Source organism: Cellulomonas fimi (assembly GCF_012952065.1).
In the GTDB taxonomy this organism is placed as follows: domain Bacteria; phylum Actinomycetota; class Actinomycetes; order Actinomycetales; family Cellulomonadaceae; genus Pengzhenrongella; species Pengzhenrongella fimi_A.
The window spans coordinates 1-57,671 of sequence record NZ_JABCJJ010000010.1 but is presented as its reverse complement, the minus strand read 5'-3'; the positions used below and the strand labels follow the sequence as shown (position 1 = coordinate 57,671).

Below are 57,671 nucleotides of genomic sequence, written 5' to 3'. Positions count from 1 at the left end.
GTGGAGAGCCCGACCACCCGGTCGAGCTCCTCGGTGCGGGCGGTCAGCATGATGACGTAGGCGTCGGAGAACGTCCGCAGCCGCCGGCACACCTCCAGCCCGTCGATGCCCGGGAGCATCAGGTCCAGCACGACGACATCCGGCTCACGGGCCCGCGCGAGGTCCAGCGCCGCCTGCCCCTCGCCAGCGACGGCTACCTCGAAGCCCTCCCGTTCGAGGTAGCCGGCGACCACCCGCGCGATCGCGGGCTCGTCCTCCACGACGAGGACCCGCGGCCGTGTCGCCTCAGCGCCGCCGCGGGTCGGGGGCTGCCCCGCACCGGCACCGAGGCTCACCCAGCCTCCGACATCTCCACGAAGCGGCCGTGCCAGCCGTGGGACCACACCGCGCCGGTGACCGCGTTGACCGACACCATGCCGGCGACCTCGCCGTCCTGGAGCCTGTGCAGGGTGTAGTAGCCCGGGAACTCCTCCGCGGGCCCCACGGTGGTCCCGTCCCCGCTCAGTGCGCGCTGCGCCGCGGCAAGGGCCTCCTCGGCGGATACCTCCGGCGTGCCGAAACCGGCGGCGGCCATCCCGTAGCGGGAGTTCCACATCATGGCGGGACCAAGCTCCATCTGGACGCCGCCGGTGCCGGGATCCACCAGCACCTCGGTGACCCTCGACCCCCCGGGGTCCAGGATCTGGGCGTAGTAGTGGTTAGAGAACCGCATCACCTCACCGACACGGAGATCACCGCCCAGGGACCGGGCGAAGTCGGCGGCCTGTTCACGGGCGCCATCCAGGTCAGCCACCGGGCCGCCGTTGCCGCCGACCCAGCCCATCATTCCCGTGCCGTCGGTGCCGATCATCCCCGTGCCGTCGGTGCCCATCATCCCGGTGCCGTTGCTGCCGCCCATCATCCCGGTCTCGACGGCACTCGTCATCTCGGTGCCGGTGCCGTTGCCGCCCATCCCGGTGCCGTTGCTGCCGCCCATCATCCCGGTCCCGGCGGCGCCCATCATCTCCGGGCCCGGGCCGGTCCAGTTCTCGCCGTCCTGAGCACTGAACGTGGCCCATGGGATCGGCGACGCCCAGGCTGGGGTCTCCTGGGTTACCAGCCAGGCGCCCGAGCCAAGGGCACCGGCCAGGGCCACGGCGGGCACCAGGAACTGTGAGATCCGGTGCCTCATGACAGCTCCCGATCCACCCGGCCGGAGTCCAGCGCGACGCGCATGGCGCGGTAGGTCTCGGAGTCGATCTCACCGGCAGCGAACCGCCGGTCCAGGATCTCCTGCGGGGTCTCGACCCGCGGCGCGGAGCCTCGGGCACCACCGGCCGGGAACACCCGCATGACCGCCCAGACGATCAGCGCGAGTACCGCTACCCAGAAGATCACCATGGCGATCCAGCCACCGGCGCCCATTCCCCAACCCCAACCCATCATCTTCGTGTCCTTCCGTGAGTGTTTTCCAACTTCGGAACAACGGTCGCTCACGCGGATGAAGGGATCGTTCGGCGAACATCAAGACGACATCAAGGAGACCGGGTCGACCGTCCCGTGCCCAATCCGTCGGCCGTGCGCCAGCGCTGTTCGACCCGGCCCAGGCGCCAGATGGCGAGGCTGATCAGCCACGTGCCGATGAAGAGGGCGACGAAGGCGTAGCCGACGTTGCCCAGGTCGAGCCCGGCGATCCAGCCGAGAAGCCCGCCGGTTGGCTGGAGGTGCTCGGCGAGGAGCTGGAGGAGCACGGTGGCGCCGATGCCGAGGGCGGCGATGACGGACAGGGCCGTGACGGTGAGGCTGTAGTAGACCTTGCGTACCGGGGCCAGGAAGGCCCATCGGTAGGCGCGGGCCATCAGGATGCCGTCGGCGGCGTCGAACAGGCTCATCCCGGCGGCGAAGAGCACGGGGAGCACGAGGATCGCGTACCAGGGCAGGGTCAGCGCGGCGGTGCCGCCGGCCAGGACGAGCAGTGCGACCTGGGTCGCGGTGTCGAAGCCGAGGCCCATGAGCAGCCCCACGAGGTACATGTGCCAGGGCTTGGCACCCCGGCGGGTGAACCGGTTCAGCAGACGGGCGAGCAGGCCCCGGTTGTTCAGGTGTCGTTCGAGCTCGGCCTCGTCCAGGGGTGCGCCGCGCATCTCGCGGAAGATCTTCACGATCCCGGCGACGGACCCGAGGTTGAGCAGGCCGATGAGGATGAGGAAGGTGCCGGCCACGATGGAGCCCACCGTGCCGAGAGTCTGCTGCAGGGCCGAGCCGGAGTCCGCGACGGGGCCGACGACGACCCGCAGCCCCAGGGCGAGGAGCAGTGACAGCCCGAAGACGACGCTGGAGTGGCCGAGGGCGAACCAGAACCCGACGCTGAGCGCGGGCCGGGACTCGGCCACGAGCTTGCGGGTGGTGTTGTCGATGGCAGCGATGTGGTCGGCGTCGAAGGCGTGCCGCACGCCGAGGAGGAAGGCGGTCACGCCCACGCCGACGCCGAACACCCCGGCGCTGCCCACCCGCAGGTCCTGCGGGGCCACGGCCAGGAGCAGCACGCCCCAGCCGACGAGGTTGAGCAGCAGCACGACCGTGGCCATGCCGGCGAGCGAGCGCTTCTCGGCGCCGCCCCACGGACGGGGCAGGGACGTGCGGGGTGCCAGGGCTGTGGGAAGGGCCATGTAATGGTCCTTGGGTCGTTTGCCGGTCAAAGGAGCGGGGCGAGGCTTTGGGCGGCAGTGTAGAGCGCGACGAGGACGAGCAGGACGGTGAACGCCAGGCTGAGCCGGGCGGGTTTCACGCGGGTGGTGATCCGCGCGCCTAGGAGGGAGCCGAGCACCGCGGCGGCGGTGAAGGAGGCGATCACGCCCCAGTCCAGGGTCACGTCCTGGCCGAGCCGGGAGAGCAGCGCACTGGCGCTGTTGACGGTGATGACCACCAGGGAGGTGCCGACGGCGACCGGCATGGGCAGGCGCAGTGCGAGCACCAGGGCCGGGACGACGACGAAGCCGCCGCCGACCCCGAAGAACCCGGTCAGCAGCCCGACGGCGGTGGCCGTCAGGAGCAGCACGCCGACCGCGCGGCAGTCGCAGCAGAACGGGCGCAGGGAGACCATGGGGGTGGTCCGGGCCTCGACCTGGCTGCGGCCGGCGGTCTCGTTGCGGGCCGCGGCGCGGCGGCGCCGGGTCATCACGGCCGCGACGACGAGCATGAGAGCCGCGAACGCGGCGAGCAGGACGTTCGGGGGCACCGAGGTCGACAGCAGTGAGCCGGCGAAGGCGCCGCCGACGCCGAGGAGGCCGAAGACGGCGCCCTGACCCAGGCGGATCCGGCCGGCCCGCAGGTGCGGCAGCATGCCGATCAGGGTCGTGATGCCGACGATGATGAGCGATCCGGTCGTCGCGGACCGGGGGTCGAGGCCGAGGAGGTAGACCAGGGCCGGGACGGTCAGGATGGATCCGCCGCCGCCGAGGGCGCCGAGGGTGATGCCGACGACGAGGCCGATCGGCAGCGTCAGGGCAAGCACAACTGGGTCCTTCGCCAGGGTCGAGGGCGGCGGACGGTCAGGCGGAGGCCGGGGTTGCCTCGGTGACGATGGGCAGCCCGGCGGCCTGCGCGGAGCGGTCGAAGCTGTCGTCGACCACGACCACGCGGCGGCCGGTGGCCGCGACGAGTGAGGCGGAGATGGAGGCACGGTAGCCGGACGCGCAGTGCACCCAGACCTCCCCCTCGGGCACCTCGTCCATGCGCTTGACGATGTCGTGGATCGGGATGTGCACCGCACCGTCGATGTGGGCCTCGCGCCACTCGCTGACCCGGCGCACGTCCAGGACGGTGACGGGCCGGTGGTGGCGGACCTGGGCGAGGTCGGCGAAGCTCGCGGACGCCAAGGTGGCGAGCGGGGCGTCGGTCCACTCCTCCGGGCGGCCGGTCGCGGCCGCGGCGGGGCGGTCGATGCCGATCCGGGTCAGCTCGCGCTGGGCCTCGGCGACCTGCTCCAGGCTCTCGCCCAGCAGCGTGACCGGGGTGCCCCAGGGGATCAGCCAGCCCAGGTAGGTCGCGAACTGACCGTCCAGGCCGAAGTTGAACGTGCCCGGCACGTGGCCGGCGGCGAAGGCGGTCCGGGTGCGCAGGTCCACCAGCCACTCCCCGGCCTCGAGCCGGCGGCGGAGCTGGTCCTTGTCGGCCCGCTCGGGCTCGGAGAGGTCGGAGGCGGTGGGGCCGGCGGCGTTGGCCGAGCCCATGTGCACGTAGTAGGCGGGATAGGCGTCCAGGCCGGCGAGGACATCGGCGACGTAGTCCTCCTCGTCCTGGCTCAGCACCGGGTTGATCAGCCGCTCCTGGCCGATCGTGGAGGCGGTGGTGTCGCCGCCCGCGGAGGTGGCGGCGCAGAAGCTGCCGAACCCGTGGGTCGGCATGACCTTGGTGTCCTCGCTCAGCTCGGCCGCCAGCCTGCGGGCGGAGCTGTACTGGTGACGGGCCAGGGCGTGCGTGTGGGCCTCGCCGAGCAGGTCCGGTCGCCCGGTGGAGCCGAACAGCAGTGAGCCGCCGGAGAAGACCGCGGGCTGGGTGCCCTCGAGCACGTAGGACAGGTGGGTGAAGGTGTGTCCGGGGGTGTGCATGGCGCGCACCCGCAGGGTGGGGCTGACCTCGACGACCTGGCCGTCGCGGATCTGGGTGCGCTCGAAGGAGACCTCGTCCTCGGCGTTGACGTAGTAGCGCGCGCCGGTCTGCTGCGCCAGGGCGTAGCCGCCGGTGACGTAGTCGTTGTGGATGTGAGTCTCGAAGACGTGCGTGATCCGCACGCCCGCCTTGTCGGCGGCGTCGAGGACGCGGTCGATGTCGCGCTGGGGGTCGACGGCGAAGGCGACCTCGCCGTCGTGGACGAGGTAGCTGCGGTCGCCCAGCGACGGGGTCTCGATGGAGATGATCGTGGTGGCCATCAAGGTGGTCCTTTCAGGTGGGGTGAGGTGGCGGTCACGCTGCGGCGTGCGGGCCGGTCGCGACTGTGTTGCCGGCGCTGATCCAGCCCTCGGTTCCGCCGCGGACCGAGTAGGCGTCGTAACCCGCACCGCGCAGGTAGTCGGTGGCGCGAAGGCTGCGGTTACCGCTGGCGCAGATGACGTATACGGGCTGGTTCGTCGGCAGAGCGGCGGTCCGCTCCGCGACCTCGCTCAGCGGGAGCAGTTCGGCACCGGGGACGTGACCCTGCACGTACTCGAACGGCTCGCGCACGTCGATGACAAACGCGCCGTCGGCCTTCGCGGCCGCGAACTGGTCGATGGAGACCTCAGCCATGGACCTTCCTTCCTGAAGCGACGATACCCCTCGGGGTATAGGTTTCGAGAGCTTGCAACGTGCCATCCGCCGACCGCATTCCCTATCCCGGCAAGGACCCGTGAAGTCGCGGCCCGCGGCGCCCCCACATGACACCATGATACCCCTGGGGGTATCGTATCAGCTGAAAGGAGTTCACCCATGACGACCACCACCCTTGTGACCCGGCTGCGTGCCCTGTTCAGCCGCGGCGCGAATGACGGGCATCTCGGTTCGACGGTCAGCGCGGCGCGCGCGGTCGAGCTGGTCCGTGACGGGGCCGCCCTGCTCGACGTGCGCGAGCGCCACGAGTGGCGCACCGGGCACGCCCCCCAGGCCGTCCACCTCCCCCTCGCCCAGCTCGACAAGGCCCCGCAGCGCCTACCCAAGGAGGGCCCCGTCGTGGTCGTGTGCGCGAGCGGCATGCGCTCGCGCACCGCCGCGAAGCGGCTGCGCGACCTCGGCCTCGACGCCGCCAGCATCGCCGGCGGCATGGGCGCATGGCAGCGCGCCGGCGGCGCCGTCCGCCGCTGAGCACGTCCCTACCGACGAGCCCCGACACACGCGATCACCCCCCGGAGATGACCCATGTGCAGTCCCGCACGTTGCACCACCTGCGCCAAGACAACCTGGACCGGCTGCGGCCTGCACGTCGACGCCGTCCTGTCCGGTCTCGACCCGGCCCAGCGGTGCACCTGCCAGTGACCGCGCCTTGCAGACCGACGACCGACACCGGGCCCGCCCACGCCGCCCGGGCGGAGGCGCTCCAGCGCGAGGCGATGACCCGACTGACCGCGACGGCCGAAAACCAGTCCCTGTGCACGCTCTCCCGCGACGGCTCGGCGTGCTCCACGGCGAAGTACCACGAGGGCGCCATCGCCGCCCTGGCCCAGGCCCGACGCGCGCTCACCGCAGCCGAGCCGGGAGCCGACCCGGACGACCCGATCAGGGCGGTGCGCGCCCGTTGGGTCGGGCAGGCAGGCGCAGGGACCACCGGCGCGGCCTGGCGGGCCTACCTCGAGGGCGGCCGTGACGGTCTCGACATCCTGCTGGCCCCGGCCGGGACCAGCACCGGACCGGCCGCCGGCACGCCGCCTTCAGCCACCGGCCCGACCGCAGCCGGCGAGCGGGCCCCCGGACCGGCGTCGCGAGTCCTTGTCGGTTCCGCCGCGGCAGGCCGGCTCGGCGGCGGGCGCTGGCCCCGCCGCCGCGTCACCGCCACGGCGGTGCTCACGCCCGCGCTCTTCGCCGTGCTGGTCGCCGCGGGCGGCGGCTTCCCCGCCGCTGCGCCGTGGACCGTGCTCGTCGCCCTCGTGGCGGTCGCTGCGGCCGCGACGCTGGCGACCTACCTGCCCGGCCCCGGGAAGGGCCGCCGACCGGCCCTCGGGTGCTCCCCGTGCGCGGCCATGGCGGCGATGACGGTCCTGGCGGCCGCCTGGTTCCTCCAGGCGGCGCCGCACCAGCCGTCCATGGCCGCCGCAGCCCTCGCCGCGGTGGGGTTCGGGCTTCTCCAGCGCCTCACCCAGACCGACGCCAGCTGCGCCAGCTGACCCGCGCCGGTGCTGGCGCCCGCGCCGGAATATCGGCGTCCCACGAGTGGTGTATACCCTGGAGGGTATTCTGCGGAGACCAAGCAAGGGAGTTCGCCACGTGGCTACCGTCAACCTCACCGCCCACACCTTCATGGAAACCATCCACCGGGACGGGATCGTCCTGGTCGACTGGTGGGCGTCCTGGTGCGGCCCGTGCCGGATGTTCGCCCCCGTCTACGAGCGGGCCTCCCAGGCCCACGACGACATCGTGTTCGCCGAGGTTGACACCGAGGCCGAGCAGTCCCTTTCCGCCCAGGCAGCGATCACCTCCATCCCGACGCTGATGGCCTTCCGCGACGGTATCGGCGTCTTCGCCCAGCCGGGTGCGCTGCCCCCGGCGGCGCTCGAACAGGTCATCGCGGCCGTGCGCGACCTGGACATGGACCAGGTCCGCGTGCAGCTCGCGGAGCAGGAAAAGCAGTCCGCCTGACATCGGTCAGGTCCGACCCGAGAAACGGAGAGCAACCATGACCTACAGCATCACCACCACCGTCGACCAGCCGTTCGACCAGACCGTCACCGCGGTCCGCGACGCGCTGGCCGAGCAGGGCTTCGGCATCCTGACCGAGATCGACATGGCCACGACACTGAAGTACAAGCTTGACGTCGACATCCCCCCGCAGGTCATCCTCGGCGCCTGCAACCCACCCCTGGCCTATCGCGCCCTGCAGGCCGAGGAGTCCATCGGACTGCTCCTGCCCTGCAACGTCGTCGTGCGCTCCGCCGGCCCGCACCGCACCGTCGTCGAGGCCCTCGACCCGCAGATCATGGTCGGGGTCACCCACAACGACCAGCTCGGCGCCGTGGCCGACGAGGCTGCCGGCCGGCTGCGCACGGCCCTGTCCACCCTCCAGCGGGCATGACGACAACCACACCGCGGGCACGACCTGGGTCGATACCCGGCGGGGTAAGTTGGCTGAACCAGCACGAGGGAGGCACGGTCATGGAGCTCGACCCCAGCGAGATGGGCAAGGTCGTCAACCGGCTCAAGCGCGCCCAGGGCCAGCTCGCCGGCGTCGTGCGCATGGTTGAGGAGGGCCGGGACTGTGAGGACGTCGTCACCCAGCTCTCCGCCGTCTCCAAGGCCCTCGACCGCGCCGGGTTCGCCATCATCGCCTCGGGCATGAAGCAGTGCCTGCTCGAGTCCGACGGCCAGAACACCCTCGATGTGCAGAAGCTGGAGAAACTCTTCCTCTCGCTGGCCTGACCGGAGCACCGCACGCCAGCGCATCGCGGCTCAGCCCGTCTCAAGCTGCTGGTCCTCACCGGCGCCGACAGCGCGGGCGTCACCGGCCCACAGGGCGAGGATGTCGCGGTTGCCGTCGACGGTCACGGCCAGCGCGACGTAGATCGGCCGGTTGGCGACCTGCCCGTCACGGACCTTGACGTGGATCGCGTCGATGAACACGACCGGGTAGACCGGGTCCAGCGGCCGGTTCTGCCACACCGTTCAACGTACAGTCGCCGTTCGCAGCATGGAGTGTCAGTGCGGCTCGCAGGCGCAGCGCGGTCGCAAGTTCGTCAACAAGGAACACCAGCTCGACTGGATGAGAGCGGGGGGCGCGCGCGCGATCGGCGCGCTGCAGCCCATCGAGGCCAAGGTGCGGGGGGCCGGATCGCCGGGCAGGCTCAGGCCGACAGTGGAGCGCTGGCGGCGGCGGGTCTTCGCGTGGCAGAACGATCGCGCGAGATCGCCGAGGAGTGGCGTCGCCGACAGCCCGGTGGCTCCGAGTGGAGAAGCCACCGACCGGACGGGTGCATCGCCCCCTGCCCGCGATTACCAGGCCGCCGCCGCCGCCATCAGCGATGTGGCCGCTCGGGCGACTAGGAGGTTCACCGACAACCGCTATAGACTTCTCTATAGAGCCGCGGAGGTGAGGCCGGTGGCGATCGACGCCCGTGAGGCCGTGGCTGTTGCCCGACGGGCGCGCAGCCGCAACGTGGTGTCCCGGCTGGACTACCTGCGCGAGCTGCGCCGGCTCGCCGGGTCGCTGACTCAGGTCGAGCTCGCGCGGAACCTCGGGGTCAGTCAGCCGACGATCTCCAGCGCACTCAAGACCGCGTCCGGGCTCCCCGAGCCGCGGCCCGGGTTCTCCGGCGCGGGGCCCTACGAGATCGCCCAGCGCTACGCCGCCGGCGACCTCAGCCGCGGGCAGCTGATCGACGAGCTGTCGCGCTGGGAGTACCGGCCGTGGGTGGCGACCGACGGGTACGACTGCACCACGGGCGATGAGGGGGAGTGGGGCGAGACGGTGGCCGTGGCGCTTCGGGACGGGCTGCTCGATGAGGAGACCTACGACGCGATCCTCGACCGGCGCGACGGGCTGGGTCGGTGAATCGGCCCCGGACGCCCCTCGGGCCCGCCACCCGGGCCCGGGCTCCGCTACACATGGCACCATGCCGCGCCTCTACCCGGACACCCCCGACTTCCCTCAGGACGGCGGCGCCGAACGCACGGTATGGGAGGCGCTCCGCGATCAGCTCCCCGACGACGCCGTCCTCTTCGCGGGCCTGCGCCTCCTCGACGGCTCCGACGAGCGGGAGATCGACGCCCTCGTGGCGTGGCCCGGCGTCGGGCTGGCGGCGCTCGAGGTCAAGGGCGGCCACATCACCCGCGACGTCGGCTCCTGGTACCAGGGCAGCGGCGACGCGAGGCACCGCATCGACCCGGTCGGTCAGATCCAGCACGCGCGTCACACGCTGACGCACCTGCTGGCGCGACACGGCCTCGACGTCCGTCGCGCGCGCATCGCGCACCTCGTCGTCTTCCCGCACACGTACGTCCCCGGCGACTGGGAGATCGCAGAGGCGCCGCGCGGCGTCGTCGTCGATCGCGGGGAGCTGGCGCGCCTCGCGGGCAAGGTGAAGCGCGCCATCGACGACCACGGCGTCGGCACGATGGTGCCGAGCGACGACGACGTCGACGCGCTCGTGCAGCTCCTCGCCGGCGCGTTCACGCCCCACGTGGAGCTGCTCGCGCTCGCCGCCCAGCACGAGGACCGCCTCGAGCAGATGACCCGTGACCAGGCGCGCGTCCTCGACGGCCTCCGCAGCTTCCACCGACTGAGGATCATCGGCGGTGCGGGGAGCGGCAAGACGTGGCTCGCGCTGGAGCAGGCCCGACGCCGGACCCGGGTCGGCGAGCGGGTGGCGCTGCTCTGCTACTCGCGCGGGCTCGGCCGCTACCTCGAACGGGTCACGTCGGCGTGGCCCGCCCGAGACCGACCGGCGTACGTGGGCCTGTTCCACGACCTCCCGCTCCGCTGGGGTGCCGAACCGGGCGCCGACGACGACTCGGACTATTGGGAGCGCCGGCTGCCGCTCCAGCTCGCAGAGCTCGCGGCGCAGCGACCTCCGGCGGACCTGTTCGACTCGGTCGTCGTCGACGAGGCGCAGGACTTCGGCGAGCTCTGGTGGCCGTCGCTGGTCCGCTGCCTGCGGAACCGCGACGGCGGCGGGCTTTTCGTGTTCATGGACGAGTCACAGCGCATCTTCGCGCGAGACGGCTCGGTCCCGATCGACCTGCCGCCATACCGGCTCGACGTGAACCTGCGCTCGACGAAGCAGATCGCCCAGCTGTTCGGAGCCTTCGGGCAGGAGATGGTGAGGTCGCGAGGGCTGTCCGGGAGCGCCGTCCGGGTCGTCGACGTGGCCCCGGACCACGCGGTCGGAGTGGCGGACGACGTGGTGGACGCACTGCTCGACGAGGGGTGGGAGCCGGGCCAGATCGCGCTGCTCACCACAGGGCCCAGGCACCCCGAGCAACGGAACGCCGTCGACCTCGGCGGGCACTCGGCGTACTGGGACGTCTTCCTCGCTGGCGGCGACGTGTTCTACGGGCACGTGCTCGGGTTCAAGGGGCTCGAACGGACCGTCGTCGTGCTCGCGGTCAACGGCGTCCGCGAGGCGGAGCGGGCACGCCAGATGCTCTACACGGGGATGTCCCGGGCACGCGCGCTCCTGGTCGTCGTCGGGCCACGGGCGGAGATCGAGCGCATCGGTGGAGAGGCCGCACGGCGCCGCCTGCAGGACGCGCAGGTGTGGGACGGGGTGGCCTCCGACTCCTGAGCCGCCGCCACATCTCCTCCACACCGGGCTCGCGCTGCCGATAGACGGACGTACCCATTTCGATACCTGAGGCGGCGTCCGATGACGGAAGCACGGCAGTACCGGCCCGGGGACGTGGCGAACGGCCACGTCCTCACTGCGAACGGCGAGTGGGTTCCGATGGGCCCGCCGCCGGGGCCGGTCCCAGGTCCCCCCATCTCCGCCGGACCGGTGCCTGGAGCACCGTTCGCCGTCGGCCCCGTCCCGTCGGAGCTGGCGCCGAAGAAGAAGCGCGGGCTGAAGGTGTTCCTCTGGATCGTCGTCGGCGTCGTTCTCCTGATCATCGCGATCGCAGCCCTCTCCGGCGGTGGTGAGGACAGCACCGCCGGCACGAGTGCAGACGCCGCCCCCGGCGCTGCATCGGGTGCGGAGGGGGGCGCCGCGGGCTCCGACGAGTCCACGACGCCCGAGGTGAACCTTGCGGAGTTCGCGGCTGTCGACGCGGCCGGATGGGCTCTGATCGCCAAGGACCCCGACGCGGCTGCCGGTCAGAAGATCGTCATCTTTGCCGAGGTCACCCAGTTCGACAGCGCGACTGGTGCCGACACCTTCCGCGCGAACGCAGGTGCCACCCAGCCGGCCGCCGAGTACGAGCTCGAGACGAATGCCGTCTTCGGCGGTGAGGCGGACCTCTTGGCCGCGATCACACAAGGTGACGTCCTGCGCGTCTACGCCGAGGTCTCTGGATCGCTCGAGTACGAGACGGCGATCGGAGGGGCCATGACGGTTCCTGCGCTCGAGGTGGTCTCCGCAGAGACCGTGGGATACCTCGACATCAGCGGTGATGCGGTCCTGGGCACGCCGGTGTGGGGCGAGTACGGCGGCGTCGACCTGCCTGTCACCATCACGAACAGCGCGAATGCGACCATGAGCTACACGGTGGAGATCGTGGCGGTCAGTGCCGACGGAGCGGTGCAGCACGGCACGGCCTCTGCCTATGCGGAGAACTTGGCGCCTGGGCAGGCGGCAGTCACCGAGGCGAGCTTCTTCGAGGACCTTCCCCAGGACGCCGTCATCAACGTCGTCGAGGTGGAGCGCTACACGTCCTGAGCTCGAGCCCCCACGCGATGACTGGGCCGTGCGAATGGTTCCCACTTTTGGCAGGACTTTCCCTGTCCGCACTTGAGGAGTCGACGGTGGATGACGAGATTCAGCTGATCAGTGACGGCGATGGCCTGGCGGTCATCGGCGACCCGACGGCTGTCGAACGCTTCCTCATCTCTGAAGGATTGCCGTCGAAGGACCTCGGACTGCAACGGCTCCGACCTGCTCTCGGTGCCGCGGCTGGAGTCGTCCAGGCCGGTTCCGAGATTGCCGCCAACTCCGGGCGCTGGGTGAAGCTGACTCAGGAGTCCGCGGAGCAGATCAAGAAGTTCGGGCTGATGACGAGCTCGAAGACAGGGCTCAGTTCAGGTGTGGTGCAGGGCAAGGGCGGGCAGATCAAGGGGATCGTCCAGTTCGTGAGGGGGCCCGGATCGCTTGCGACCAACCCGGCGGTTCTGGCTGGTGCCGCGGGGATCATGGCGCAGGTTGCGATGCAGCAGGCAATGGACGAGATCACCGACTATCTCGCCACGATCGATCAGAAGGTCGACGACCTGCTCCGCGCCCAGAAGGATGCCGTGCTGGCGGACATGATCGGGGTGGACCTCGTGATCGAGGAGGCGATGATCATCCGAGAGCAGGTGGGTCGGGTCTCCGAGGTGACGTGGTCGAAGGTGCAAGCCACGTCGGTGACGCTCGCGCGAACCCAGGCGTACGCGTTGCGGCAGCTCGACGCACTCGCGAAGAAGATGGAAGACAAGACCAAGATCGGAGATCTCGCCACGGCGTCCAAGGAAGCCGAGTCCAAGGTCCAGGAGGGGCTCGCTGTTCTGGCTCGTTGCTTCCAGCTGCAGGATGCGATCGCCGTGCTTGAGCTCGACCGGGTGCTGGACGCGTCTCCGGAGGAGCTGGACCAGCATCGCCTCGCCCTGAGGGCTGCCCGGCAGAACCGGTTGCAACTCATCGCACGGAGCACCCAACACCTGTTGGCTCGCATGGATGCGGCTGCTGGCACGGCCAACACGAAGGTGCTGCTGCACCCGAAGCCGTCCAGGGCTGTGGTGGATTCGAGCAACCATGTCGCGGTCGCCGTCGTCGACTTCCACGGTCGGCTCGGGATCGAGCGCGATCGTCAGTCATGGGAAGCCAGACGATGGGTGGACGCAGCCGTGGAGGTGAGGGACAAGGCGCTCGAGACGGGAGCAGGGGGCGTCGATGCCGCCAGGCTCCTCGGTAACGAGACCCTTGACAGGGCCAGATCGGTGACGGGCAAGCTCTCCAGCGGCATCGCCGGGCGAGCGTTCCGTCGACGCGGGGACGACGATGAACGCGACGAGGAAGGCTGAGTGGGCGCCGACCATCAACCACGTGAGCTTGACGCCTGCGGACTCAGGCCCGACTACACCCTCGATCGCGATGAGCCCGCAATGCTCACCCCACCCGGATGACGACCTTCCCCTGGACGTGCCCCGACGCGCTGAGCTCGTGGGCCGCAGCCGTCTCCTCGAGCGGGAACACCCGCGCGACCTCGACCCGCAGGGCGCCCGAGTCCGCCAGCCGGCCCAGCTCGGCGAGATCCCCCGAGTCCGGCCGCACCCACAGGTACGTGCCACCGTGCTCGGCGACGGCGGCGTCGGCCACGGAACCCAGCCGCACCGCCGACGTCGCGACGTCGGGCGTCGTCGCCACGACCCCGCCGCCGATCAGGTCCAGCACCACGTCCACGCCTTGGGGAGCAAGCGCACGTACGGCGTGGACCATCCCGTCGCCGTACGGGACCGGCTCGCCGCCGAGGCCGCGCACGTAGTCGTGCCGGGCCGGCGAGGCCGTTCCGATGACGCGCGCGCCGAACGCCTTCGCGATCTGCACCGCGAAGCTCCCCACGCCTCCGGTCGCGTTGTGGATGAGCACCGTGTCGCCCGAGGTCACGCCGAGCCGACGCAGCGACTGGTACGCCGTGAGCCCCGCGAGGGGCAGCCCGGCCGCCTCCTCCCAGGACAGCGACGCCGGCTTCCGCGCCAACGTGCGCACGGGAGCGGACACGAGCTCGGCCGCTGTCCCGCCGATGACGGCGTCCTTGCGCACGTAGCCGATCACCTCGTCGCCGACCGCGAGCTCCGGGGTATCGAGGCCCAGTCGCTCGACGACACCCGCGACGTCCCATCCCGGGACCACGGGGAACACGGTGTCCATCAACCCGTCGAGGTGCCCCTCGCGGATCACGCGGTCGACCGGGTTCACCGACGTGGCCTGCACGCGGATCAGCACCGAGTCCGCCCCCACCTTGGGAACGGGCAGGTCGACGACCTCGAGGACCTCAGGACCGCCGAAGCGGGAGTACGCGACTGCTCTCATGCCGGTGTCCAACGGCTTCCGGCGCGCTGCTGTTCCGACGACCGGCACGAGCATCCACGACGGCCCCGTCCCTCGCCGCCCTGACGCTCCTCGACGCGACGCGCACCAAGTTCACCCGCCCGGCCAGGGGGCAGTCGGGTGACATCGTGCTCACCACGCCCACCCGCGCGCCGATGATGCACGGGAGTCGTCACCGACCCACCGGGTAGCGGCCCGGCCAGAGCCCGTCACGGGGGACGCATGAGCAGCCGGAAGCCGGACGGTCGCCGCAAGGTGGCGCTGGTGATCCGGCGAGCCGCGATCGGGCTGTCGGCGTCGATGGCGCTGACGGTGCCGTACCTCTGGGGCACGTGGGAGGACGCCAACCGGCCTCAGATGCTGATCCTCACCGCATCCTTGCTGGTGGTGGGTCTCGCTGCGCTGGTCGCCGTCCTGCGGCTGTCACGCCTGCGCGCCTCGGTCGTCGTCGCGCCCAGCCTCTCCTTCCTGACGCTCGCCGCGTTCGCCGCCCTCGCGTACCTCGACGGGGGCATCGCGAGCCCGCTCGGCACGCTCCCGCTCGCCGGCATCACGCTGCTGGCCATCGTGGTGAGCTGGCGGTGGTTCCTCGTCTACGGCGCCGTGGGCCTCGGGGGGTATCTCGTCGTCGCCATGGTGGGCGGGCCGGCTCCACCCGGGCACGCGGTCGCCTACACGGCGGGCTTCGCGATGCTCGCCGGCGTCTGCTCCTTCCATGCGCACTCGCTGCGTTCGATGCGCAGCCGGCTCGCGGCGATGGCCGACCTCGACCCGCTGACCGGGTGCCTGAACCGAGGTGCCTTCGACCGACGGGTAGCGCAGGAGGTCGCCCGAGCGGCGCGGAGCGGTCAGCCCGTGACCGTGGTGCTCTTCGACCTCGACGACTTCAAGGAGACCAACGACGCGCTGGGTCACGGTGCCGGGGACGAGCTCCTGCGGTGGACGGGGCAGACCTTGAAGGCGGGCGTGCGCACGCACGACGCGGTCGGTCGGGTCGGCGGTGACGAGTTCGCCGCCGTCCTGACGGGCGGGACACCTGGCCAGGCGGCCGCCGTGAGCGAGCGGTTGCGGAACCTCCTCGCAGACCACGTCCGTTCGAGCGTCGGGTACGCCACCTACCCGACGGACGGCGTCGGCCCCGACGAGCTGCGCCGGATCGCCGACGAGCGTCTCTACGCCGACAAGGTCTCGAGCGGCCGCTCCGCCCGCGAGCCCGTCGCGGCGCCGGCCGAGGGCTCGGTCACGAGGACCCCCGCCGTCGCGCGCACCGAGCGCCAGCGCCACGCCGTCGCGCAGATGGGCTGGCTCAGCGCCTTCAGCTTCGCGGTCGGTGCGTACTACGTCGCCGCCTTCGACCGGCCGCAAGCCACCGTGCTGCTGGTGCTCGCCCTCGTGGGCGCGGCGATCGGTCTCGGTGTGGTGCTGAGCGCCGGGAGGATGGCTCAGTCGCGGCGGGGGCTGCGGTACCTCAACGCCGTGACCGTGCTGGAGGTCGTCCTGTGCGCGGTGATCGTGGTGCGCGACGGCGGCGTCGAGTCACCGACCTCGCTCGGCCTGCTCAACACGATCCCGCTGATCGCGCTCAGCGCCCCGCTGCGCATCGCGATCCCGGCGATCGGCGCGCTCTCCGTCGTCTACGTGGCGATCGGCGCGACCATCGGCTCGCCGGAGCCGTGGTTCGTCGGCGCGACCATGATGATCTTCCTCGCCCTGGCCGTCGCCTGCGGGACCCACGGCCGGTACGCGGCCCTGCAGCGCCGTCGCCTGACGGCGCTCTCCCGGACCGACGCCCTGACCGGCGCCCTCAACCGCCGCGGCTTCGACGAGCAGTTCACCGCCGCTCTCTCCCGCGTCGCCCGGACGCCGGCGCCGCTGTCGCTGCTCCTGCTCGACCTCGACGACTTCAAGGCCGTCAACGACACCCACGGCCACGCCGCCGGCGACGAGCTGCTCCGCTGGGTGACCGACCGGCTCACGGCTGCCGTCCGTGCGGGCGACGGCGTCGGACGCCTCGGCGGCGACGAGTTCGCCGTCCTCCTGCCCGACTGCTCCGCGGCCGACGCCGCCCGCCAGGCCGAGCGCATCCGCGACCTCCTCGGCGCCCGCATCGGCTGCAGCACCGGCACGGCGACGCTCGGCGTCGACGGCGGCGACCAGGAGGAGCTGTACCTGCACGCCGACCGGGCGCTGTACGAGCACAAGGCCCAGGCCCGACGCCGCGTGGAGGCCCCCGTGGAGCGGTGAGTCCGGGGGGGCAACCACCCGGTGGGCGCGCGCCCGAAGGACGGTAGGGTTCACGACCGAAGAACGGTCCGGTACGGGTGCGACGAGCGCCGGCCCGCAGAGGTGAGAGCGTGTCCCGGGCCCGGTTGTCGGAGGGTGCTTGTAGCGTCCCGCCGAGGGCCGGAACGGGGGTGAGGCGGGCATGCAGCTCGCGATCGAGGATGGCGAGATCCGCCGCGTCGTCGGCGGGGGCGCGTATGCGCGCGGTGCCGACTACGCGCGAGGCGGGCGAGTCCTGACGCGACGGTGGGACGGTGGTGCGTCGACCCTGAGCGGGACCGTGCGCGGGTCCGGACGGTCGACCTACTCGACCACGGTGGCGATGAAGCCGACCGCGACGGGGACCATGCGCGTCGTCGACTCGTCCTGCACGTGCCCGGTGGGGTCGAGCTGCAAGCATGCCGCGGCGCTGCTGCTCCAGACCCGGTCGGACGCCGCAGGAGGCGTCCTGCTCGACGGCGGGCCGACAGCGCCCCCCGCATCCCCCGGACCCCGCGGATCGTCGCCCGGGACGGTGACCCCGCGCCAGCGCGCCGGCCGCCGGGCGAGCCCCGCCGCGCCGCCCGTGCCGGCCTGGCAGCGGCTGCTCGACGCGGCGCTCCACCAGGAGCAGCCGCCGCCCTCGCGCGGGCAGCCGCTCGCGTTGCAGCTCGAGCTGATGGCGCTTCCCGCGCGGCCCGGCCGCGGCGCCTCGGAGCGATTCCGCCTCGCGGCACGGCCGGTCGTGCGTGGCGCGCGCGGACGGTGGGTGCGCACCGGCATCTCGTGGGCCGACGTCGTCCACGGGTACGCGTACCGGTTCGACGCGCGGCCCGTGGCCGCGCTGGGTGCGCTGCACTCCCTGGCGGCGTCGGGGCACGGCGGGACGTACCGGTACTACGGCGGCGACGTCTCGGTCTACCTCGACGACATCGGCGGGCGCGCGCTCTGGCAGGCGCTCGACGACCTCCGTGACGCGGGGGTCCCGCTCGTGCACGCCCGGCACGACGAGGCCCCGGTGACCCTCCTCGCCGCCCCGGCCCGGGCGCTCGTGGACCTGCGCGCCGACGGCGACGCCATCGTCGTCGCCCCCGGCGTCCTGGTCGACGGCGAGGTCCGGCGCACGGCCGACGGGCACGTCGCCGGGCAGGTCGCGGGGCCTGTCACCGGGCAGGCCGACGGGCACGCAGGCGGCGAGCCGATCGACCCGAACCGTCTCCACCTCATCGGGGGCCGCGAACCGACCGGTGCCTACTGGTGGTCCGCCGCCGACGACGCCGAGCCGGTGCCCAAGAACCGCACCCTGACCCTGGCCCGGTTCGCCGAGCCGCTCGCTGCCGAGGCCGCAGCGCTGCTGCGCGCCGGACAGGTGCTGCGCGTGCCCGCGGCGCAGGCGGACCGGTTCTGGCGCGAGTACTACCCCCGCCTGGCCGCGCGGATGCGGGTCGACACCCGGGACGGGTCGGTCGAGCTGCCCGCTCCGCCGCGCGCGGTGCTGCAGCTCGTCGTGCGGGCCGGCGAGGAGCACACGGTCGACCTCGAGTGGGAGTGGGAGTATCGCGCCGACGACGGCACGGCGACGCACACCGTCCCCTTGCGGCGCGTGCCCGGAGAGCAGTCGTGGCGATCGCCCGACGACGAGGCCCGCATCCTCGCGGCCGTGGTCGCGACCCTCGACCACACCGTGCCCGACGCCGCGGCAGCCGCCCCGACGAGCTCGGGCACCGGCGTGCTCGAGTCCCTGCTGACCGCCGTGCCGGCCGCACCGGGCGGCCCGGTCCAGCTCGCCGAGCGGTGCAGGCTCGGTCCCTGGCAGACGGTCGAGCTCGTCGGCTCGGTGCTGCCCGCGCTGCGCGCCCTGCCGGACGTCGACGTCGTCGTCGTCGGCGACCTGGCGGACTACCGCCAGGCCGAGCACGAGCCCCGCATCGAGGTCGACGCCGCGCCGTCGGCACCGAGTCCCGGCGTACCCGGGGCTGCTCCTGGCGCTACCGCCGGGCTCGCCGCGCCGGGTGCCGACCGCGACTGGTTCGACCTGCAGATCGACGTGCGGGTCGGGGACCGCGAGGTGCCGCTCGCGCCGCTGCTGCGCGCGCTCACGCTCGGGGAGGACCGGCTGCTGCTCGCCGACGGGCTGTGGCTGCGGATCGACACCCCCGCGCTCGAGAGCCTGCGCACCCTGGTCCAGGAGGCCCGGGCGCTGCAGGACGCGCCGAGAGGCCAGCTGCGGATCAGCCGGCTCCAGGCGGGCGCGTGGGGCGAGCTCGAGGCGCTCGGCGTGGTTCTCGGGCAGGCGCGGGCATGGCGGGAGGTGATCGCCGACCTGCGGCGCCTCGAGGCGTTGCCCGACGACGTCCCGGTGCCTCCATCCGTGCGGGCGGACCTGCGCCCCTACCAGCGAGCAGGCTTCGAGTGGCTGAGCCGGCTGTGGACGGGCGGGCTCGGCGGGATCCTGGCCGACGACATGGGCCTGGGCAAGACGCTCCAGGTGCTCGCCCTCGCGGCCCGGCTCCGGCTCGACGCAGGCGCCGTCCTCCCCGAGGGGGCGGAGCGGCCCGACGACGTGGCCTCCGACGGCCACGCCGTGACGGCCGCCGCGCCGCTCCTCGTCGTCGCCCCGACCTCGGTCGTCGGGAACTGGGCGGTCGAGGCCGCCCGTTTCGTGCCCGACCTGCGCGTCCGGACCATCGAGCGCACCCGGGCCAAGCGCGGGACCGACCTGGCCGACGTCGCCGCAGGGGCCGACGTCGTCGTCACGTCCTACGCCCTGTTCCGGCTGGAGTTCGACGACTACGCCGCTCTGCCCTGGTCGGTGCTCGTGCTCGACGAGGCCCAGATGGTCAAGAACCACGAGTCCCGGACCTACGCGTGCGCCCGACAGCTCGGCGCGCGGGTCAAGGTGGCGATCACCGGCACCCCGCTCGAGAACACCGTCATGGAGCTGTGGGCGCTGCTCGGGCTCGTCGCGCCTGGGCTGTTCCCCTCGTCGCAGCGATTCACGGAGCTCTACCGCACCCCCATCGAGCGCGAGGGCGACGCCGAACGACTGGCCCTGCTGCGCCGTCGGATCCGCCCGTGGGTGCTGCGGCGGACCAAGGAGCAGGTCGCGGCCGACCTGCCGCCGCGCATCGAGCAGGTGGTCGAGGTCGAGCTGGCCGCCCGCCACCGCGCGGTCTACGACCGGCACCTGCACCGCGAGCGCCAGAAGGTGCTCGGCCTGCTCGACGACCTCGACGGCAACCGGTTCGAGATCTTCCGCTCGCTCATGCTCCTGCGGCGCCTGAGCCTGGACCCGAGCCTGGTCGACGCCGCGCACGCCGGGGTTCCGGCCACGAAGCTGGACGTGCTCGACGACATGCTCCGCGAGATCGTCGCCGACGGGCACCGGGTGCTCGTGTTCAGCCAGTTCACCGGGGTGCTCGCCCGGGTCCGGACCCGGCTCGAGGCGCGCGGCGTCGAGCACTCCTACCTCGACGGGACCACGCGTCGTCGGGCCGCGGTCATCGAGCGCTTCCGGACCGGGGAGGCGCCGGTGTTCCTCATCAGCCTCAAGGCCGGCGGCTTCGGGCTGACGCTGACGGAGGCCGACTACGTCGTCGTGCTCGATCCGTGGTGGAACCCGGCGGTCGAGGCGCAGGCGGTGGACCGGGTGCATCGGATCGGCCAGCGACGCACGGTGGTGGTGTACCGGCTCGTGGCGACCGGGACCATCGAGGAGAAGGTGATGGCCCTCAAGGAGGGCAAGTCGGCGCTCTTCGACAGCGTGCTGGGCGGCGGTGAGCTGGCTGACTCGCGGCTGTCGGCGACGGAGATCCGAGCGCTGCTCGAGTGACCGCGTGACCGACGCTCCGCCCGTTCCGCGTCACGGGCACCAGCGCAGCAGCGTCGTGACCATCTCCCTGGTCACGAGGCACGGAACATGACCGTCGAGCACCACCGCGTCGTCAGCGGTGCCGAGGCCAAGGCTCACCTGAGCGAGCTCATCAAGCCCGTCGAGACGGGCGAGACCGTCGAGATCACCAAGCGGGGGCGGCCCGTGGCCACGGTCTCGCCGATCCGGCCGGCCAAGAGTCCGGTCGACCTGGCCTGGCTCCGCGGCATGACCGACGCGATGCCGTACCAGGACGTCCACGCCGCGCTGTCAGCCACGGTGCGCCTCGGGTACCTCGATACGCCGGGCCGGATCACGGCGTCGGCGGCGTTCGACACGCTGGTGAGAACGTCCTTCACGATGGTCGACGTCGGGTTCGCCGGGTTCCGGCTCGCCGCCCGGCTGCTCGAGACGCCGGAGACGGGACTCAGAGCGGGCGACGCGCTGCACCTCGCGGCCGCCTCGGCCGCCCCGTGCACACGTTCGACCGCGGGACGGCGCGTGCAGCGGGACTTCTCGGCCTCCCGGTCGTGGGCCCCGTCAGTGAGCGCTAGGTCGGTCATCGACGATCCGGGCATGCGTCTCATTCGGCGTCGCTCGGTCAGGAGTTGCCCATCGCTTGCCCGCTCAGGCAACATAGTGCGCGTTCAGACAAGATCGATCCCGCCAAGGAGGCGACGTGGACTGGGCGAATCCGGTCGCAGCGCTGATCCCCGGCATGGAAGGGGTCGTCCTGCAGCAGCTCCACCGGGTCAACAAGCCGCAGACCGCGCCCGAGGTGCACAGGCGAGCCGGTGCCGGCTCGCGCACCGGTATCCGCTACGCCCTCGAACGTCTTGCCGCTCAAGGTGTCGTCACGGCGACGATCATCGGGAACGTCGTCCAGTACGAGCTGAACAGCCATCACGTGGCCTACCCCGCCGTGACAGCCGCCCTCAAGACCTACGACCCCTATGGGTTGCTGCGGGCGAGGCTCGCCGAGCTCCTCGAGGAGCACTTCCCTGACCCCCGAGAGGACAAGCGGCCCTCTCTGGCGATCTATGGCTCGGTCGCCCGTCGCGAGGCAACCACCCGGTCCGACGTGGACCTGCTGCTCGTCCTGCCCGATCGCGTGCTCCCCTCGGCGGCCGAGGTCGAGCAGCTCGTCGCGGACCTCCACCACCACGTTCCCGCATGGACCGGCAACTACGCCCACGTCCACCTGACCTCACGAACCGACCTGGTCAGTGCATCCCGCGCCGACGACCCGATCGTCCGTTCGTGGCTCGAGGACGCCGACACCGTGATCGGGACCGACGTCCGCCACCTCATGAAAGAAGAGGCATGACCCCGCGATCCAATCCACGGGTGCGGGCGATGACCACGGCTGACGTGCGCGCCCGCGCGGACGCCGCACGCAAGTTCAACGAGGTTGCGCACCTTGCTGATGACGAGGACGGCGGGTACAGCCAGGTCGTCGCATCTCTTGCTGTGCTCGCCGGGATCGCTGCCGCCGATGCGATCTGCGGGCATGTCCTGGGTGAGTGCTCGCGCGGCCAGGACCACCGCCAGGCAGTGGCGATGGTCCGGCAGGTGAAGGGCGCGGACGACGTGGCAGCCGCACTCGGCAGGCTGCTCGACGTGAAGGACGGAGCGCACTACGGCACGACCGCGCTCACGGCGAAGGTGGTCACCGTGGCTTTGCGATCCTCAGCAACGACGCTCGAACGCATGGAGCAGATCCTGCGCCAGTGATTCCTCACACCTCGGAGAACCGCCGCAGCTCCTCCGCGAACGCCTTCTCGTGGGCGAGGTTGTTCCGCGCCGCCTCCAGCACGTCCGTGATCTGGTCGCCGATGAGCTCGTGCCGCTCGAGCAGCGCGTCGCGCAGCGCCTCGACCAGGTGCCGGTACCGCGACAGCAGCTCGATCACGTTGTCGCGCGCGTCGCCCAGCACCTGCTCGAGCTGCGCACGCGCGGCCGGGTCGCCCAGCACCGAGGTCACGAGGTCCTTCCCGGTCGGCAGGAACGACACGAGCGAGCCCGTCATGCCGGCCGCTCCGACCATCTGGGCCGCCGTCTTCGTCGCCGATGCGAGGTCGCTCGCCGGACCCGTCGTGGTGTGCCCGAAGAACAGCTCTTCCGCGACCATCCCGCCCATCGCGATCTGGACGAGCGCCCGCAGGTCGTACGACGACTGCGTGTAGACCTCCTCGCAGTCGCCGTGCGCGAGCAGCCCGAGCGCCGCACCGCGCTTGACGATGGTCAGCACCTCGAGCGTCCGGTGCGGCGCCACGAGCCAGGCGACGACGGCGTGCCCCGCCTCGTGCGTCGCGATCAGCTCCTGCTCGGCCCGGGTGTACGCGACCGGCTGCCCGATCCCGACCAGCTCCGTGATCCGGGCCTGCTCGATGTCGACGAACGTCATCGCGTCGCCGCCGCGGCGCAACGCGTTGACCAGCGCCTCGTCGAGCAGGTGCTCGATCATCACGGGCGTCCAGCCGTTCGTCGCCGCGGCGACGCGGTCGCGCAGCTGCGGGTCGTCGAGCTCGGGGTCGTGACGGCGCTTGGTCAGGAAGTGGTCGACGAGCGCGCGGCGGCCGTGCACGTCCGGCGCCTGGAAGGTGAGCCGACGGTCGAAGCGACCCGGCCGCAGGAGCGCGGGGTCGAGCGAGTCGGCACGGTTGGTCGCCGCGATCAGGAGGATCGGCGCGCGCACCGGCCTGCTCTGCTTGAGCTGCTTGTGCGCCGGCAGCAGCAGGTTCACGCGCGCGATCAGCTTGTTGCCGAGCCTGGCCCATCCGGTGGGCTCGTCGAACGACTGCATCTGCACGAGCAGCTCGTTGACGACCCCGCCCGTCCCCTCGCTCACGACGAGGTTCTTCACCACACCGGGGACGCGCCCGTGCCAGGACGGAGAACCCGGGCCGGCGGCGGCGTCGTCGGAGGCCAGCACGCCCCCGCGGCGCAGCGCGATCGCGTCGATCTCCTCGATGAAGCCGATGGCCCCGCCCTCGGCGCGCGCGGCCTTGCGCAGCGCCGTGAAGTAGGCGCGGATCTTCTTGGCGGTCGCGCCGTAGTACATGGACTGGAACGACGTCGCGGAGACGAACAGGAAGGGGACGCCGGCCTCGGCGGCCATGGCCTTGGCCGTCATCGTCTTGCCCGTGCCGGGCAGGCCCTCGAACAGCAGACCGCGGCGGGGTGTCCCGCCCATCTGGTCGGCGAAGCGGCGGTGGGTCTGGAAGAGGTCGATCGAGCGGCGCACGTCCTCCTTGATGGGATCGATGCCGACGACGTCGTCCATCGTCACGTCGACCTGCTCGGGGCGGTAGGTGACGTGAGGGGACCGGCCGGCCGCGACCTGCGTTCCCCCGAGGATCAGGATGAGGGCGAGGAAGAACGCGCCGGCGATCACGATCATGGGGTCGAGGGCGGGGACGGCCGGGATCGGTGAGCGACCCAGCAGCGGCATCGCGACGAACCATGCCTCGACCAGGATCACGACGGCGGCGAACCGGTAGACGCGCCGTCGGCGCATGCGCTCCCGCTCGAGCGCGATGTCGTGCATCGAGGTGCGGATCGAGGCGGCGACGGTGTCGGCCACGGAGCATCCCTTCCGTGCATGGGCCCGGCGGGGCGGGGTCCAGCCGGTGGTGCGAGGGCCGGGCGCCGGGGTGCCTCATGGTCGACCCGGCCGGAGAATCGGACAACTGGGGCGAAAGCCCGGGAGCGTACGAGTCACCCGGTCGGGTGAAGGGTTCCTCCGAACGGGTGCTCTTCTGCTCGCGCGCGCTGCCCGTACGTGGTGCCGGGTGCCGGGTGCCGGCACGGTTCCGTCGCGAGTTGTCAGTCCTGGCGCGCGCTATACGTTCCTGTAGGTCTGACAAGTCGCCGCGATCGCGAGTTGTCAGTCCTGGCGCGCGCTATACGTTCCTGTGGGTCTGACACGTCGCGGGGGCTCACAGCCCGAGGAAGTCCTTCAGGTACACGTCGACGTCACGCAAGGTCGCGTCGTCGACCAGCCCGACGACCTCGACCAGCCGGTCGCGTGCGACGGTCCGGACCTGCTCGGTCATCGCCCAGCTCGGCCGGTCGAGCCCCGGGCGCCCGCGCAGCAGCACGTGGTTCGGCCAGCCGCGGTCCGTCGTGGTCACCGGCAGGACGACCACGAGCCTGGTGACGGTCTCGACGTACTGGCGCGACGCGACCACGAGTGCCGGCCGGAACCCCGCCTGCTCCCGCCCACGCGTCGGGTCGAGGTCGAGCCATGCCACGGCTCCGCGCTGGAGCGCGTGCGGCGATGTCACGGGGTGGGGGGTCTGGACGGCCGCTCGTCAGGCACCGCATCGTCCGCGAGGGCGTCGAAGGAGGCCGTCTCCTCCGCGTACGACGCCTCGTCAGCCGGTGCCGTCGACGCCATCGCCTCGCGCATCGCGGCGAACCGCTGGTCGCGCGCCCAGCTCTCGAGCAGCTCTTCGACGAAGCTGCCTGCAGTGAGCCCGCGCCGGCGCGCCTCGGCGTTGAGGCGGTCCCGTACCACTGCGTCGACCTTGATCGTCGTCATCGTCACGCACCGAAGTATACGCAGCGTATACGGGGCGTCGACGCGCCACGAGCGCTTCGATCGCCCGTCAGTTGACGAGCTTCAGGCCCACGACGCCGCCGACGATCATGCCGAGGAACACGATCTTGAGCACGGAGACGGCCTCGGCGCCGGTGGCCATCGCGTACACGACGGTCAGCGTCGCCCCGATCCCCACCCAGACCGCGTAGGAGGTGCCGATGGGCAGCTCACGCATCGCGTAAGCGAGCCCGGCCATGCTCGCCACGAGAGCACCGAGGAAGACGAGCGTCGGCCCGAGCTTGCTGAACCCCTCGGACCTGCCCAACGCGGTGGCCCACACCGCCTCGAGCACACCGGAAAGAACGAGGATGCTCCACGCCATGACGACCTCCAGCGGGCCGTCTTGTCGCGCTCCGGGTACGGCACCCCTCGTCCGGGAGCCTGGTCGCAGGCTCCTGCCCAGGCTCTCACGCACACGTTCTCGGGCCAAACCGGCCCGCACCGCCTCGTCAGCCGAACCGGGCGGCGTCTCCCGCGCCGACGCGTACGACGTCGGGGAACCCCTCCGACCAGTCGACGACCGTGGTCGGCTCGGTGCCGCGATCGCCCGCGTCGATCACGGCGTCGACCAGGTGGTCGAGCTCCTCCTTGATCTGCCAGCCGTCGGTCATGGGCTCCGCGGCACCGGGCAGGAGGAGCGTGCTCGACAGCAGCGGCTCGCCGAGCTCGCGGACCAGCGCCTGGGCCACCGGGTTGTCGGGGATCCGGACGCCGACCGTGCGCTTCTTCGGATGGGCGAGCCGGCGGGGCACCTCCTTGGTCGCGGGGAGGATGAAGGTGTACGCCCCCGGCGTCGCCGCCTTGATCGCCCGGAACGCCGCGTTGTCGAGCTGGACGAACTGACCGAGCTGCGCGAAGTCGGCGCACACCAGCGTGAAGTGGTGCTTGTCGTCGAGGTGCCGGATCGAGCGGATCCGGTCCGCGCCGGTGTGACTGTCGAGCCGGCAGCCCAGCGCGTAGCAGGAGTCCGTCGGGTAGGCGATGAGCGCGTCGTCGCGCAGGAGCGCCACCGCCTGCGCGATGCTCCGGGGCTGCGGGTCGGTCGGGTGCACGTCGAAGTACCGGGCCATGGCGGGAGCCTAGGCCAGTCACCCGTCCCGGTTCCGAGTTCGCTGCTCCGGACTCGAGTTCGCTGGTCCTGACCAGCGAACTCGGCACCGGACCAGCGAACTGGCGCGTGTCGTGGCATCCGGAGGTGTGACTCGGCCCCGCGATGGGGGCGGCGCCGCTATGGTTCGCCGCATGTTCATGCCCGCGGGGTACGACGTCATGTGGACCCTCGTCGTGGTGGCGGCCTCGGTGATCCCGCTCGTCATCGGAGCGCTCATCCTGTACTGGGTGGTCCGTCGCGCGGTCCGGGACGGGATACGCGATGCGACGCCGCCGACGCCACCGTCGTCGGCACACCAGACGCCCGGTTAACGGCCCGTCAGCGCACGGGCGCGGAGCAGGACCTCGTCGAGCATCTCGGGCGTCAACCGGCCGGTGAACGTGTTGTGCGGGCTCACGTGGAAGCAGCCGAGGAGCGTGATCGAGCGTCCCTCGGGCCCGTCGATCCGCACCTCGACGCCGTGGCCGAACTTCGGCCGAGGGCGGGGAACCGACCAGCCCTGCTCGGTGAGCGTCGCGAGCAGCGCCTGCCACCCGAAGCCGCCGAGCACGATCGCGACGTCGGGCTCCAGCAGCTCCAGCTCGCGCTCGAGCCACGGCCCGCACGTGCGTCGCTCGCTCGGCGTCGGCGCGTTCGCGGGCGGCGCGCACCGTACGGGCGCGGTCATCCGGAGCCCCGTCAGGGCGAGCCCGTCGCCGCGGTGCGTCGACGTCGGCTGGGACGCGAAGCCCGTGCGGTGCAGCGCCGCGAACAGGAAGTCGCCGCTGAAGTCGCCGGTGAACATGCGGCCGGTCCGGTTGCCGCCGTGCGCGGCGGGCGCGAGGCCGACGACGACGACGCGCGCCCGCTCGTCCCCGAACCCCGGTAACGGGCGCGCCCAGTACGTCTCGTCCCGGAAGGCGGCCCGCTTCACCTCCGCCACCGACTCGCGCCACGCGACCAGCCGCGGGCACGCGCGGCACCCCACCACCAGGGCATCGAGCTCGCCGAGGGTCGACGCCGCCCGTGACGTGAGCGGGTACGCCGCGTCCTCGGTGCCGATCGGGGGCCCCGCGCCAGGGTGCGGCGGCCGCGCAACCTGCGCCGCGCCGTCGTCGGGCGCGGGGTCGGACGAGGGATGCGCGGTGATCTCTCAGCCCACGCTGACCAGGCCGGCTGCGCTCAGCGCGCTGTACGCACCGAGCAGCAGGATGGCGACGCCGCTCACGCCGAGCGCGACGCTCGCGAAGCGGCCGCCGCGGAGGTCCGGCTCGACCTCGGTGTAGCGCAGGTACCAGGCCGCGACGGCGACGGCGGCCAGGAAGATCCCGCCCGCGATCCCGCCGATGAGGATCATGACGAACGGCGACTGGATCCACAGGAAGGTCGCGAGCCACATCAGCGGCAGCACGACGATGAAGAACCGCATCCAGCTGTTGCGCTTCTTCCAGTCCGTCCAGTCGTAGACGCCGAGGATGCTCAGCGCGTTCGCCCAGGACCGCGACCACGACGGGATCGCCGCCCAGATGGTCGAGCCGAGCGCGGCCAGCGCGCCGATCAGGAAGAGGATCCGACCCCAGTCGCCGAGCACGCTCGAGTACGTCTCCGAGAGCACGAGGATCATGTCGTTGCCCTGCGGCACCAGGCCCTGCGGGTGCAGGACGGCGGCGCCCATGATGTAGAAGGACATGGTCGCGACCGTGTAGATGATCCACGCGGTGAGCGCGTCGCGCTGCATGACGGCGATCCACCCGCGCGCGCGGCGCTTGTAGTCCGCGCTCCCGTCGTTGGGGCCGGACCAGCGGCCGTAGCCCTTCTCGAGGCACCAGTACGTGTAGGCCGTGATCTCCTCGGAGCCGACGCCGGTGAGGCCGAACATGGCGATCGCGATCCCGAGCGCGCCGGCCGGGAGCTGGAACGACAGGCCGGACGCGAGCTCGCCGCCCGAGTACGCGAACTCGGTGAGCGGGAGGCCGAGCGCGATCACCACGGTGACGACCACGAAGGTCATCGTGAGGAAGACCGCGACCTTCTCGATGAGGCTGTACCGGTTGGAGTAGAGCGTGACGATCGCGAGCACGGTGACGATCACGGCCCAGATCGTCAGCGACGTCGTCTCCAGCGGGCCGGACCCGAGCGGGAACAGGATGCTCAGCGCGGCCGCCATCCCGCCGATGAGCCCGCCGGTCTGGATGAGCTTCGACAGCGCCATGAGCGCCCACATCGCGAAGACCCAGCCGACCTTGCCGAACCGCGGCGGGACCTTCGCGTAGCCCTCCATGCCGCCCTGGCCCGTGACGATCGAGTAGCGCGCCATCTCGACCTGCACCGCGATCTTCACGAGCGTCGAGAAGACGACGAGCCAGAGGAGGATGAACCCGGCCTCCGCGCCGAGGGCCGTCGCGGTGATGAGCTCGCCGGCGCCGACCACCGACGCCGAGATGATCAGACCGGGTCCGAAGAACCGGATCGAGCCCCGCCACGTGGTCGGCGGCTCGCGTACCCCCTCGGGCTCCAGGAGGTAGGGGTCACCGTCGGTGGCGAAAAGGGTTTCGGGGGGCGGCGCCGCGTGCTCGGGCGACGATGCGGCGTGCTCGACCGGTGCCATGGGTCCCCTCGACAGGCGCGTGTCGTCCCCATGCTAGGAAACCGACGCGGGAGGCGCCTCCCGGGCCGCACGTGCCGAGGGTCCCGGCCCGCCGCTCGGCAGCGGGCCCGGGACCACTCAGGAGGAGAAGCCGTCGGTGGCCGAGGCGTGGTTGGTCGCGGCGGCGGCGGCGGACGGCACGGGCGAGCTCGACGACGTCGTCGGGGATGCCGAGGAGGTGACGCCCGCGACGCCGCTCATGAGCTGGGACAGGTCGAGACCGGTGAGCTTCTTGATGATCTCCTGGCCCTCGCCGAGCACCGAGGCGACGTTCTTCGTGAGCGACGACGCGCCGTCGGTCGAGATGACCGTCATCTGGCCCACGGCGCCGATCGGCTCGGCGGCCGCGCGGACGATCTCGGGCAGGCGCGAGATGACCTCCTGCGCGATGGCGGCCTGGCCGTACTTCTTGAGCGCCTCGGCCTTGGCGTCGGTGGCGGCGGCCTCGGCGCGGCCCTCGGCCTCGGTCGCGGCGGCGCGCGCCTCGCCCTGGGCCCGGACACCGGCGGCCAGGGCCACCTGGCGGTCGCGCTCGGCCTCACCGGCGCGACGGACGGTCTCGGCGGCGGCCTCGGCGTCCTGGAGCGCGGCCGTCTTGTTGGCCTCGGCGATCGTCCGACGTTTGAACGCGTCGGCCTCGGTCGCGGCGTTCGCGGCGTCGCGCTCCGCCGTCGCCTGCTGGACCGCGGCGTACGCCGCGGCCTCGGCGGGCTTGCGGACCGAGATGTCGAGCTCCTCCTCGGTCACGCGCGCCTGCTCGGCGAGCGCCTGGCGCTGCTGCGCGGCGACGATCTGGTCCTGCTGCGCGCGGGCGAGCTGGCCGGCGGCCTCGGCCTCGGCGTTGGCCCGGTCCGTCTCGGCCTTGATGAGGGCCTTCTTGAGGTCGAGCGCCTTCTGGCGCTCGGCGATCTGCTCGGCGGCCTCGATGACGGCGAACTCGGCGATCCGCTGCGCCTCGGCCTCGGAGACCTCGGCGACCTGGCGGGCGCGGGCGTTCTCGGCGCGGCCCAGGTTGCCCAGGTAGTCCGAGCCCGGCGTCGAGATGTCCGAGATGTTGAGCAGGTCCACCTGGAGGCCCTGCTCGGCCAGGTCCGTCTTGGTCGAGTCGACGACCCGGTCCGAGAGGCCCTTGCGGTCGGAGATGATCTGCTCGATCGTCATGTCACCGACGATCGAGCGCAGCGAGCCCTCGAGGGACTCCTTGATGATCTCGGTGAGCGTGCCCTGCTGGGACAGGAACCGCTGGGCGGCGCGACGCACGCCCTCCTCGTCACCGCGGACCTTGAAGTTGATCGACGCCTTGATGGCGATCTTGATGCGGTTCTTGTCGACGCCCTCGACCGTGATCCCGATCTGGCGCTGCTCGAGCGAGATCGGGAAGCCCTGCTGGAGGATCGGCCAGACGAACACGCGGCCACCGACGACGACGCGCTGCCCCGACTCGGCGGCGGCCGTCTTGCCGGCGCCGCGGCCGACGATGATGAGCGCCTCGTTCGGGGGGACGCGGCGGATGCGCTTCGCGACGAACGCGATGATCGCGACGAGCGCGAGGACGAGCGCCGCGACCGCGACGACCGTCACGGTCTCGGCGGCGAGCTGGGACAGGGCGTCCACGGTGACCTCTTTCAGGGTGGGCGGTTCGGCAGGGTCGGGCAGGTCGAGCGGGTCGAGCGGGTCGATGGGGTGCGGGTGGTCGGGCGGGAGCAGGGGTCAGGACGCGCGCCGCTCCGCGGCGCCGACGGGCTCGACCTTCACGCGGCTGCCGGACTGCTCGACGACCACGACGCGGGTTCCCGGCTCGATCGCGACGTCGGCCCACGCGAGGCGGCGCTCGAGCTCGCGCGCGTCGTCGAGGCTGACCTCGCCGCTGCCCGACGGCGTGATCGTGGCGGTGACGACGCCGGTCACGCCCGTCAGGGAGCGTGGCTGCCCGTCCTCGGTCGCGCGCAGGCGGGCGACGAGCCGTTGGACGACCAGCACCGTCAGCACCGCGAACAGCGCCGCGCCGACGTACGCCCACACCGTCGGGAGCCCGTTGGCGGTGACGATCGCGCCGATGGCCCCGAACACGACGGCGCCGGCACCGAGCGACGTCCCGGACAGCGCACCGTCGCCGAAGTCCAGCACGTCGCCGAGCGGGAGCGCCACGAGCAGCAGGACGAGGCCGATGCCTCCGATGATGAGGAATGTCAGCATGCGCCGTCCGCCGTCCCCTGCCCGGTCACTGCGACTGTCGTCGCTGGTCGCCGCACCCTACCGGGGCGAGACACCTCAGCGGGCGAACATGATCGGCCGATCGGGGGCACCAGACCGAGACCGTGCGGCGACCGCGCGCTGCCGCTCAAGGCCGGCCCGCGAGATCGAGCGTCGCACGCGGCGCCGGCGCCTGCGTGGTGCAGTCCTGTGCCACCCCGACGGGACCTGCCGGGGCCTGGCACGCCGGCGGCGGGATGTCGACCGGCGGCCGCGGCACCTGGCTGCCGGGCGCGGACGGTGTCGTCGGCAGGTCCGGGACGAGCGGTGACCCGCCCCCCAGCTTCGCCAGCTCGCCGAGCCGTGGCAGCGCAGCCCGGCCTGTCGAGGCGACGGCGAGCGTGACGGCGAGCGGGTCGACGAGGTCGCCCACCCGGGAGACCGCGGCAGCCGCGCGAGCGGTCCGCGACGTCGTCCCCACGGCGGTCGTGCCGGCCTTGACGCCAGCCGTGGCGCCGAACGTCACGACCCCCGCGCCGAGCGTCATCACCGTGAAGAGTGCGTTCCCGGCGGCGCGTGCGGGGTCGTCCGCCCAGAGGTCCCACCCGACGGCCGCCTTCCCGACGGCCGTCCAGGCCTCCCCGGCGGTCCCGAGCGACACGCCGTCCTCCGAGACACCGACGAGCGTCCCGAGCGCGCGCCATCCCGTCGCGGCGGTCTCGAGCGAGAACCCGTCGCGGCCGAACCCGGCCAGGCCGACGATGCCCTCGAGGGGCACGAGCAACGAGTCGACCACGATCCCGTCCCAGAGCAGGCGCTTGGTCGCGTCGAGGGCCGCCTTGGCGCACGGGTCCCGACGCGGGACGACGGGCCCCCACGGCATGACGATGTCGGGGCTGATGGCCTCGACGCCGTACCCCCACGGGTCGTCCACGGACGTCATGGGGCGCCACCCCGCCAGGCAGTCGAGGCCGACGATCAGGTTGGCGCACCGCCTCTCCGCGTCCCACAGGGCGATCTGCTGGGCATCGACCTTCACCCGCAGATCGGTGTTCCGGTCGACCAACGCCTGGTCGAACTGCCAGTCCGGCGTGGTGGTGGTCAGTCGGACGAACGCGCGCGCGTCGTCCTGGAGGGTGCGCAGCGCCCGCGTGATCGGGCGCACGTCCTCGGCGAACGTCCGGAGCGCTCCGGCGACGAGGCCGAGCCGGTCACCGACCCACCGGGCAGCCGGCTCGACCGGGTCCATCAGCGCCCACAGCGTCGGCGCCTCCGGCGCCTGGTAGCACGACGACAGACCGCGCCAGGCCAGCACGACGGCCGCGCCGCCGTCGCGCAGGTCGTGCGCGCGCGTGGTCAGCGCGACCGCTGCGTCCAGGATCGCGTCGGCGTCGAGGTCGCTGCCCGGGATCGCGTCCGGGACGATCATGCGCAGCGAGCGCCGATCGATCGCCGCGGCGGTCATGCGCCGTTCCTGGCGACCGATTCCAGACGGCCGCCGAGCGCGACGGACGCGGCCATCGCCTGCTGCTCGGCCGCCATCTGCTCGTCCCCGCGCTCGTACGCGACCGTGGCGGTCAGTGCGCCCGCCACGGCATCGTCGATCCGCGCGTCCACCAGCCTGAGCTCGACCGCGCGGTTCTCGACGAAGATCGCGAGCGCTTCGCCGATGACCGGGCTGTCGGCGCACGCGTCGAGCGCCCCCGCGATCGCGGTGTCGATCCCTCGCACGGTGTCGTCGAGGCCGGCTGCCTCGAGCCGTACGTGCTCCAGCACGGCCCGGACCTCCGCCGGGGAGATGCTCCACGAGGTCACTCGTGCCTCCAGTCACCCGTCCGCGGTGGCGCCGCGTCGCGGGGCCGTCATCGGCCGCCCGATGCCGAAGCTAGGAGCGAACGCGCCGACGCCTCGCGGGTCATGCACACCTGGGCGGTCTTGGCTGGGCTGTGGGCGGCTCACGTGCCGGCCGGCCGACGCGGTCGTCCACAGGGCGCGACAGGATGCTCCTCCGTGAAGCAGCCGGATGTACGTAGGTGGACGGCTCCTGCTCCTTGGTGGGTGGAACTCGACGCGGTCGCCCGGGCACGGGCCGACGGCGCCGCACCCGGAGCAGCTCCCCGTCCCGAGCCCTGGCGGCCACCATGCAGAGCAACACCACCGAGAACGTCTTCCGGTTCATGCAGCTGAGGCCGGTCGCGCCGGTCGAGCTCGACCCGAGCGGCGCGGGCGGCGTCGACCTGGTGGAGTCCCGGCTCCTGCACGCGCTCGTCGACGCGCGCCCTGACGAGCGCACCGCGATCGCGCACGAGTTCCTCGCGCAGGACGAGCGCGGGCAGGCGGTGCTCGACTCGACCGACACCCGACGCGTCGTGGCCCTCGCCCGGGACGTGCTGTGCCGCGGGGGGACGACTGCGGATCTCGTCGCCGCGCTCGCCCGGGAGATCTCCGCGTCCGAGACCTCCGCGTCCGAGATCTCCGCGTCCGATGGGGCCGCGGTCGAGGGGGGCTGGCCCGGGGCCGCCTCCGAGCGGTTCGCCGACGCGTTGGACGCCCTGTCAGACGCCGTCCTCGCTCGCCGGGTGCGCGGCGGCGCGAAGGACCGTGGGCGGTTCGAGCGGCTGCTGCGGCTCCACGCGCTCGTCGTCGACGGCGGTCGGCGGACCGATCAGCGGCTGCGCAGCTACCTCCACGCCCCGGTGCGGCTGCCGGCTGCGCTGAGGGACGTCGTCGGGCAGCCGGCACGCGGGCTCGGTGCGCGCCGCGCGCGGGGCGACCAGGACGCCGACGGCGCCGTCGGGCAGGGAGCCGGCGACGCCGTCGCGCAGGGGTCGGCGCCACGCCTGTGGGGCCGTGCCCCCGACCTGTCCGCCGCGACGCGTGTCCAGCAGGCAGTCGCCGAGCTGGCCGGGTACGCGCGTCCCGGGCTCCTCGTGGTCCCGGGCGTCGACGTCCGCCCCACTGACGCCGACGACATGGCGGAGGCGAGCGCCGACGCGCACGCCGACCCCGAACGCCCCCGGCGCGTCCCGTACTCCCTCGTGCCCGACGCCGTCGCGCGCCTGTCGCAGCCGACGCTGCAGCTCCTCGCCGACCTCGAGCTGGACCCGACCGCGCACCCGCTCGAGGTCGTCGTCGACAGGCTGACCGCCGAGCTCGAACGGCGGGTGCGCCTGGGCCTGCGTCCCGCGCCTCTCCCGCCGCCGCCGGACGTCGACGACGACGAACGCCCCTACCTCCGCGACGTCGGCGTGGCCGACCTGCTCGTCGTCAAGCAGCACCTCAAGCGCTACCAGCGCATGGACGTCGCGCACGTCGAGAACGTGCTCGCCGGCGAGACCAGGTCCCGCAACCATCGTGCCCTCGAGCGCATCGAGGAAACCTTCACGACCGAGCGCGAGACCACGACCGAGCGTCAGACCGAGCTCGAGACGGCCGACCGCTTCGAGCTGAACCGCGAGGCTTCACGCACGGTCAAGCGCGACCAGGAGTTCGGGTTCGGGCTCTCCCTCTCCGGGCGGTACGGCCCCTCGGTCGAGTTCTCGAGCGAGGTCCGGGCGAGCAGCTCCACCTCGACGGAGGACTCGACGACGAGCGCGCAGACCTACGCGCGCGACGTCATCGAGCGCTCGCTCGAACGGGTGATCGAGCGAGTGCGCGAGGAGCAGGTCCGCCGCATCACGCGCGAGCGCGAGGAGGTCAACCTCCACGAGCTCACCAACACGACGACCGAGCACGTCAGCGGCGTCTACCAGTTCATCGAGAAGGTCTACGAGAGCCAGGTCTTCAACTACGGCATCCGCCAGATGTTCGACTTCATGGTGCCGGAGCCGTCGTCCTACGTCTGGCACCTGGAGCGGTCGACGGCCGAGCTCGCGCTGCCCACTCCGCCGATCCCCCTCGAGACGCGCGCCCCTGATGCCACCGCGATCGACGAGGTCAGCTACCGGCCGCTCGCCGCGCTCTACGGGGCGGAGGGGATCACCACGCCGCCGCCGGTCTTCGTCACGGCGTCGTCGACGGTCATGCACGGCGAGGGGGCCGACGACGAGGGTGAGGAGGGCCAGCCGCGCAGCACCCTGACGCCGGACCTCGCCATCCCGGCCGGGTACCGCCCGTACCGCGCGACGGTGCAGCTCATGGCGCTGACCGACGACCTCCTGACGGTCGCCGTCACGGTCGGCCGGTCGCAGCGGGTGTGGCGGCCCGGCAGCACGACGACCGACGTCGGCTCCGACCACTCGATCGGACGGGTCTCGCTCGACATGGGCCTGCTGACGTCGGACGCCTACGAGGGCCAGAGCAAGCTGCCGGTGCACCTGCTCGCGTACGAGACGAACACCTACTCGGCATCGGTCGACGCCGTCTTCACCCGCACCCTCGAGCACTACGAGGCCTGGCAGCTGTCGACCTACGACAAGCTCGTCGACGCGTACCAGCGCAAGGTCCAGGTCTACGACAGCCAGGTCGCCGAGATCCAGGCCAAGGCCGACGCCGAGGCGCAGCGGTCCTCGTCGCGGTTCGTCGCGCCGCCCACGCAGAACCTCCAGACGGTCCGCGACGAGCTCAAGAAGCACTGCATCTCGATCGTCACGCGGCAGCGGTACGGCCAGTTCCAGGCGACCCAGGACACCGACCCGCCGTACTTCGACTTCACCGACGCCGAGGACGAGGGCAGCTTCATCCGGTTCTTCGAGCAGGCCTTCGAGTGGGACCAGCTCCAGTACGTCTGCTACCCGTACTACTGGGGCCGGCGCAGCACCTGGGCCGAGCGGTTCCTGCGGCAGGACGCCGACCCGGCGTGGCTCGAGTTCCTGCGTTCGGGAGCGGCGCGCGTCGTCGTCCCCGCGCGGCCCGGGTTCGAGGCCGCGATCGCCTACTACCTCGAGACCGGGAAGATCTGGCGCGGCGGGGAGGTCGACCCGGACGACCCGCTCGGCGGTCTCCCGGACATCGACGACCCGCTCTACGTCTCGATCCTCACCGAGATCATGGAGCGGACCGGTGCCCCGCAGGGCGAGATCCCGGTCGGCGAGCCGTGGCTCACCCACGTCCCGACGCCGCTGGTGGTCCTGCGGCCCGACGACGACCTGCCGCGGTGGAAGCGCGTCGACCCCGACGGCTGGGAGTGGGACGAGGACGAGTAGCGGCCCGCCGCCATGGGTGACCTCGCGCCGTTCAAGAAGCAGCTCCGCGTCCAGCAGGCGCAGCTGGCCGCGGTGCTGCGCGGCGGGATCGAGACGTCGCAGCGCATCGCGATCATGCGGCTGACCCTGGGGATCATGACCGAGATGCTCCGGTCCAGCCCGGTGCTCGTCGAGGGGTTCAAGGCCCAGGCCACCACGTTCATGAGCGCCGAGCTCGCGTGGCAGGAGGCCTGCACGATCATGGCCGAGAAGCGGCTGCGACCGATCCAGCGCGACCTGACCGCCTACAAGAACAAGGTCGCCGAGTACGACGCGCTGGTCGCCGAGAACCAGCGGAAGCTGCAGTCGGTCTACCGGGTGGTCCACGGCGACACCAAGCTCTACATCCGCTACAACACGCAGACCAAGACGGTCGTCGACGAGATCAACGCGGCGCTCCTGCGGGCCCAGGTGTTCCACGAGCCCGACGACGACTTCTTCAGGGTCACCGCCGAGCAGGCGCTCGACCGGCTCCTGCTCGTGGAGCGCCCCGACCTGTACGCCGCGTACCGCGCCGCGTCCGAGCTGCCCGCCGACATCATCGAGGTGCGGCCGGATCCCGTCGACCGACCGTTCTTCGTCGAGGCCATCGAGTTCGCCGTCGGGTTCATCCCGATCGTCGGGAGCGCCGTCGCCGCGTACGAGGCCTACTCGGGCAAGGACCTGTTCGGTTATGCGCTCTCGGACGCCGAGCGCGCGGTGCTCGCCGCGAGCATCCTGCTGCCGGCCGCGGGCCGGCTCGCCAAGCAGGGCCGCGCGCTCTACACGGCCGACCGGATGGCGTCGCTCTACGGGGACGACGCCGCGCGCTGGTCCTACGCGATGGCGATGGGCGAGCGCGTCTCGGCCGACGTCGCGGGGGTCCGCAGCCTGCGCGCGGCCGACGCGACCGTCGCGAGCAAGAAGCCGCTCGGGCGCACCGCGTCGCACGACGTCGCGCTCACGTTCGACCGGCTGAAGGTGTCGACCGCCGCGTTCAAGGAGACCCCGCAGGCGCTCGACCCGAAGCTCACCGCCGCCCTGCGCACCGTCACGACCCGGCACCCGGCGTTGGCCGGCCTGGACGAGCTCGCCCTCGACCGAGCGGTCCGCAAGGGCTACGGCAAGACGCTGGACGAGCGCGCCGAGGGCGTGAAGGGACAGCTGCTCGAGGAGCTGCTGGAGAACCGGGTCGTGACGTGGCTCCGCGAGGGCACGGGCAAGCGTGCGCTGGGTCTCGAGGACGTCGCGGGCGAGCTCGAGTTCTTCCCGGGCCACCTCATCCGCGGGTTCCGCGGGTCGCAGCTGACGGACGGCGTCCTCGTGCGCCGGGTGGGTGACAAGCTCGAGATCGTCGCGGTCTTCGAGGCCAAGGCGGGCGCGTCGTCGGCCGAGAAGCTGCACATCGGCAGCTCGAAGCAGACCAAGGCGGACCAGCGCGAGCTGCGGCGGTACGCACGCGACGTTCTCGAGGAGCTCGAGGAGCGCGCCAAGCTCGAGGGCACCAAGGTGACGGAGACCGTCGAGTCGATCATGGAGGGCGTCATCAAGACGGAGAAGGGCGGCCAGATCCGCCGGAGCCTCGAGCGGCTCACCGAGCAGGGGATGTGGGTCAACTCGCAGAAGGTCGACGTGACGATCGACCTGGCGCGGACCAAGTGGTTCGGCGTGGTGCCTCGGGACGTGCCGGCAGCCGTGGCCAAGGAGGTGCTCACGAAGCAGGGCATCAAGAACTTCGACGTGCTCGGCATGGACGTGCTCGAGAAGGACCTGCTGGACGCCGCGAAGAGCCTTCTGACGAGCCTCGGTGCCGCTCCGTGACCCTCCCACGCCGCGCCCGAGGACAGCTCGGGGGTGAAACCGGGCGTCTCGGGCCGCCTCGCCGCGCGGCACCGGCGCGCCGGGAGTAGGAACGAGGGCAGCGTCAACGACGACGCGAGCGTCGACGACGACGCGGCCGAGCGCACCACGGGAGCAGCCGTGAGCAGTCGCAGATCTGTCCTGACCACGGTGTCCGCCCTCACCACGGTGTCCGCCCTCACCACGGTGTCCGCCCTCACCACGGTGTCCGCCCTCACCACGGTGGCCACGGCCGTCGCTCTCGCCCTGGTGGGCGCGATCCCGGCGTCGGGCGCGGGCACCGGGGTCGCCGCGGTCACCGCGGTCACCGCGCGCGGACCCGACCGGGCGCCGTCGTCCACCAACCCGATCAGCGCCGAGTTCGCCGACACCTACGCCGATCCCGCGGTGATCCGCGGCAAGGACGGCTGGTGGTACGCGTACGGGACGACCGACCCGCTGCTCGAGGGCGAGGGGACGCGCCACCTGCTCCCGATCTCCAGGTCGGCCGACCTGGTCGAGTGGGAGTACGTCGGCGACGCCTTCACCGAGGCGACGATCCCGTCCTGGGCGGACACCGCCGTGAACGCGGCCCTGTGGGCGCCCGACATCCGCTACGTCGACGGCGAGTACCGCCTGTACTACGTGGTGACGGAGTCGAACCTCAGCCCCGAGCGCAACGACAACGCCGTCGGCGTCGCCACGGCGCCCACCCCGACCGGCCCGTGGACCGACTCGGGCGACCCCGTCGTCGACCCATGGCGCGCCGGGCCCGACAACTACCTGTGGACGTTCGACCCGAACCACGTGATGGCCGAGGACGGCACGGAGTACCTGTTCTACGGCTCGTACTACGGCGGCATCTGGGTCACCGAGCTCGACGAGACCGGCACCGAGGCCGTCGGCGAGCCGACCCAGGTCGCCATCGACAACAAGTTCGAGGGCGCGTACGTCGTGCAGCGCGACGACTGGTGGTACCTGTTCGCGTCGACCGCGAACTGCTGCGCCGGCCCGACGACCGGGTACAGCGTCCAGGTCGGCCGGTCGCAGGACCTCACCGGTCCGTACGTCGACCGCCAGGGCGTCCCGCTGCTCGACTCGCGCGCGGGCGGCACGCCGACGCTCTACCAGAACGGCAACACCTGGATCGGGACCGGACACAACGCCGTGGTCCGGGACCTCGCCGGACAGGACTGGATCGTCTACCACGCCCTCGACCGCGAGGACCCGTTCCTCGACGAGCCGTTCGGGATCAACGAGCGGCCCATGCTGATGGACCGGCTCGACTGGATCGACGGCTGGCCCGAGGTCAACGCCGGCGCGGGGCCGTCCGAGGGCCCGATGCCCGGTCCGGTCACGGACGGGCGCTTCGTCACGACCTTCGACGACGGCCTGCCGCACCGCTTCGACGACCAGGGTGCGTGGACCACGGCCGAGGACCCGCAGTCCGGCACCTACGCCGCGGCTTCGGGTGACGGGGAGCACCTGCTGGTCACGCAGCCGTCGGCCCCGCGTGACGTGCGGGTCGAGGCGGACTTCCGCCTGGCCGACGCCGCCGACGCCGCCGCGTACGGCCTCGTCGCCGCCTCGCGCTGGCAGGCCGAGGGTCCGAAGCAGCGCAACAGCACCGGGACGGCGATCCAGGCGTTCGTCGACCCGGCGGCCGGCGAGCTGGTGCTGCGCACGGTCCGGCGCGGCGAGACGACCGCGGAGGTCCGCCAGGCCCTGCCGGAGGGCCACACCGCCACGTGGCACAGCCTCGCGCTCGAGGTGCGCGACGGCGTCGCGACCGCCGAGCTGACCGAGGCGCGGCTGTTCGACCCGCTCGCGGACGTGGAGCTGACGCTCCCGGCCGGTACGCGGCTCAACGGCCAGGCAGGCGCGTACGCGGGCGACGGCGGCGTGCACGTCGACAACCTCTCCGTCGTCGAGGCGGCGGAGCCCGTGACCGAGGCCGTGCCCCGGCCGACGCCCGGCACGCTGCTGCCGGAGTACAGCGACGAGTTCGCCGGCCCGGACCTCGAGGGCTGGACCGTGCTCGACGCCGAGGAGGCCACGGTGGTCGACGGTGAGCTCACGTGGGACGTCGAGGCGGGCGACCTCGGCGGACCGGGCCGCACGGCCGGCCTGCTCCTGCGCGACCCGCCCGAGGGCGACTGGACGGTCGAGACGCAGCTCCAGATCGACCTCGGCACGGATGACATCCGCAACTTCCAGCAGGGCGGGCTGGTCGTCTACGCGAACGACGACCTGTGGCTGCGCCTGTCGCACGTCGCGATCTGGAACACGCGGCAGACCGAGTTCGGCAAGGAGATGCCGTTCGCGGACGGGCTGTCCTACGGCGGGACGATCATCGGCCCGCCCGGCGACACGACGTGGCTGCGGATCGTCCACCGGACCGACGCGGCCGGGGAGAACGAGTTCCAGGCGTTCACGAGCAACGACGGATCCACCTGGGTGGCGGGCGGCACGTGGACCCTGCCGGCCGGGACGGACTTCCGGATCGGTCTGATCTCGCACGGGCTGCGGCCCGACGCGAACCCGGAGCCGGCCACGTCGGAGTTCGACTACTTCCGCGTCTACGCCGACTGACCCACCCCCGCCGAGTGCGACGTCCCGCCGGCCATCCGCTCGTGGCGAGCGGCGGGACGTCGCCCTCGCCAGGTGCCCGGGGCCAGGGGCGGACGCCGGAGAAGGTCACGGAATGGTGACGGAAGGCAAGTGCGTCGCGCCAGCGGGTGCCGAACCTGGACGTTCGCGGTACGAACGACCTACAGGAACGACAGGTCCACCTGTCCGCCCGCAACCACGCGGGCCCGGACAGCCTCACCAAGGAGCTCAACGATGAGAACCACGGGAAACCGGTCAGGCTCGCAGCGGCGTCGCCTCGTCCTCGGATCTGTCGCCGCGACGTCGGCGCTCGCCCTCGCGGCCTGCGGCGGCGGCGCGACGCCGGAGGAGGCCGCCCAGGGCGGCGGCGAGGCGCCGGAGTTCACCGGTGAGTACACCGGGCCCGAGGTCGAGCTGTCGTACTGGAACGGGTTCACCGGCGGTGACGGACCGTTCATGGACCAGCTCGTCGAGGAGTTCAACGCCGAGCACGACAACATCACGGTCGTCCAGAACACGATCCAGTGGGCCGACTTCTACCAGCGGCTCCCTGCTGCGGTCCAGGCCGGCGAGGGCCCCGAGGTGGGAGCCATGCAGATGGAGCAGCTCGCCACCAACGCCGCCCGCAACGTCATCGTGCCGGTGGACTCCGTCGCGGAGAACCTCGAGCTCGACGAGAGCGACTTCCCCGAGGAGGTCTGGAACGCGGGCATCTACAAGGACCAGCGCTACGGCATCCCGCTCGACGTCCACTCGCTGGCCATGTACTACAACACCGAGCAGTTCGCCGCCGCCGGCATCACCGAGCCGCCCACCGACGAGGCGTCGTTCATGGCCGCGCTCGACAAGCTGCAGGCGGCCGGGTACCAGCAGCCGTTCTGGATGCCCACGCTCTGGCCTGCCCACCTGATCTACCTGTCGCTGCTCTGGCAGAACGGCGGCGAGCCGTACGCCGAGGACGGCTCCGAGGCGCTGTGGGACTCCGAGGAGGGCGTCGCGGCGCTCGAGTGGATGCGCTCGATCGTCGACGCCGGCTACAGCCCTCCGAACGTCGCGATCGACACGCAGTACCAGGCCTTCAAGAACGGCGAGAACTCGATCACGTTCGACGGCATCTGGCAGATCAACGACCTCAAGGCGACCGGCATGCCGTGGGCGATCGCGCCGATCCCGGTGTTCGGCGAGAACGACCGCGTCTGGGCCAGCTCGCACAACTTCTTCATCACGCGCCAGGCGACCGAGGACGAGAACAAGTACCAGGCCGCACAGGTCTTCCTCGCGTGGATGTCCGAGCAGTCCGGCGAGTGGGCGGGGTCCGGGATGATCCCGGCCCGCAACTCCGTCCGCGAGGAGGGCGCCCTCGACGGGATGTCGCAGGAGGTCATCGCCGAGAAGATCGACACGCTGCGGTTCCTGCCGCCCGTCCCGGGCATCGGCCAGGTCCAGGCGGACGAGCTCGAGCCCGCGGTGTCCGAGTCCATCCTCGGCTCCGCGTCCCCCGAGGCGGCGCTCAGTCAGGCGACCAGCCAGGCGACCGAGCTCATGCAGCGCAACCTCGAGCAGTTCGGAGGCTGACCATGACGTCCACCCCCGTCGCGGCCCCCCAGAGCGGCGTCAGGGTCGACGACGTCCGTCGCGGGCCGCGGCGGGGCCTGGCGACCCACGGGAAGCTGGCGCCCTGGCTGTTCCTGGCGCCCTACCTGGTGCTCTTCGGCACGTTCGTCATCGCGCCGATCGTCCTCGGGTTGTGGATCAGCCTGCACCGGTGGGACTACACGCTCCCCGGCAAGCCCTTCGTGGGCGGGGAGAACTACTCCGACCTGTTCCGTCCCGACTCGCTCATCTACGAGTCGTTCTGGAACTCGATGCAGGCGACCGGCATCTTCACGCTGTTCAGCGTCCCGCTGCTCCTCGTGATCCCGCTGCTGGTCGCGCTCGTGATGAACAAGAAGTTCCCGGGGCGCAACCTGTTCCGGGCCGTGTACTTCGCGCCGTACGTGCTCGGGGTCGCGGTGGTCGCCGTGCTGTGGCGGTACCTGCTGGACCGGAACATCGGGCTCGTCAACTACTACCTCGACCTGGTCGGCCTGCCGAGCGAGACCGCGTGGACGACGTCGATCCCGGCCGCCTGGATCGCCCTGGTCGGGGTCACCGTGTGGTGGACGCTGGGCTACAACGCCGTGATCTACCTCGCCGGGCTCCAGGACATCCCCAAGGAGCTGTACGAGGCCGCCACCGTCGACGGCGCCAACAGGTGGCAGCAGTTCTGGAACGTCACCATGCCGGGGCTCCGGCCGGTGCTCCAGTTCGTCACCGTCATCACGATCATCGCGTCGGCCAACATGTTCGGGCAGTCGTACCTCATCACCCAGGGCGGTCCCGGGCGCGAGACCCGCACGGCGATCTACCAGATCGCCGAGACCGGCCTGCGGAACTATCAGATGGGGGCCGCTGCGGCCATGAGCTACGCGCTCACCCTCGCGCTCATGCTGCTCAGCCTCGCCGTGTTCTGGCTGTTCCGGGAGAGGAAGGCCTGACATGACCGACACGACGGTGCGCCGCGGGACGACCGCGGGCTCGAGCCGCGCCCGCCCGCCCGCGACCGCGGAGGGCGAGGGCGGCGCCGGACGCGGCGCGCGGACGTTCCTGCGCTACCTGCTGCTCGTCCTGGTCGGCCTGCTGTTCCTCAGCCCGCTGATCTTCATGATCGTGACGTCGTTCAAGACCCGGGCCGACGCCGGCGCCTACCCGCCGCAGTGGATCCCGAACCCGTTCACGACGCAGGCGTACGAGTCGATCCTCACCGCCAGCGGCACGCCGGTGCTGCGCTGGTTCGCCAACAGCATGATCGCGGCGCTCTCGAACGCCTTCCTGGTGGTCGCGACGTCGGCGCTGGCGGCGTACGCCCTGGCCCGCATGCGGTTCCGGGGCCAGAAGATCGTCTTCGCGCTGATCATCGCCACGCTGTTCGTGCCCCCGGTCATCCTGATCATCCCGAACTACCTGATCGTCGGTGAGCTGCAGTGGCTGAACACGTTGCTCGCGGTGATCGTCCCCACGGCGGCGTCGGCCTTCGGGGTGTTCTTCCTGCGGCAGTTCTTCCTCGGGATCCCGCTGGAGCTCGAGGAGGCGGCCCGCCTCGACGGTGCGAGCACGTGGGCGATCTTCTGGAAGGTCGTGCTGCCGCTCTCGCGTCCCGCCCTGGCGACGCTGGCGCTGCTCGCCCTCCTGACGAACTGGAACGACTTCCTGTGGCCGGTGTACGTGCTGTTCGGGCCGGACCAGCAGACGCTGCCGGCCGGCCTGTCGACGCTGCAGTCGGCGAACGCGGTGCGCTACGACCTCCTGATGGCCGGCGCGGTCATCGCGAGCGTCCCGGTCCTGCTCCTGTTCGTCTTCCTCCAGCGCTTCATCATCGAGGGCGTGTCCCGCTCGGGCCTCAAGGGCTGAGCGGGTGCGCGCGCCAGGGGCCCAGGCGCTCGCCGTCTCGCTCGTCCTCGCGCTCGCGGCCTGCGGTACGGGCGACGACGCCGGGTCCGCGACGGACGACGCCGGCTCCCCCGCGCCGTCGTCGGCTCCCGGTGCGACGTCGTCGGGCACTGCGGGGGACGGCGCGGGAGGCGACAACCCGGTCCTCGCGGACGACTTCCCCGACCCCGACGTGCTCGAGGTCGACGGCACCTACTACGCGTACGCGACCAACGGGAACAGCCGGAACGTGCGTGTCGCGCGGTCGGACGACCTGGTCGAGTGGGAGGAGCTGGACGACGCCCTGCCGCGGCTGCCGGCCTACGTGGTGCCCGGCAAGACGTGGGCCCCCGAGGTCACCCGGCTCGCGCCGGACCGGTACGTCCTCTACTACACGGCGACCAGCTTCCGGCCCGCGCTGCAGTGCATCGGGGTCGCGGTCGCGTCTGCGCCGGAGGGGCCGTTCGAGCCGGTGGGCGACGCGATGCTCGTGTGCCCGCCCGAGGAGGGCGGCGCGATCGACGCGTCGACCTTCCTCGACGCCGACGGCACGCAGTACCTGCTGTGGAAGAACGACGGGAACTGCTGCGGGCTCGACACGTGGCTGCAGCTCGCGCCCCTCACCGCGGACGGGCTCGCGCTCGCGGGGCCGCCCGTGCGCCTCGTCACGCAGGACCAGCCGTGGGAGGGGAACCTGGTCGAGGCGCCGACCCTCGTCGAGCGCGACGGCAGCTACGTGCTGCTCTACTCGGCCAACGACTACGGCGGCAGCGCGTACGCCATCGGCTACGCGACCGCGCCGGCGGTCACGGGTCCCTACACCAAGGACCCCGAGCCGCTCCTGACGACGTACCGCGACGCGGAGTACGTGGGCCCGGGCGGCCAGGACGTCGTCGTCGGGCCCGACGGCGAGGACCGCCTGGTGTTCCACTCCTGGTACGGCCAGAACACGTACCGCGCGATGAACGTGCTCCCGCTCGACTGGCAGGACGGCCGCCCGGTGGTCGAGGTCGACTGACGCGTCCCCATTCCTCCCGTTACCGCGGAGCTGTCAGGCGATGCGCGCCCCGGGCAGCGCGACACGTCTGACAGGTGTGCGCTCCGACGGGGTTGTCAGGCGGTGCGCGTGCCGGGGGCCGCGGGAGGTCTGACAGGTCGGAGGGTCAGCGTGCGCCCGCGACCGCGGCCTGCGTGGTGACGCGCTCGACCAGGTGGTCCGGGAGCACGTCGTAGTGGTCGTGCACCGCCTCGAACGTGCCGCGCCCCCCGGTGAGCGAGCGGAGGTCGAGCACGTACCGCACGATCTCGGCCTCGGGGACCATCGCGGTGATGACCTGCCGCCCGTCGTCGAGTGCGCTCGTGTGCAGGATCCGCCCGCGGCGCGTGCTGAGGTCGCCGAGCACGTCGCCCTGGCTCTCGCCCGGCACGGTCACCGTGACGCGCGAGACCGGCTCGAGCACCGACGTGCCGGCCGCCTGCAGCGCCTCGCGGAGGCCGTGCGCGGCCGCCGTGCGGAACGCCATGTCGGACGAGTCGACCGAGTGGTACTTGCCGTCGTAGCACTCGACGCGCACGTCGACGACCGGGAAGCCGCGCGGTCCGCCCGCGGCCATGGCGTCGGTCACGCCGCGCTCGACCGCGGGGAGGTAGTTGCGCGGGATGGCCCCGCCGACGACGGAGTCGACGAACTCGGCGCCCTTGCCGCGCTCGGTCGGGCTGACCCGTAGCTGCGCGACGGCGAACTGCCCGTGCCCGCCCGACTGCTTCTTGACCTTGCCCTCGACGTCGGCCGCTCCCGCGATCGTCTCCCGGAACGGGATGCGGACCGGCTCGGTCTCGACGTTGACGCCGAACTTGCGTGCGAGCCGCTCGAGCGCGACCGCGAGGTGCGTGTCGCCGACCCCGCGCAGCACCGTCTGCGCGTACTGCCCCGACCGCTCGACCACGAGCGTCGGGTCCTCGGCGCACAGGCGGGCCAGCGCCCCCGAGAGCTTGTCGTCGTCGGCCTGGGTGACCGGCTTGAGCGCGACCGCGTAGGGCGTCGGCCGGGGCTCGGGCCCGACGACGCGCACCGGGGTCCCGCGCGACGCGAGCGCCGAGCCGGTCGGGCTCGCGGCGAGCTTCGCGACGGCCGCGATGTCGCCCGCGACGACCCGGTCCACGGGCAGGTGCTCCTTGCCGCGCAGCCGGAAGAGCCCGTGCAGCCGCTCCTCGGCCCGGGTCGTGGTGTTGACCAGCCGCTGCTCGTTCGTGACCGTGCCCGAGAGCACCGTGAAGAGCGACACCTGCCCCACGAACGGGTCGGCGACGGTCCGGAACACGTACACGAGCGGGTCGCCCGCGGGGTCGGCGTCGACCGTGATCTCGTCGGCGTCGGGCGCGTCCCCGACGCGCACCCGGGCCGGACGGTCGGCCGGCGAGGGCCCGATCTCGCACAGGAAGTCGGCGAGCCGGTCGATCCCGACACCCGTCGTCGCCGAGCCGACCAGCACCGGGAACGCGACGCCGTCCCGGACCTCGTGCGCCAGCGTCCGCTCGAGCTCGGACGCCGTGAGCACGTCGCCCGCGAGGTACCGCTCGAGCTGCTCGTCGTCCCCCGAGACGATCTCCTCCGCGACCTCGTCGTGCAGGCGGTGCTCCTCGTCCGCCAGGTCGTCGGGAAGGGGCGCGGGGTGCCGGCCCGCGTCGTCGTAGGCGAAGCCCTGGTCGCTCAGCACGTCGGCGACCCCGTGGAACGCGTCCTCCTCGCCGATCGGCAGCTCGAGCGCGACGAAGCCTGAGCCGAAGCGCTCGCGCAGGCGGGCGAGCTGCGTGCGGAAGTCGGCGCGGGCCTTGTCCTCCTTGGTGACGAAGACGAGCCGCGGGATCCCCGCGGCTCGGCACTGCTCCCACACCTGCTCGGTGCCCACCTCGATCCCGTCGACGGCGCTCACCACCACCACCGCGAGGTCCGCGACCGACAGGGCCGCATCCACCCCGCCGACGAAGTCGGCGTATCCCGGGGTGTCGATCAGGTTGACGCGGTACGACTCGCCGTCGGACGCGGTCCAGTCGAACGGGGCGACGGCCAGCGAGAGCGAGATGCCGCGCTTGATCTCCTCGGCCTCGAAGTCGCACACGGTGGTGCCGTCCTCGACGCGGCCGGCGCGCGGGATCGCACCGGCCCTCAGCAGCAGGGCCTCGGCCAGCGTGGTCTTGCCGCTCGAGCTGTGGCCGACGAGGGCCACGTTCCGGATCCGGGGCGTCGTCGCCGTGTCCATGCGGGTCTCCTTCGTCGGAGTGTGGCTCGCGCTTCATGCTAATGAGCGGTGCAAGGGGCGCTCGTGGGTCGAACGGCCCGACGGCGAGGGGTCGCCGAGCTGGCTGCTCGGCGACCCCTCGCCGTCATGCTGGGCGCCTGCCGATCGTGCCGTCGCCCCCGCTCACTGCGCGGGGTTGACGACGTCGATGGTGAGGTCGTCCCCGGCGTCGCCCGTGACCGTGACCCTCACGCCGGCACCGGCGAGGCGGACGCTGTTCTGCGGGTTGTCCTGCGAGTAGTACGCGTCCGGGTCGCTGTCGTCGAACACCGGGATGCCCGGGTTGCTCGGCGCGCACGCCTCCCGCGGCACGACGGTCTCACCCTCGAGCCGCTCCGAGTAGAGGCACACCGCGTCCGTCGGCTCGAGGCCGAACGTCGCGTCGAACGGCTGGCGCCGGTTCGTCGGGCGTCCGAGCCCGTCGGAGTACGTGAACGACTCGGGCCGGGCGTCCACGACCAGCGCGTTCCCGGTGCCCGGGTGCTGCGAGACGTTGTTGTCCGGCTGCGAGTGGTCGACCGACCAGACGAGCATCCCGTTCTGGTACGGGAAGAAGTCGACCCAGCTCGGCATCGTGAACGGGCGGCTGAACTGGTACGGCCCGGTGCGCAGGGTGTCGTCCCAGCCGACGTACTCGCGGTTCTCCACGAGGTAGTAGCGGTCGCTGAAGCCCTCGACGGTGCCGTTGCTGACCTGCCACAGCCCCGTCGTCGTCCAGCCGTTCGCACCGCTCTCGACGTCGTCGGTGAAGAGGACGCGCGAGCCGGCCTTCATCACGATGTTGTCGATGAACGCACCGGGGTTGTTGACCGCGACGTCGGTCTGGTACCGGAACCGGAACCAGGACGGCTGGTCCTGGGCGACGTACGAGAACCGCACGCGGTCCCACTCGCCGTCGGAGGTCCCGGTGACGGGCTGGCCGATGCGCTCCCAGGAGACGCCGTCGAGCGAGTACTCCGCGTAGAGGTAGTCGAAGTCCTCCTCGATGTCGTACCAGGCGTCCGCGGTCACGGTGACGCGCCCGGCGGGCGGTACCTGCCGGACGAGGAGCTCGTTGAGCTGGTCACCGCGGCCCGTCCACCACGCGGCCTCGCCGGAGGCCGGCGTCGTGTAGGTGGTCGACGTGAAGACGTCCGGCAGGTTGATGCGGACCGCCTGGTCCTTGCCCTCCTCCTGGAGCTGGGACGGGTTGAGCACGAAGCTGCCGCTCTGCCCCGGGTCGACCGTGCTGTAGTCGAGCCAGCCGAGGAACAGCTTCTCCTCGGGGCCCAGCAGGCCCGGCGTGGTGCCGATGCCCTCGTTGGTCTCGGCGCCGTGGCTGAGCCACGAGCCCGAGCTCATGACCGACCAGAACGCCGTGCCGTTCTCGCCGCCCGCGTAGTCGTAGAGGTCCGGAAGGCCCAGGTCGTGGCCGTACTCGTGCACGAAGACGCCGAGGCCACCGTTCTCCGGCTCGACGGTGTAGTCGCCGATCCAGTAGCGGGACCGGCCGATCTGCGCGCCGCCGCTGCGGTTGGGCGTCGCGCCGACGTCGGGGCCGGTGATGTTGAAGTCCGTGCCCCGCACGTACGAGCGGTGCGACCAGATGGCGTCGGGGTCGGCGCCGGCCTCCTCGCCCTCGCCCGCGTGGACCGCCTGGAACCGGTCGATGTACCCGTCGGCCTCGTCGAAGTTGCCGTCGTTGTCGAAGTCGTAGCGATCCCACACGTCGAACTGCGACAGGAAGGCATCGATCTGCGCGGGCGTCTGGCCCGCCGCGATCTGCGCGTCCCACCAGGCGGTGCCGGCGTCGGCGACGAAGTCCCACGGCCCCGCACCCTGCTGGTCGTTCTCGCGCACGTTGTCGCCGTAGTACGAGGCGTTCCACGGCACGGTCACCCAGTCGGTGACGACGTTCGTCACGGAGTACAGGCCGTTCGACACGTCCTCGAAGTACGTGCGCATGGACTCGCCGTCGCCGTTGAGCAGCTCCTCGTAGTACTCGCGGCTGAAGTCCGGGGCCCAGTAGGTCGAGTTGTCGACCGAGCGGTCCGGCTCGGGGATCTGGTTGTGGACGGGGCCGGGCGTGCGGCCCCAGCGGGACCGGTACCCGGTGCCGAACTCGGCGAGGATCGTGAAGATCCGGTCGTCGCCGGTCGTGGCGGTCTCGACGAAGGCGCCCTCGGCGACCTGGACGACGCCGTCGGCGTCGGCGGTGGCGGTGCCCTCGGCGAGGCGTTCGATCGCCGTCTTCCGCAGCTCCGCCTGGCGTTGGCCGAGCGGGCCGGGACGGTTGTCCGAGCGCGCCTCGGTGGAGGTGCTCTCGGGGGGAGCGGAGCCGTCGTCGGGGACGGCTCCCGCACCGGAAGGTGCCAGCGTGGCGACCAGGACGAGGCCCGCCGATCCGGCGAGCGCACGTGTGAGGACTCTTCTCACGGGGTTTCCTCTCCATCGAGGACCAGGCGCTCGTGGCTCACGAGTCATGGCGCCGTTGACCCCAGTAGGTTTGCACCTTTTCTGCCGCATCGGAACCGGGGCGCGGGCAGCGGGTGCGCACCCGGTCCGCCGAGGGGGTCAGCCGACGACGCCGACGACGCGGACGACCCGGTCGGCGCGGTCCCGCGTCGCGGCGACCAGGCGGGCGTTGCGCTCGTCGGTGCCGAGCGCCCACGCGCGGGCCTCGTCCGCCGACCGGCCGTGGGCGGCGTGCCGGCGGACGAGCCGGTCGATGCGGTCGCCGTGGCCGAGCTCGAGGAACCAGACCTCGTCGAGCAGCGCGCGCGCCCGTGCCCACGCGCCCGTGGCGAGCAGCAGGTAGTTGCCCTCGGTCACGACGAGCGGCACGTCGCTCGGCACCGGGACCGCCGAGCCGATCGGCTCCTCGAGGTCGCGCCGGAACTCGGGCGCGTAGACGACCTCACCGGCGACGGGCCCGCGGAGGCGACGCAGGAGCGCCACGTACCCCGCGTCGTCGAACGTGTCGGGCGCGCCCTTGCGGTCCTGGCGCCCGAGCCGGCGCAGCTCGTCCTGCGCGAGGTGGAAGCCGTCCATCGGCACGAGGACGGCGCGCTCCGGCCCGAGCGCCTGGACCAGGTGCGCGGCGACGGTCGACTTGCCCGCACCCGGTGGACCGGCGAGGCCGAGGATGCGACGTCGGCCCGGCGCGGCGAGGGCCGCCGCACGGGAGACGAGGTCGTCGAGCGTGCAGTCGACGGGATCGAGCGGGGCGCGGTGGCCGGTGCCCGGCTGTCGCCGGGCGCGATGGTGCGGCGGCTCGGCCGTCACCGGGCGACCGGGACCTCGGCCGCCGCGAGCCGCTCCGCGAGCACGTCGAGCCAGGCCCGCGGACCCGCGACCGTGCACCGCAGCGCTGCGACCCGCGCGGCCGCGTCGAGCGCCCGGCGCACGTCCGTGCCGTCGTCGTCGAACGCGCGCTGCGCGACGAACCACGCGAAGGCGCCGTGGAACGCGTCGCCCGCGCCGAGGGTGTCGACCGCGTCGACCCGCGGCACCGCGACCTCGTGCCGCAGGACGTGGCCCGACGGCGTGGGCCGCCACCAGCGGACCGGGTCGCCCCCGTGCGTGGTGACCACGTGGCCGACGCCGGCCTCGAGCAGCGCGATCGCGCTCGCCTCGGCGTCGGCTGTGCCCGGGGCGCGGAAGTCGGCGGAGCAGATGGCGACGTCGGCCCGCGGGACGAGCCGGGAGAACACGGGGCGCCAGCGGCCGGCGTCGAGGACGAGGACCGGGCGCTCGCGCTCGACGCCGCGCACGGCCTCGGCCGCCGCGACCGCGAGCCGGGGATGGTGCCCGTCGACGAGGACCACGAGCGCGTCCGCGAGGTGCCGGCCCAGGTCGGGTGGAGCGGCGACGTCGTGCCCGGCCGCATCCCGGGAGACGACGGCGCGGGCTCCGGTCGAGTCCGTGACCGCCACCGCCGAGACCGCGGGCGGCGTCGGGTCGTCGGGCGCGACGTCGACCACGTCGACGCCGCGCGACTCGAGCTCGGCGCGGATCAGGCGGGCGATCGGGTCCGTGCCGAGGGCGGTGACCAGGCGGGCGCGGCCGCCGAGCGCGGCGAAGGCGACCGCGGCGCCCGCGGCCGGGCCGCCCGCGGCGACGTCCTGCCGGGTGGCGGTCACCTTCTCGTCCGCGCCGGGCGGGTGGTCGACCCGGTGCACGACGTCGAGGGTCGCGAGCCCGACGAAGACGCCGGTCATGTCCGTCCCCGGGGCCATCGGGCCCACCACCTTCCGCGCCGGCTGCCGTGACGTCGTCGTGCACGGGGTCGTCGCCGGCGCCCGAGCCGGGAACGACGACGCCGAGAGTGACGTTCTGCCGCCCATTGTCGTGCGAGGAGGGGCAGAACGTCACTCTCGGCGTCGGGGGGGAGCCGAGCCGGCCGAGGCGCGGGGGCCGGCAGAGGGCTGCGGTCAGCCGACCGCGAGGATGTCGACGACGAAGACGAGCGTCGAGTTCGCGGGGATGGGGCCGCGCTCCTGGTCGCCGTAGCCGAGGGCGGGCGGGACGATCAGCAGGACCTGGCTCCCGACGGTCTGGCCGGCGAGGCCCTGGTCCCAGCCCTGGATGACCTGCTGGGTCCCGAGCGTCGTCGTGAACGGGGCGCCCTCCCACGACGAGTCGAACGGCGTGCCGTCCCACAGCCAGCCGCTGTAGTTGAAGGTGACGGTCTGCCCGGCCTCGAGCGGCGGGCCGTCGCCCTTGATCAGCGGCTGGACGACGAGCTCCGTCGGGGCCTCGCCGTCGACCGGCTTGACGCTCGGCACGCCCTCGTTGTCGAGCGCGACGACCGGGAGGCCGGCCGGCGGCACGACCGGCTCGCCCTCGGCGCGCGTCGGGATCGACCTCGCGTCCGCGACGTCGATCAGCATGAGCGCGGTGTTCTCCGCACCCGGGATCGCGAGGAGCACGCGCGCTCCGACGCTCTGGTCGCCGAGCACGTCGTTGAGCGCCGGGATGAGCTTCTCGTCGCCGAGCGTGATGCGATCGGGCTCGGCGCCGTACGTGGAGCCCTGCGTCGTGCCGTCGGCGCCCGAGACGACGACGTAGTGCATCGAGAGCACCTGACCGTCCTCGAGCGCCGCGCCCTCGCCCTCCGTGATGACGCGCGCGACGGCCGCCGACACCGTGAACGGCTGCTCGAACTCGAGGGTGGGGTCGGCGCCCTCCGCGCCCTCGGTGACCGTGACGGCCTCGAGCGCGGCGACGTCCTCGGCGCTCGGCTCGACCTCGGCGGGGGCGTCGGTGGCCGAGGTCTCGGACGGCGTCGCCTCGTCGCCCGGGTCGGTGCCGCCGGAGCAGCCGGCGAGCAGCAGGAGTGCGGCGGCGGTGGCGGCCACCGTGGCGCGAGGGAGTCGGCGCAAGATCGTGCCCTTCATCGTTCGGGGGGCCCGACGACGGTGGGCGCGCGACTGTGGAAGCTGCGCGCTCGGCGACGGACGTCGGGGACTTTACGGGCAGTTGCTGGGTGCGCGCTGGGAGCGGCCGGCTGGTGGGCGCCGTGGCCGGTGGTGCGGCATCACGCCGGCGGGTACGGCTGCGACTTGAGGAGCCGGGCGAGGTGGGCGGCGTTGGCGGCCAGCGTCGTGGTCGTGGCCGCGACCTTCTCGGGCGTCTCGTCGAGGTCCTTGTAGTCGACCGTCTCCATCGCCCGCCCGACCCAGTACGTGCCGCCGCCCGCCGGGATCGTGAACCCGACGTCGTTCAGCGCCTGGAACAGCTCGGCGCACACGTGGTGGGCGCCGTCCTCGTTCCCGACGACGGCGACGACCGCCACCCGGCCGAAGGTGCGCAGGCGCCCCTCGTCGTCGGCCTCGGAGAGCTCTGCGTCGAGGCGCTCGAGCGCGCGCTTCGTCACGCTGGACGGCTGGCCCATCCAGATCGGCGTCGCGAGGACGAGGACGTCGGCGCCCAGGATCTGCTCCCGGATCGTGGGCCAGGCGTCGCCGGGCCCCATGTCGAGCTCGACCCCGGGCTTGATGTCGTGGTCCGCGAGCCGGACGACCGTGCCGGTCACGCCGTGCGGCTTCATGGCGTCGAGCACCTGGGTGCCGAGCAGCTCGCTGCTCGACGGCTCCGACGACGACTTGAGGGAGCCGACGAGGAGGACGGCGGAGAGCTGGGTCGGTGGCGCGGTCATACCCGCATCGTGGTGCGGGTGCTGCGTGCGCGCCACCCGGTTGGACTCGGCGGTCTGTTCGGCTGTCTGCTTTGTCCTGATCGGGTAGGATCGAACACATGTTCGAGTCGAGGCGAGGGCCGGCGGTGGGGATGGGTGCGGCGGCGCCGGTGCCCAGCTCGTCGATCGGTCCGGTCTCACCCGTGGCCTCGCCGGCGCCGGATGTGGCGTCTGTGGTTGCCGCGGCGGAGCGGGTGGTGGTGGCGGCGCGGGGGGCGGACGGGTGGTCGGTCGCGGAGCGGCGTGCGGTGCTGGCGGGTCTGGATCGGGTGATCGACGGGTTGTCGGCGGTGCGGGCGGCGGTGCTGGTGGCCGAGCGGGAGTCGGGGGCGTGGCGGGGTGGGGGTGATCGGTCGTTCGAGGCGTGGCGGGGGCGCACGTCGCGGGCCGGGGCGCGGGCGGCGATGGTCCAGGTGCGGCAGGCCGAGGGTCTGGCGGCGGTGCCGGTGGTCGCGGCGGCGGTGACCGCAGGGCGGATCAGCCTGGAGCATGCGGGGGCGATCGCGAAGGTGGCCGGTGCGGGGACCGCGGTGCAGCGGGTGGCGGTGGTGTCCCCGGAGGGGCAGCGGCACCTGCTCGGGCTCGCGGAGCGGCTGGACGCCGGGACGTTCGCGACCGCGGCGGCGCGGTGGGCGGCGGCGGTGGACCCGGGCGGGCTGGAGCGGGACCACCAGGCGCAGCGGGCCGAGCGGTTCGTGCAGCTCACCCACACCCCGGCCGGCACCCTGGTCAAGGGTCGGCTGGACTCGATGGCCGGGCACCGGCTGGCGCTGGCGCTGGAGGCCGTGACCGCGCGGCCCGGGGTGGACGACGACCGGGACCACGGTCAGCGGCGCGCGGACGCGCTGGACACCATGGCGACTCGGATCCTGGGGTTCAAGGACACCAAGCCCGGCGCGCACGTGCCCGCGCAGGTGTCGTTCGTCCTGACCGCGCAGACCTGGCACGCCGCCCGCGCCGAACGCGACCGCCGCCGCACCCGCCGGGCCGGCGACGAGGAGAGCGCGACGACGAGCGCCGAGGCGGCGGGGGCGGCGGAGGCGGCTGGTGCGGCCGGGGTGGGCGCGGTGTCGTACGAGCCGGGGACGTCGTACGAGCCGGCGACGCTCGAGGACGGCACCCCGGTGCCCGGCACCGAGCTCGCCGCGGCGCTGTGCGACTGCGAGCTGACCCGGATCGTCCTGGACGCCCAGGGTGCGCCGATCGACCTGGGCCGCGCCGAGCGGGTCTACACCGGGCCGCAACGACGGGCCGTCATCGCCCGCGACCGGCAGTGCGCCTGGCCCCAGTGCGACGCGCACGCCCGCTGGTGCCAGATCCACCACATCGCCTGGTGGGACCGCGACACCGGAGCCACGTCCGTGGACAACGGCGTGCTGCTGTGCAACTTCCACCACCACGAAGTCCATCGACGCGAGCTGACGATCACCCGGCACACCCTCGGAGAACCACCCGGCTCCGAGGGATCACCCGGACACGACGGAGGCGTCGCCCGCGTCCGGTACGAGTTCCACGGCCCGGGCGGAGACCTGGTCGGCGCTCCGCCTGGGCTGTCGTGGCCGCGTGGGTCGGGCGGGCCGCCGGGTCTGCCGCTGCGTGGGTCGGGCGGGCCGCCGGGTCTGCCGCTGCGTGGGTCGGGCGGGCCGCCGGGTCTGCCGCCGCCGCGCGGGTCGGGCGAGGCGCCTGGAGGTGATCACGAGAGGCGAGTCACCGATCCGGTCACGGGCGTGAGCGTGCCCGCGTGGCTGCTGTCGTAGGGCGGCGTCGTCGTGCTCGCCGGGTCGCGTCGGCTCCGGTGGCGGGGGTCCGAGCATCGTGCCAACACTGAGGGATGAGCGATCAGACGACTCCCCAGGACCCTCGTTCCCAGTACCCGTCCGAGGAGGAGGGCACCGAGACGATCCCGCATCCCGGCGTCACCTCCCAGATGGACGAGAAGCCCGACCACGGCGAGGAGACGTACCGAGGATCCGGGCGGCTCGAGGGCAAGCGTGCCGTCATCACGGGGGGCGACTCCGGGATCGGTCGGGCCGTCGCGATCGCCTTCGCGCGGGAGGGAGCCGACGTGCTGATCTCCTACCTGCCCGAGGAGGAGGAGGACGGTCAGGCGACGCTACGGCTGGTCGAGGAGGCCGGGCGCAAGGGGGTCGCCGTTCCTGGGGACATCCGCGACGAGGCTCACTGCCAGTCGATCATCGACCGGGCGGTCTCCGAGCTCGGCGGCATCGACGTCCTCGTCAACAACGCGGCGTACCAGATGTCGCTCGAGAACAGCCTCCTCGACCTCACGACGGAGCAGCTCGACCGCACCTTCCGCACCAACATCTACGCCATGTACTGGCTGTCGAAGTTCGCCGTGCCGCACCTGAAGCCGGGCTCGTCGATCATCAACACGACCTCCGTCCAGGCCTACCAGCCGAGTCCCCAGCTCATCGACTACGCCGCGACGAAGGCCGCGATCCTCAACTTCACGCAGAACCTCGCGCAGTTCCTCGCCGAGAAGGGTATCCGCGTCAACGCGGTCGCTCCCGGGCCGATCTGGACGCCGCTCATCCCCGCGACGATGCCCGGCGAGAAGGTCGAGTCGTTCGGGCAGGACACGCCCCTCGGTCGGCCGGGCCAGCCGGCCGAGCTCGCGCCGCTCTACGTGTTCTTCGCCTCCCAGGAGTCGAGCTACGTCACCGGCGACCGTCTCGGCGCGACCGGCGGCAAGCCGCTGCGCTGACCCTGTCGGCCACACCTGTGACCGCCGCCGCCGTCGACGTCTCGCGTCGGGCGGGCGGCGTCGCGGAGTGATAGCCCCCAAGGGCGGGCCACCTCAGGCCGGTGGGACGCCGGCGGGCTCTCCACGAAGGCGGAGCGGGGCCGAGTCAGATGCGGCGGCGCATCGCCGGATGCCGACCGCGGTGTCGTGACGCCCGCGGTGTCCTGACGCCCGCGGTAACGATCCCGCCTCGCGATGGTTGTACCGGGTGCTGAACGCTCAACCATCGAGAGGATCGCTCATGTCCGTCGTCGTCACCGGTGCCACCGGCCACCTCGGCCGCCTCGTCGTCCAGTCCCTCCTCGCGGGCGGCCTGGCCCCACGCGAGATCGTCGCCGCCGGGCGCAGCGGCGAGAAGCTGGCCGACCTCGCGGACCGAGGTGTCCGTGTCGCGGCGATCGACTACTCGCAGCCGTCGACTCTCACCCCGGCGTTCACGGGCGCCGACGTGCTCCTCCTGGTCTCGGGCAGCGAGGTCGGGCAGCGTGTCCAGCAGCACGCGAACGCGATCGAGGCCGCGGTCGCCGCGGGCGTCGGCCGCATCGTCTACACGAGCGCACCGCACGCCGACACGACGACGCTCGTCCTCGCCCCGGAGCACAAGGCGACCGAGGAGCTGATCCGAGCGTCGGGCCTGCCCTTCACCATCCTGCGGAACGGCTGGTACACCGAGAACTACGTCACCACGGTGCGGCAGGCCGGCGAGACGGGCGAGATCGTCGCGAGCGTCGGGGAGGGCCGCGTCGCGAGCGCGACCCGCGCCGACTTCGCCGCGGCGGCCGCGGTGGTCCTGACGAACGCCGGCCACGAGGGCCGCACCTACGAGCTCACGGGCGACGTCGCCTGGGGGTTCGACGACCTCGCCACGGCTGCCGCCGAGATCTTCGGGCGCACGGTGATCTACCGGTCCGTGACGCCCGAGGAGCACCTGGCGACCCTCAGGGCGGCCGGTCTCGACGAGGCGACGGCCGGCTTCGTCGTCGCGCTCGACGCCGACCTGCGCGACGGGCTGCTCGCGGAGACGACCGGCGAGCTCTCGAAGCTCATCGGGCGTCCGACGACGCCGCTCGTCGAGGGGCTGCGCACCGCCCTCTGAGCGCGGCTGCGCACCGCCCTCTGAGCGCGGCTGCGCACCGCCCTCTGAACGCCGGCGTCTGACCCAGATCCGCGAGTAGTGCGGTTTGGTGGGTGTGTCGCGGAATGAACAGATGCCCCTGATCTGGGAAAATGAGGCTTGTTGAGGTTCTCAGGTCCCAGATCGAAGGGCATCTGTTCGATGGCAA

At 72.3% G+C, this 57,671-nt stretch carries 49 protein-coding genes, 2 pseudogenes and 1 riboswitch (1 of these 52 running past the window's edge); of the genes and pseudogenes, 25 read left to right on the top strand and 26 right to left on the bottom strand.

Translation table 11 applies throughout. The features are described from left to right. The 7 genes from HIR71_RS08450 to HIR71_RS08420 form a co-directional block, all read right to left on the bottom strand. On the bottom strand, positions 1–335 hold the 5' end (the start) of the coding sequence (locus HIR71_RS08450; protein ID WP_169324619.1) for a response regulator transcription factor. 409 nt of this gene lie to the left of the window's left edge; the window shows 335 of its 744 coding nt (coding positions 1–335); the start codon lies at positions 333–335; the stop codon falls past the left edge of the window. Beyond that, positions 332–1,171, bottom strand: coding sequence for a PepSY domain-containing protein (locus HIR71_RS16425; RefSeq protein WP_211373954.1), 840 nt, complete (start codon positions 1,169–1,171; stop codon positions 332–334). The genes HIR71_RS08450 and HIR71_RS16425 overlap by 4 nt, the downstream gene beginning before the upstream one ends. Next, the gene (locus tag HIR71_RS08440; RefSeq protein WP_211373953.1) at positions 1,168–1,425 is read right to left on the bottom strand and encodes an SHOCT domain-containing protein; all 258 of its coding nucleotides are present in this window, start codon (positions 1,423–1,425) and stop codon (positions 1,168–1,170) included. Before HIR71_RS08440 ends, HIR71_RS16425 begins: the two co-directional genes overlap by 4 nt. Before the next feature lie 89 nt (positions 1,426–1,514). Then, positions 1,515–2,648, bottom strand: coding sequence for a Nickel transporter NicT (gene nicT / locus HIR71_RS08435; RefSeq protein WP_169324618.1), 1,134 nt, complete (start codon positions 2,646–2,648; stop codon positions 1,515–1,517). A 26-nt stretch (positions 2,649–2,674) separates the two neighbouring features. Continuing rightward, entirely contained in the window at positions 2,675–3,493 is an 819-nt protein-coding gene (locus HIR71_RS08430; protein ID WP_169324617.1) for a sulfite exporter TauE/SafE family protein, read from the bottom strand. A 37-nt stretch (positions 3,494–3,530) separates the two neighbouring features. Further along, positions 3,531–4,910: an MBL fold metallo-hydrolase gene (locus tag HIR71_RS08425; protein ID WP_169324616.1), complete on the bottom strand. Its 1,380-nt coding sequence runs from the start codon at positions 4,908–4,910 to the stop codon at positions 3,531–3,533. Positions 4,911–4,944: 34 nt separating this feature from the next. After that, the gene (locus tag HIR71_RS08420) at positions 4,945–5,265 is read right to left on the bottom strand and encodes a rhodanese-like domain-containing protein (protein ID WP_169324615.1); all 321 of its coding nucleotides are present in this window, start codon (positions 5,263–5,265) and stop codon (positions 4,945–4,947) included. A 180-nt stretch (positions 5,266–5,445) separates the two neighbouring features. Here HIR71_RS08420 and HIR71_RS08415 point away from each other — a divergent pair, with 180 nt between their 5' ends. The 5 genes from HIR71_RS08415 to HIR71_RS08395 all read left to right on the top strand — a co-directional run bounded on the left by HIR71_RS08415 (position 5,446) and on the right by HIR71_RS08395 (position 8,082). After that, the gene (locus HIR71_RS08415; protein ID WP_169324614.1) at positions 5,446–5,817 is read left to right on the top strand and encodes a rhodanese-like domain-containing protein; all 372 of its coding nucleotides are present in this window, start codon (positions 5,446–5,448) and stop codon (positions 5,815–5,817) included. Positions 5,818–6,062: 245 nt separating this feature from the next. Further along, a complete protein-coding gene (locus HIR71_RS08410; RefSeq protein WP_169324613.1) occupies positions 6,063–6,833 on the top strand; it encodes a hypothetical protein in 771 nt (256 codons plus the stop codon). A gap of 100 nt (positions 6,834–6,933) precedes the next feature. Further along, positions 6,934–7,305: a thioredoxin family protein gene (locus HIR71_RS08405; RefSeq protein ID WP_169324612.1), complete on the top strand. Its 372-nt coding sequence runs from the start codon at positions 6,934–6,936 to the stop codon at positions 7,303–7,305. Positions 7,306–7,342: 37 nt separating this feature from the next. After that, on the top strand, positions 7,343–7,738 hold the full coding sequence (locus tag HIR71_RS08400) for a DUF302 domain-containing protein (protein WP_169324611.1): 396 nt from the start codon (positions 7,343–7,345) through the stop codon (positions 7,736–7,738). An 80-nt stretch (positions 7,739–7,818) separates the two neighbouring features. Then, the gene (locus HIR71_RS08395; protein ID WP_169324610.1) at positions 7,819–8,082 is read left to right on the top strand and encodes a metal-sensitive transcriptional regulator; all 264 of its coding nucleotides are present in this window, start codon (positions 7,819–7,821) and stop codon (positions 8,080–8,082) included. Positions 8,083–8,163: 81 nt separating this feature from the next. On the opposite strand, the pseudogene HIR71_RS08390 reads toward HIR71_RS08395, so the two are convergent. Further along, positions 8,164–8,319, bottom strand: a pseudogene (locus tag HIR71_RS08390) (transposase); the annotation flags it as partial. 439 nt (positions 8,320–8,758) lie between these two features. Between HIR71_RS08390 and HIR71_RS08385 the strand changes: the two are divergent. From HIR71_RS08385 to HIR71_RS08370, 4 genes are all read left to right on the top strand, one after another. Further along, entirely contained in the window at positions 8,759–9,211 is a 453-nt protein-coding gene (locus tag HIR71_RS08385; RefSeq protein WP_169324609.1) for a helix-turn-helix domain-containing protein, read from the top strand. Between the two features lie 61 nt (positions 9,212–9,272). After that, complete coding sequence (locus HIR71_RS08380; RefSeq protein WP_169324608.1) at positions 9,273–10,943, top strand: NERD domain-containing protein; 1,671 nt, start codon at positions 9,273–9,275, stop codon at positions 10,941–10,943. 210 nt (positions 10,944–11,153) lie between these two features. After that, positions 11,154–12,032 carry a hypothetical protein gene (locus tag HIR71_RS08375; protein WP_169324607.1) on the top strand — a complete coding sequence of 293 codons (879 nt, stop codon included), beginning with the start codon at positions 11,154–11,156 and terminating at the stop codon, positions 12,030–12,032. An 86-nt stretch (positions 12,033–12,118) separates the two neighbouring features. Next, complete coding sequence (locus HIR71_RS08370; protein ID WP_169324606.1) at positions 12,119–13,372, top strand: hypothetical protein; 1,254 nt, start codon at positions 12,119–12,121, stop codon at positions 13,370–13,372. 85 nt (positions 13,373–13,457) lie between these two features. Here the strand turns inward: HIR71_RS08370 and HIR71_RS08365 are convergent, their stop codons facing one another. Next, entirely contained in the window at positions 13,458–14,381 is a 924-nt protein-coding gene (locus HIR71_RS08365; protein WP_169324605.1) for an NADP-dependent oxidoreductase, read from the bottom strand. Between the two features lie 240 nt (positions 14,382–14,621). On the opposite strand from HIR71_RS08365, the gene HIR71_RS08360 reads away from it, so the two are divergent. The 5 genes and pseudogenes from HIR71_RS08360 to HIR71_RS08340 all read left to right on the top strand — a co-directional run bounded on the left by HIR71_RS08360 (position 14,622) and on the right by HIR71_RS08340 (position 22,266). Next, positions 14,622–16,643, top strand: coding sequence for a GGDEF domain-containing protein (locus HIR71_RS08360; protein WP_169324604.1), 2,022 nt, complete (start codon positions 14,622–14,624; stop codon positions 16,641–16,643). 181 nt (positions 16,644–16,824) lie between these two features. Beyond that, positions 16,825–20,493 carry a DEAD/DEAH box helicase gene (locus HIR71_RS08355; protein WP_169324603.1) on the top strand — a complete coding sequence of 1,223 codons (3,669 nt, stop codon included), beginning with the start codon at positions 16,825–16,827 and terminating at the stop codon, positions 20,491–20,493. Positions 20,494–20,580: 87 nt separating this feature from the next. After that, a pseudogene (locus tag HIR71_RS17605) lies at positions 20,581–20,673 on the top strand (hypothetical protein); the annotation flags it as partial. A 538-nt stretch (positions 20,674–21,211) separates the two neighbouring features. Beyond that, complete coding sequence (locus tag HIR71_RS16815; RefSeq protein WP_311836183.1) at positions 21,212–21,859, top strand: DUF294 nucleotidyltransferase-like domain-containing protein; 648 nt, start codon at positions 21,212–21,214, stop codon at positions 21,857–21,859. A gap of 20 nt (positions 21,860–21,879) precedes the next feature. After that, complete coding sequence (locus HIR71_RS08340) at positions 21,880–22,266, top strand: hypothetical protein (RefSeq protein WP_169324601.1); 387 nt, start codon at positions 21,880–21,882, stop codon at positions 22,264–22,266. A gap of 4 nt (positions 22,267–22,270) precedes the next feature. Here HIR71_RS08340 and HIR71_RS08335 read toward each other — a convergent pair whose 3' ends face one another. From HIR71_RS08335 to HIR71_RS08315, 5 genes are all read right to left on the bottom strand, one after another. Continuing rightward, positions 22,271–24,118 carry an AAA family ATPase gene (locus tag HIR71_RS08335; protein ID WP_311836182.1) on the bottom strand — a complete coding sequence of 616 codons (1,848 nt, stop codon included), beginning with the start codon at positions 24,116–24,118 and terminating at the stop codon, positions 22,271–22,273. Between the two features lie 355 nt (positions 24,119–24,473). Beyond that, positions 24,474–24,821, bottom strand: a complete 348-nt coding sequence (locus tag HIR71_RS08330; RefSeq protein ID WP_311836181.1) for a type II toxin-antitoxin system PemK/MazF family toxin — start codon at positions 24,819–24,821, stop codon at positions 24,474–24,476. Continuing rightward, entirely contained in the window at positions 24,818–25,084 is a 267-nt protein-coding gene (locus HIR71_RS08325; protein ID WP_169324600.1) for a toxin-antitoxin system protein, read from the bottom strand. Before HIR71_RS08325 ends, HIR71_RS08330 begins: the two co-directional genes overlap by 4 nt. Positions 25,085–25,145: 61 nt before the next feature. Next, positions 25,146–25,460 (bottom strand): DMT family transporter, encoded by a 315-nt coding sequence (locus tag HIR71_RS08320; RefSeq protein ID WP_169324599.1) that lies wholly within the window; start codon positions 25,458–25,460, stop codon positions 25,146–25,148. A 10-nt stretch (positions 25,461–25,470) separates the two neighbouring features. After that, a riboswitch (guanidine-III (ykkC-III) riboswitch) is annotated at positions 25,471–25,536 on the bottom strand. 51 nt (positions 25,537–25,587) lie between these two features. Then, the gene (locus HIR71_RS08315; RefSeq protein ID WP_169324598.1) at positions 25,588–26,208 is read right to left on the bottom strand and encodes an L-threonylcarbamoyladenylate synthase; all 621 of its coding nucleotides are present in this window, start codon (positions 26,206–26,208) and stop codon (positions 25,588–25,590) included. Positions 26,209–26,380: 172 nt separating this feature from the next. On the opposite strand from HIR71_RS08315, the gene HIR71_RS08310 reads away from it, so the two are divergent. Further along, a complete protein-coding gene (locus HIR71_RS08310) occupies positions 26,381–26,560 on the top strand; it encodes a hypothetical protein (RefSeq protein WP_169324597.1) in 180 nt (59 codons plus the stop codon). On the opposite strand, the gene HIR71_RS08305 is transcribed toward HIR71_RS08310, so the two are convergent. The 6 genes from HIR71_RS08305 to HIR71_RS08280 all read right to left on the bottom strand — a co-directional run bounded on the left by HIR71_RS08305 (position 26,557) and on the right by HIR71_RS08280 (position 32,883). Further along, positions 26,557–27,378, bottom strand: coding sequence for a uracil-DNA glycosylase (locus HIR71_RS08305; RefSeq protein WP_169324662.1), 822 nt, complete (start codon positions 27,376–27,378; stop codon positions 26,557–26,559). The two genes, HIR71_RS08310 and HIR71_RS08305, sit on opposite strands and share 4 nt — an antisense overlap. 3 nt (positions 27,379–27,381) lie before the next feature. Continuing rightward, positions 27,382–28,836: an Nramp family divalent metal transporter gene (locus HIR71_RS08300; protein ID WP_169324596.1), complete on the bottom strand. Its 1,455-nt coding sequence runs from the start codon at positions 28,834–28,836 to the stop codon at positions 27,382–27,384. A 117-nt stretch (positions 28,837–28,953) separates the two neighbouring features. Further along, positions 28,954–30,489, bottom strand: coding sequence for an SPFH domain-containing protein (locus HIR71_RS08295; RefSeq protein WP_311836180.1), 1,536 nt, complete (start codon positions 30,487–30,489; stop codon positions 28,954–28,956). A 96-nt stretch (positions 30,490–30,585) separates the two neighbouring features. Beyond that, positions 30,586–31,071: an NfeD family protein gene (locus HIR71_RS08290; protein ID WP_169324595.1), complete on the bottom strand. Its 486-nt coding sequence runs from the start codon at positions 31,069–31,071 to the stop codon at positions 30,586–30,588. A gap of 145 nt (positions 31,072–31,216) precedes the next feature. Then, on the bottom strand, positions 31,217–32,533 hold the full coding sequence (locus HIR71_RS08285; protein WP_169324594.1) for a hypothetical protein: 1,317 nt from the start codon (positions 32,531–32,533) through the stop codon (positions 31,217–31,219). After that, positions 32,530–32,883 carry a DUF6507 family protein gene (locus HIR71_RS08280; protein ID WP_169324593.1) on the bottom strand — a complete coding sequence of 118 codons (354 nt, stop codon included), beginning with the start codon at positions 32,881–32,883 and terminating at the stop codon, positions 32,530–32,532. The genes HIR71_RS08285 and HIR71_RS08280 overlap by 4 nt, the downstream gene beginning before the upstream one ends. A 326-nt stretch (positions 32,884–33,209) precedes the next feature. On the opposite strand from HIR71_RS08280, the gene HIR71_RS08275 reads away from it, so the two are divergent. The 7 genes from HIR71_RS08275 to HIR71_RS08245 all read left to right on the top strand — a co-directional run bounded on the left by HIR71_RS08275 (position 33,210) and on the right by HIR71_RS08245 (position 45,165). Further along, on the top strand, positions 33,210–36,212 hold the full coding sequence (locus HIR71_RS08275) for a hypothetical protein (protein WP_169324592.1): 3,003 nt from the start codon (positions 33,210–33,212) through the stop codon (positions 36,210–36,212). A 12-nt stretch (positions 36,213–36,224) separates the two neighbouring features. Further along, positions 36,225–38,051 carry a pre-toxin TG domain-containing protein gene (locus HIR71_RS08270; RefSeq protein WP_169324591.1) on the top strand — a complete coding sequence of 609 codons (1,827 nt, stop codon included), beginning with the start codon at positions 36,225–36,227 and terminating at the stop codon, positions 38,049–38,051. Between the two features lie 33 nt (positions 38,052–38,084). Next, on the top strand, positions 38,085–40,661 hold the full coding sequence (locus tag HIR71_RS08265) for a glycoside hydrolase family 43 protein (RefSeq protein ID WP_211373951.1): 2,577 nt from the start codon (positions 38,085–38,087) through the stop codon (positions 40,659–40,661). A gap of 252 nt (positions 40,662–40,913) precedes the next feature. Continuing rightward, complete coding sequence (locus HIR71_RS08260) at positions 40,914–42,254, top strand: ABC transporter substrate-binding protein (protein ID WP_169324590.1); 1,341 nt, start codon at positions 40,914–40,916, stop codon at positions 42,252–42,254. Between the two features lie 2 nt (positions 42,255–42,256). Beyond that, positions 42,257–43,216 (top strand): carbohydrate ABC transporter permease, encoded by a 960-nt coding sequence (locus tag HIR71_RS08255; RefSeq protein ID WP_169324589.1) that lies wholly within the window; start codon positions 42,257–42,259, stop codon positions 43,214–43,216. Position 43,217: 1 nt separating this feature from the next. Continuing rightward, positions 43,218–44,129 carry a carbohydrate ABC transporter permease gene (locus HIR71_RS08250; RefSeq protein WP_169324588.1) on the top strand — a complete coding sequence of 304 codons (912 nt, stop codon included), beginning with the start codon at positions 43,218–43,220 and terminating at the stop codon, positions 44,127–44,129. A gap of 4 nt (positions 44,130–44,133) precedes the next feature. Continuing rightward, positions 44,134–45,165 carry a glycoside hydrolase family 43 protein gene (locus HIR71_RS08245; protein ID WP_169324587.1) on the top strand — a complete coding sequence of 344 codons (1,032 nt, stop codon included), beginning with the start codon at positions 44,134–44,136 and terminating at the stop codon, positions 45,163–45,165. Positions 45,166–45,310: 145 nt separating this feature from the next. Here HIR71_RS08245 and HIR71_RS08240 read toward each other — a convergent pair whose 3' ends face one another. From HIR71_RS08240 to HIR71_RS08215, 6 genes are all read right to left on the bottom strand, one after another. Continuing rightward, positions 45,311–47,407 (bottom strand): elongation factor G, encoded by a 2,097-nt coding sequence (locus HIR71_RS08240; protein ID WP_169324586.1) that lies wholly within the window; start codon positions 47,405–47,407, stop codon positions 45,311–45,313. 162 nt (positions 47,408–47,569) lie between these two features. Beyond that, positions 47,570–49,861, bottom strand: a complete 2,292-nt coding sequence (locus HIR71_RS08235; RefSeq protein ID WP_311836179.1) for an immune inhibitor A domain-containing protein — start codon at positions 49,859–49,861, stop codon at positions 47,570–47,572. Between the two features lie 138 nt (positions 49,862–49,999). Beyond that, complete coding sequence (locus HIR71_RS08230) at positions 50,000–50,710, bottom strand: nucleoside/nucleotide kinase family protein (RefSeq protein ID WP_169324584.1); 711 nt, start codon at positions 50,708–50,710, stop codon at positions 50,000–50,002. Then, on the bottom strand, positions 50,707–51,663 hold the full coding sequence (locus HIR71_RS08225; protein WP_169324583.1) for a PfkB family carbohydrate kinase: 957 nt from the start codon (positions 51,661–51,663) through the stop codon (positions 50,707–50,709). Before HIR71_RS08225 ends, HIR71_RS08230 begins: the two co-directional genes overlap by 4 nt. A gap of 195 nt (positions 51,664–51,858) precedes the next feature. After that, positions 51,859–52,809, bottom strand: a complete 951-nt coding sequence (locus HIR71_RS08220) for an FKBP-type peptidyl-prolyl cis-trans isomerase (RefSeq protein ID WP_249051695.1) — start codon at positions 52,807–52,809, stop codon at positions 51,859–51,861. A gap of 155 nt (positions 52,810–52,964) precedes the next feature. Continuing rightward, positions 52,965–53,585: a flavodoxin family protein gene (locus HIR71_RS08215; protein ID WP_169324581.1), complete on the bottom strand. Its 621-nt coding sequence runs from the start codon at positions 53,583–53,585 to the stop codon at positions 52,965–52,967. Between the two features lie 212 nt (positions 53,586–53,797). On the opposite strand from HIR71_RS08215, the gene HIR71_RS08210 reads away from it, so the two are divergent. From HIR71_RS08210 to HIR71_RS08200, 3 genes are all read left to right on the top strand, one after another. After that, positions 53,798–55,381 carry an HNH endonuclease gene (locus HIR71_RS08210; RefSeq protein ID WP_169324580.1) on the top strand — a complete coding sequence of 528 codons (1,584 nt, stop codon included), beginning with the start codon at positions 53,798–53,800 and terminating at the stop codon, positions 55,379–55,381. A gap of 74 nt (positions 55,382–55,455) precedes the next feature. Then, the gene (locus tag HIR71_RS08205) at positions 55,456–56,349 is read left to right on the top strand and encodes an SDR family oxidoreductase (protein WP_169324579.1); all 894 of its coding nucleotides are present in this window, start codon (positions 55,456–55,458) and stop codon (positions 56,347–56,349) included. A gap of 280 nt (positions 56,350–56,629) precedes the next feature. After that, positions 56,630–57,484, top strand: a complete 855-nt coding sequence (locus tag HIR71_RS08200) for an SDR family oxidoreductase (protein WP_169324578.1) — start codon at positions 56,630–56,632, stop codon at positions 57,482–57,484. Positions 57,485–57,671: the final 187 nt, after the last annotated feature.

Excerpts from the sequence above, each read along its gene's own strand:
- HIR71_RS08205 (WP_169324579.1), top strand. The coding sequence starts at position 55,456 with ATGAGCGATCAGACGACTCCCCAGGACCCTCGTTCCCAGTACCCGTCC.
- HIR71_RS08320 (WP_169324599.1), bottom strand. The coding sequence starts at position 25,460 with ATGGCGTGGAGCATCCTCGTTCTTTCCGGTGTGCTCGAGGCGGTGTGG.
- HIR71_RS08200 (WP_169324578.1), top strand. The coding sequence starts at position 56,630 with ATGTCCGTCGTCGTCACCGGTGCCACCGGCCACCTCGGCCGCCTCGTC.
- HIR71_RS08425 (WP_169324616.1), bottom strand. The coding sequence starts at position 4,910 with ATGGCCACCACGATCATCTCCATCGAGACCCCGTCGCTGGGCGACCGC.
- HIR71_RS08260 (WP_169324590.1), top strand. The coding sequence starts at position 40,914 with ATGAGAACCACGGGAAACCGGTCAGGCTCGCAGCGGCGTCGCCTCGTC.
- HIR71_RS08290 (WP_169324595.1), bottom strand. The coding sequence starts at position 31,071 with ATGCTGACATTCCTCATCATCGGAGGCATCGGCCTCGTCCTGCTGCTC.
- HIR71_RS08365 (WP_169324605.1), bottom strand. The coding sequence starts at position 14,381 with ATGAGAGCAGTCGCGTACTCCCGCTTCGGCGGTCCTGAGGTCCTCGAG.
- HIR71_RS08215 (WP_169324581.1), bottom strand. The coding sequence starts at position 53,585 with ATGACCGCGCCACCGACCCAGCTCTCCGCCGTCCTCCTCGTCGGCTCC.
- HIR71_RS08395 (WP_169324610.1), top strand. The coding sequence starts at position 7,819 with ATGGAGCTCGACCCCAGCGAGATGGGCAAGGTCGTCAACCGGCTCAAG.
- HIR71_RS08310 (WP_169324597.1), top strand. The coding sequence starts at position 26,381 with ATGTTCATGCCCGCGGGGTACGACGTCATGTGGACCCTCGTCGTGGTG.
- nicT (WP_169324618.1), bottom strand. The coding sequence starts at position 2,648 with ATGGCCCTTCCCACAGCCCTGGCACCCCGCACGTCCCTGCCCCGTCCG.
- HIR71_RS08275 (WP_169324592.1), top strand. The coding sequence starts at position 33,210 with ATGCAGAGCAACACCACCGAGAACGTCTTCCGGTTCATGCAGCTGAGG.
- HIR71_RS08255 (WP_169324589.1), top strand. The coding sequence starts at position 42,257 with ATGACGTCCACCCCCGTCGCGGCCCCCCAGAGCGGCGTCAGGGTCGAC.
- HIR71_RS08380 (WP_169324608.1), top strand. The coding sequence starts at position 9,273 with ATGCCGCGCCTCTACCCGGACACCCCCGACTTCCCTCAGGACGGCGGC.
- HIR71_RS08285 (WP_169324594.1), bottom strand. The coding sequence starts at position 32,533 with ATGACCGCCGCGGCGATCGATCGGCGCTCGCTGCGCATGATCGTCCCG.
- HIR71_RS08360 (WP_169324604.1), top strand. The coding sequence starts at position 14,622 with ATGAGCAGCCGGAAGCCGGACGGTCGCCGCAAGGTGGCGCTGGTGATC.
- HIR71_RS08415 (WP_169324614.1), top strand. The coding sequence starts at position 5,446 with ATGACGACCACCACCCTTGTGACCCGGCTGCGTGCCCTGTTCAGCCGC.
- HIR71_RS08225 (WP_169324583.1), bottom strand. The coding sequence starts at position 51,663 with ATGGCCCCGGGGACGGACATGACCGGCGTCTTCGTCGGGCTCGCGACC.
- HIR71_RS08400 (WP_169324611.1), top strand. The coding sequence starts at position 7,343 with ATGACCTACAGCATCACCACCACCGTCGACCAGCCGTTCGACCAGACC.
- HIR71_RS08270 (WP_169324591.1), top strand. The coding sequence starts at position 36,225 with ATGGGTGACCTCGCGCCGTTCAAGAAGCAGCTCCGCGTCCAGCAGGCG.
- HIR71_RS08440 (WP_211373953.1), bottom strand. The coding sequence starts at position 1,425 with ATGATGGGTTGGGGTTGGGGAATGGGCGCCGGTGGCTGGATCGCCATG.
- HIR71_RS16425 (WP_211373954.1), bottom strand. The coding sequence starts at position 1,171 with ATGAGGCACCGGATCTCACAGTTCCTGGTGCCCGCCGTGGCCCTGGCC.
- HIR71_RS08240 (WP_169324586.1), bottom strand. The coding sequence starts at position 47,407 with ATGGACACGGCGACGACGCCCCGGATCCGGAACGTGGCCCTCGTCGGC.
- HIR71_RS08420 (WP_169324615.1), bottom strand. The coding sequence starts at position 5,265 with ATGGCTGAGGTCTCCATCGACCAGTTCGCGGCCGCGAAGGCCGACGGC.
- HIR71_RS08315 (WP_169324598.1), bottom strand. The coding sequence starts at position 26,208 with ATGGCCCGGTACTTCGACGTGCACCCGACCGACCCGCAGCCCCGGAGC.
- HIR71_RS08300 (WP_169324596.1), bottom strand. The coding sequence starts at position 28,836 with ATGGCACCGGTCGAGCACGCCGCATCGTCGCCCGAGCACGCGGCGCCG.
- HIR71_RS08410 (WP_169324613.1), top strand. The coding sequence starts at position 6,063 with ATGACCCGACTGACCGCGACGGCCGAAAACCAGTCCCTGTGCACGCTC.
- HIR71_RS08355 (WP_169324603.1), top strand. The coding sequence starts at position 16,825 with ATGCAGCTCGCGATCGAGGATGGCGAGATCCGCCGCGTCGTCGGCGGG.
- HIR71_RS08250 (WP_169324588.1), top strand. The coding sequence starts at position 43,218 with ATGACCGACACGACGGTGCGCCGCGGGACGACCGCGGGCTCGAGCCGC.